The 57,671-nt window shown below is 39.7% G+C and carries 56 protein-coding genes and 1 tRNA gene (1 of these 57 running past the window's edge); 31 read left to right on the forward strand and 26 right to left on the reverse strand.

Going from position 1 to position 57,671, the window contains the following annotated elements; genetic code table 11:
• Positions 1-365: 365 nt before the first annotated feature.
• Together PSE83_RS10265 and PSE83_RS10270 are read right to left on the reverse strand one after the other, a co-directional pair.
• A complete protein-coding gene (locus PSE83_RS10265) occupies positions 366-1,667 on the reverse strand; it encodes an anaerobic C4-dicarboxylate transporter (protein WP_004905235.1) in 1,302 nt (433 codons plus the stop codon).
• A 70-nt stretch (positions 1,668-1,737) separates the two neighbouring features.
• Positions 1,738-2,466 carry an aspartate/glutamate racemase family protein gene (locus PSE83_RS10270; RefSeq protein ID WP_164564646.1) on the reverse strand — a complete coding sequence of 243 codons (729 nt, stop codon included), beginning with the start codon at positions 2,464-2,466 and terminating at the stop codon, positions 1,738-1,740.
• Between the two features lie 460 nt (positions 2,467-2,926).
• Between PSE83_RS10270 and hypT the strand changes: the two genes are divergently transcribed.
• Positions 2,927-3,835 carry a hypochlorite stress DNA-binding transcriptional regulator HypT gene (hypT, locus tag PSE83_RS10275; RefSeq protein ID WP_004905229.1) on the forward strand — a complete coding sequence of 303 codons (909 nt, stop codon included), beginning with the start codon at positions 2,927-2,929 and terminating at the stop codon, positions 3,833-3,835.
• 104 nt (positions 3,836-3,939) lie between these two features.
• Here hypT and PSE83_RS10280 read toward each other — a convergent pair whose 3' ends face one another.
• From PSE83_RS10280 to PSE83_RS10290, 3 genes are all read right to left on the reverse strand, one after another.
• Positions 3,940-4,653 (reverse strand): MgtC/SapB family protein, encoded by a 714-nt coding sequence (locus PSE83_RS10280; protein ID WP_004905226.1) that lies wholly within the window; start codon positions 4,651-4,653, stop codon positions 3,940-3,942.
• A gap of 159 nt (positions 4,654-4,812) precedes the next feature.
• On the reverse strand, positions 4,813-6,063 hold the full coding sequence (locus tag PSE83_RS10285; protein WP_004905224.1) for an MFS transporter: 1,251 nt from the start codon (positions 6,061-6,063) through the stop codon (positions 4,813-4,815).
• 14 nt (positions 6,064-6,077) lie between these two features.
• Complete coding sequence (locus PSE83_RS10290; RefSeq protein ID WP_094963067.1) at positions 6,078-6,899, reverse strand: MBL fold metallo-hydrolase; 822 nt, start codon at positions 6,897-6,899, stop codon at positions 6,078-6,080.
• Between the two features lie 343 nt (positions 6,900-7,242).
• Here PSE83_RS10290 and PSE83_RS10295 point away from each other — a divergent pair, with 343 nt between their 5' ends.
• On the forward strand, positions 7,243-9,450 hold the full coding sequence (locus PSE83_RS10295; RefSeq protein WP_164564649.1) for an extracellular solute-binding protein: 2,208 nt from the start codon (positions 7,243-7,245) through the stop codon (positions 9,448-9,450).
• 186 nt (positions 9,451-9,636) lie between these two features.
• Here the strand turns inward: PSE83_RS10295 and PSE83_RS10300 are convergent.
• The 4 genes from PSE83_RS10300 to mutY all read right to left on the reverse strand — a co-directional run bounded on the left by PSE83_RS10300 (position 9,637) and on the right by mutY (position 12,356).
• Positions 9,637-9,712: transfer RNA gene (locus PSE83_RS10300), tRNA-Phe, on the reverse strand.
• Positions 9,713-9,895: 183 nt separating this feature from the next.
• Positions 9,896-10,969, reverse strand: a complete 1,074-nt coding sequence (gene mltC, locus PSE83_RS10305; RefSeq protein WP_004264664.1) for a membrane-bound lytic murein transglycosylase MltC — start codon at positions 10,967-10,969, stop codon at positions 9,896-9,898.
• Positions 10,970-11,023: 54 nt separating this feature from the next.
• The gene (locus tag PSE83_RS10310; RefSeq protein ID WP_004264665.1) at positions 11,024-11,293 is read right to left on the reverse strand and encodes an oxidative damage protection protein; all 270 of its coding nucleotides are present in this window, start codon (positions 11,291-11,293) and stop codon (positions 11,024-11,026) included.
• A 10-nt stretch (positions 11,294-11,303) separates the two neighbouring features.
• Positions 11,304-12,356, reverse strand: a complete 1,053-nt coding sequence (gene mutY, locus PSE83_RS10315) for an A/G-specific adenine glycosylase (RefSeq protein ID WP_164564667.1) — start codon at positions 12,354-12,356, stop codon at positions 11,304-11,306.
• Between the two features lie 289 nt (positions 12,357-12,645).
• Between mutY and trmB the strand changes: the two genes are divergently transcribed.
• From trmB to PSE83_RS10340, 5 genes are all read left to right on the forward strand, one after another.
• Positions 12,646-13,365, forward strand: a complete 720-nt coding sequence (trmB, locus tag PSE83_RS10320; RefSeq protein ID WP_004264669.1) for a tRNA (guanosine(46)-N7)-methyltransferase TrmB — start codon at positions 12,646-12,648, stop codon at positions 13,363-13,365.
• Complete coding sequence (locus tag PSE83_RS10325) at positions 13,365-13,697, forward strand: YggL family protein (RefSeq protein ID WP_164564669.1); 333 nt, start codon at positions 13,365-13,367, stop codon at positions 13,695-13,697. The genes trmB and PSE83_RS10325 overlap by 1 nt, the downstream gene beginning before the upstream one ends.
• Positions 13,698-13,807: 110 nt before the next feature.
• Positions 13,808-14,734: a glutaminase B gene (gene glsB, locus PSE83_RS10330; RefSeq protein WP_094962054.1), complete on the forward strand. Its 927-nt coding sequence runs from the start codon at positions 13,808-13,810 to the stop codon at positions 14,732-14,734.
• A gap of 23 nt (positions 14,735-14,757) precedes the next feature.
• Positions 14,758-15,489 carry a DUF2884 domain-containing protein gene (locus PSE83_RS10335; RefSeq protein ID WP_004264680.1) on the forward strand — a complete coding sequence of 244 codons (732 nt, stop codon included), beginning with the start codon at positions 14,758-14,760 and terminating at the stop codon, positions 15,487-15,489.
• Between the two features lie 212 nt (positions 15,490-15,701).
• Complete coding sequence (locus tag PSE83_RS10340; RefSeq protein ID WP_004264683.1) at positions 15,702-16,652, forward strand: siderophore ABC transporter substrate-binding protein; 951 nt, start codon at positions 15,702-15,704, stop codon at positions 16,650-16,652.
• Between the two features lie 160 nt (positions 16,653-16,812).
• Here PSE83_RS10340 and hemW read toward each other — a convergent pair whose 3' ends face one another.
• From hemW to rsmE, 9 genes are all read right to left on the reverse strand, one after another.
• The gene (gene hemW, locus PSE83_RS10345; protein ID WP_004264684.1) at positions 16,813-17,952 is read right to left on the reverse strand and encodes a radical SAM family heme chaperone HemW; all 1,140 of its coding nucleotides are present in this window, start codon (positions 17,950-17,952) and stop codon (positions 16,813-16,815) included.
• A complete protein-coding gene (locus PSE83_RS10350) occupies positions 17,945-18,538 on the reverse strand; it encodes an XTP/dITP diphosphatase (protein ID WP_094962051.1) in 594 nt (197 codons plus the stop codon). Before PSE83_RS10350 ends, hemW begins: the two co-directional genes overlap by 8 nt.
• 16 nt (positions 18,539-18,554) lie before the next feature.
• A complete protein-coding gene (locus PSE83_RS10355) occupies positions 18,555-19,139 on the reverse strand; it encodes a YggT family protein (RefSeq protein WP_094962050.1) in 585 nt (194 codons plus the stop codon).
• A 19-nt stretch (positions 19,140-19,158) separates the two neighbouring features.
• Complete coding sequence (gene proC, locus PSE83_RS10360) at positions 19,159-19,980, reverse strand: pyrroline-5-carboxylate reductase (protein WP_004264693.1); 822 nt, start codon at positions 19,978-19,980, stop codon at positions 19,159-19,161.
• Between the two features lie 13 nt (positions 19,981-19,993).
• Positions 19,994-20,686, reverse strand: a complete 693-nt coding sequence (locus PSE83_RS10365) for a YggS family pyridoxal phosphate-dependent enzyme (protein WP_272660839.1) — start codon at positions 20,684-20,686, stop codon at positions 19,994-19,996.
• A 147-nt stretch (positions 20,687-20,833) separates the two neighbouring features.
• Positions 20,834-21,253 (reverse strand): Holliday junction resolvase RuvX, encoded by a 420-nt coding sequence (ruvX, locus tag PSE83_RS10370; protein WP_004264697.1) that lies wholly within the window; start codon positions 21,251-21,253, stop codon positions 20,834-20,836.
• Positions 21,253-21,816: a YqgE/AlgH family protein gene (locus PSE83_RS10375; RefSeq protein WP_094962048.1), complete on the reverse strand. Its 564-nt coding sequence runs from the start codon at positions 21,814-21,816 to the stop codon at positions 21,253-21,255. Before PSE83_RS10375 ends, ruvX begins: the two co-directional genes overlap by 1 nt.
• 173 nt (positions 21,817-21,989) lie before the next feature.
• On the reverse strand, positions 21,990-22,937 hold the full coding sequence (gene gshB / locus PSE83_RS10380; RefSeq protein WP_004264707.1) for a glutathione synthase: 948 nt from the start codon (positions 22,935-22,937) through the stop codon (positions 21,990-21,992).
• Positions 22,938-22,946: 9 nt separating this feature from the next.
• Positions 22,947-23,678, reverse strand: a complete 732-nt coding sequence (gene rsmE, locus PSE83_RS10385) for a 16S rRNA (uracil(1498)-N(3))-methyltransferase (protein WP_004264709.1) — start codon at positions 23,676-23,678, stop codon at positions 22,947-22,949.
• 569 nt (positions 23,679-24,247) lie between these two features.
• Here rsmE and PSE83_RS10390 point away from each other — a divergent pair.
• Entirely contained in the window at positions 24,248-24,766 is a 519-nt protein-coding gene (locus tag PSE83_RS10390) for a prepilin peptidase (RefSeq protein WP_272660840.1), read from the forward strand.
• Between the two features lie 61 nt (positions 24,767-24,827).
• Here the strand turns inward: PSE83_RS10390 and PSE83_RS10395 are convergent, their stop codons facing one another.
• On the reverse strand, positions 24,828-25,472 hold the full coding sequence (locus tag PSE83_RS10395) for a DsbA family protein (protein WP_164455138.1): 645 nt from the start codon (positions 25,470-25,472) through the stop codon (positions 24,828-24,830).
• Positions 25,473-25,644: 172 nt separating this feature from the next.
• On the reverse strand, positions 25,645-26,517 hold the full coding sequence (locus PSE83_RS10400; RefSeq protein WP_272660841.1) for an MBL fold metallo-hydrolase: 873 nt from the start codon (positions 26,515-26,517) through the stop codon (positions 25,645-25,647).
• A 130-nt stretch (positions 26,518-26,647) separates the two neighbouring features.
• On the opposite strand from PSE83_RS10400, the gene PSE83_RS10405 reads away from it, so the two are divergent.
• Positions 26,648-27,568, forward strand: coding sequence for a LysR family transcriptional regulator (locus tag PSE83_RS10405; RefSeq protein WP_206277922.1), 921 nt, complete (start codon positions 26,648-26,650; stop codon positions 27,566-27,568).
• Here the strand turns inward: PSE83_RS10405 and PSE83_RS10410 are convergent.
• A complete protein-coding gene (locus tag PSE83_RS10410; RefSeq protein WP_094962044.1) occupies positions 27,542-28,477 on the reverse strand; it encodes a LysR family transcriptional regulator in 936 nt (311 codons plus the stop codon). The two genes, PSE83_RS10405 and PSE83_RS10410, sit on opposite strands and share 27 nt — an antisense overlap.
• A 126-nt stretch (positions 28,478-28,603) precedes the next feature.
• Here PSE83_RS10410 and lysA point away from each other — a divergent pair, with 126 nt between their 5' ends.
• From lysA to PSE83_RS10430, 4 genes are all read left to right on the forward strand, one after another.
• Entirely contained in the window at positions 28,604-29,863 is a 1,260-nt protein-coding gene (gene lysA / locus PSE83_RS10415; RefSeq protein WP_004264731.1) for a diaminopimelate decarboxylase, read from the forward strand.
• A gap of 171 nt (positions 29,864-30,034) precedes the next feature.
• The gene (locus tag PSE83_RS10420; protein WP_004264733.1) at positions 30,035-30,670 is read left to right on the forward strand and encodes a hypothetical protein; all 636 of its coding nucleotides are present in this window, start codon (positions 30,035-30,037) and stop codon (positions 30,668-30,670) included.
• Positions 30,671-30,692: 22 nt separating this feature from the next.
• The gene (locus tag PSE83_RS10425; RefSeq protein ID WP_136134829.1) at positions 30,693-31,928 is read left to right on the forward strand and encodes a hypothetical protein; all 1,236 of its coding nucleotides are present in this window, start codon (positions 30,693-30,695) and stop codon (positions 31,926-31,928) included.
• Positions 31,925-32,620 (forward strand): hypothetical protein, encoded by a 696-nt coding sequence (locus tag PSE83_RS10430; protein ID WP_004264740.1) that lies wholly within the window; start codon positions 31,925-31,927, stop codon positions 32,618-32,620. The genes PSE83_RS10425 and PSE83_RS10430 overlap by 4 nt, the downstream gene beginning before the upstream one ends.
• Positions 32,621-32,709: 89 nt before the next feature.
• Here the strand turns inward: PSE83_RS10430 and fadE are convergent, their stop codons facing one another.
• Positions 32,710-35,175: an acyl-CoA dehydrogenase FadE gene (gene fadE / locus PSE83_RS10435; RefSeq protein WP_036958904.1), complete on the reverse strand. Its 2,466-nt coding sequence runs from the start codon at positions 35,173-35,175 to the stop codon at positions 32,710-32,712.
• Positions 35,176-35,565: 390 nt separating this feature from the next.
• Here fadE and lpcA point away from each other — a divergent pair, with 390 nt between their 5' ends.
• Together lpcA and PSE83_RS10445 are read left to right on the forward strand one after the other, a co-directional pair.
• On the forward strand, positions 35,566-36,144 hold the full coding sequence (lpcA, locus tag PSE83_RS10440; RefSeq protein ID WP_004264745.1) for a D-sedoheptulose 7-phosphate isomerase: 579 nt from the start codon (positions 35,566-35,568) through the stop codon (positions 36,142-36,144).
• A 26-nt stretch (positions 36,145-36,170) separates the two neighbouring features.
• Positions 36,171-36,938, forward strand: coding sequence for a class II glutamine amidotransferase (locus PSE83_RS10445; RefSeq protein WP_004264748.1), 768 nt, complete (start codon positions 36,171-36,173; stop codon positions 36,936-36,938).
• Here the strand turns inward: PSE83_RS10445 and PSE83_RS10450 are convergent.
• Positions 36,909-37,646, reverse strand: coding sequence for a L,D-transpeptidase family protein (locus PSE83_RS10450; RefSeq protein ID WP_004264751.1), 738 nt, complete (start codon positions 37,644-37,646; stop codon positions 36,909-36,911). The genes PSE83_RS10445 and PSE83_RS10450 overlap by 30 nt on opposite strands.
• Positions 37,647-38,062: 416 nt before the next feature.
• On the opposite strand from PSE83_RS10450, the gene PSE83_RS10455 reads away from it, so the two are divergent.
• The 8 genes from PSE83_RS10455 (at position 38,063) to nqrM (ending at position 45,418) form a co-directional block, all read left to right on the forward strand.
• Entirely contained in the window at positions 38,063-39,406 is a 1,344-nt protein-coding gene (locus PSE83_RS10455; protein ID WP_004264753.1) for a Na(+)-translocating NADH-quinone reductase subunit A, read from the forward strand.
• A gap of 4 nt (positions 39,407-39,410) precedes the next feature.
• On the forward strand, positions 39,411-40,649 hold the full coding sequence (locus tag PSE83_RS10460) for an NADH:ubiquinone reductase (Na(+)-transporting) subunit B (protein ID WP_004264756.1): 1,239 nt from the start codon (positions 39,411-39,413) through the stop codon (positions 40,647-40,649).
• Positions 40,642-41,436 (forward strand): Na(+)-translocating NADH-quinone reductase subunit C, encoded by a 795-nt coding sequence (locus PSE83_RS10465; RefSeq protein WP_110592315.1) that lies wholly within the window; start codon positions 40,642-40,644, stop codon positions 41,434-41,436. The genes PSE83_RS10460 and PSE83_RS10465 overlap by 8 nt, the downstream gene beginning before the upstream one ends.
• Entirely contained in the window at positions 41,429-42,058 is a 630-nt protein-coding gene (locus PSE83_RS10470) for an NADH:ubiquinone reductase (Na(+)-transporting) subunit D (RefSeq protein ID WP_004264762.1), read from the forward strand. The genes PSE83_RS10465 and PSE83_RS10470 overlap by 8 nt, the downstream gene beginning before the upstream one ends.
• 4 nt (positions 42,059-42,062) lie before the next feature.
• Entirely contained in the window at positions 42,063-42,659 is a 597-nt protein-coding gene (gene nqrE / locus PSE83_RS10475) for an NADH:ubiquinone reductase (Na(+)-transporting) subunit E (RefSeq protein WP_004264764.1), read from the forward strand.
• A 15-nt stretch (positions 42,660-42,674) separates the two neighbouring features.
• Positions 42,675-43,901, forward strand: a complete 1,227-nt coding sequence (nqrF, locus tag PSE83_RS10480) for an NADH:ubiquinone reductase (Na(+)-transporting) subunit F (RefSeq protein ID WP_004264766.1) — start codon at positions 42,675-42,677, stop codon at positions 43,899-43,901.
• A 240-nt stretch (positions 43,902-44,141) separates the two neighbouring features.
• Positions 44,142-45,173, forward strand: coding sequence for an FAD:protein FMN transferase (locus PSE83_RS10485; RefSeq protein ID WP_036958908.1), 1,032 nt, complete (start codon positions 44,142-44,144; stop codon positions 45,171-45,173).
• Positions 45,174-45,190: 17 nt separating this feature from the next.
• Positions 45,191-45,418, forward strand: coding sequence for a (Na+)-NQR maturation NqrM (gene nqrM, locus PSE83_RS10490; protein ID WP_004264769.1), 228 nt, complete (start codon positions 45,191-45,193; stop codon positions 45,416-45,418).
• 96 nt (positions 45,419-45,514) lie between these two features.
• Here the strand turns inward: nqrM and PSE83_RS10495 are convergent, their stop codons facing one another.
• Both PSE83_RS10495 and PSE83_RS10500 read right to left on the reverse strand, forming a co-directional pair.
• Positions 45,515-45,877 carry a hypothetical protein gene (locus PSE83_RS10495; protein WP_096864772.1) on the reverse strand — a complete coding sequence of 121 codons (363 nt, stop codon included), beginning with the start codon at positions 45,875-45,877 and terminating at the stop codon, positions 45,515-45,517.
• A 178-nt stretch (positions 45,878-46,055) separates the two neighbouring features.
• Complete coding sequence (locus PSE83_RS10500; protein ID WP_172766838.1) at positions 46,056-46,952, reverse strand: glycerophosphodiester phosphodiesterase family protein; 897 nt, start codon at positions 46,950-46,952, stop codon at positions 46,056-46,058.
• Positions 46,953-47,233: 281 nt separating this feature from the next.
• On the opposite strand from PSE83_RS10500, the gene dinB reads away from it, so the two are divergent.
• On the forward strand, positions 47,234-48,289 hold the full coding sequence (gene dinB, locus PSE83_RS10505) for a DNA polymerase IV (protein ID WP_036958912.1): 1,056 nt from the start codon (positions 47,234-47,236) through the stop codon (positions 48,287-48,289).
• Positions 48,290-48,337: 48 nt separating this feature from the next.
• On the opposite strand, the gene pepD is transcribed toward dinB, so the two are convergent.
• Positions 48,338-49,798 carry a beta-Ala-His dipeptidase gene (gene pepD, locus PSE83_RS10510; protein WP_272514756.1) on the reverse strand — a complete coding sequence of 487 codons (1,461 nt, stop codon included), beginning with the start codon at positions 49,796-49,798 and terminating at the stop codon, positions 48,338-48,340.
• A 437-nt stretch (positions 49,799-50,235) separates the two neighbouring features.
• On the opposite strand from pepD, the gene gpt reads away from it, so the two are divergent.
• The 7 genes from gpt to aas form a co-directional block, all read left to right on the forward strand.
• Entirely contained in the window at positions 50,236-50,700 is a 465-nt protein-coding gene (gene gpt, locus PSE83_RS10515; protein ID WP_036958965.1) for a xanthine phosphoribosyltransferase, read from the forward strand.
• Between the two features lie 184 nt (positions 50,701-50,884).
• Positions 50,885-52,135: an esterase FrsA gene (gene frsA, locus PSE83_RS10520; protein WP_272660842.1), complete on the forward strand. Its 1,251-nt coding sequence runs from the start codon at positions 50,885-50,887 to the stop codon at positions 52,133-52,135.
• Positions 52,136-52,206: 71 nt separating this feature from the next.
• Complete coding sequence (crl, locus tag PSE83_RS10525; RefSeq protein WP_036958914.1) at positions 52,207-52,608, forward strand: sigma factor-binding protein Crl; 402 nt, start codon at positions 52,207-52,209, stop codon at positions 52,606-52,608.
• A 116-nt stretch (positions 52,609-52,724) separates the two neighbouring features.
• A complete protein-coding gene (proB, locus tag PSE83_RS10530) occupies positions 52,725-53,828 on the forward strand; it encodes a glutamate 5-kinase (protein WP_036958967.1) in 1,104 nt (367 codons plus the stop codon).
• A gap of 2 nt (positions 53,829-53,830) precedes the next feature.
• A complete protein-coding gene (proA, locus tag PSE83_RS10535; RefSeq protein WP_004264803.1) occupies positions 53,831-55,084 on the forward strand; it encodes a glutamate-5-semialdehyde dehydrogenase in 1,254 nt (417 codons plus the stop codon).
• Between the two features lie 127 nt (positions 55,085-55,211).
• Entirely contained in the window at positions 55,212-55,709 is a 498-nt protein-coding gene (aroL, locus tag PSE83_RS10540; protein WP_272660843.1) for a shikimate kinase AroL, read from the forward strand.
• A gap of 140 nt (positions 55,710-55,849) precedes the next feature.
• Positions 55,850-57,671 carry the 5' portion of a bifunctional acyl-ACP--phospholipid O-acyltransferase/long-chain-fatty-acid--ACP ligase gene (gene aas, locus PSE83_RS10545; RefSeq protein WP_165879166.1) on the forward strand. Its footprint extends 326 nt past the window's final position, so only the first 1,822 of its 2,148 coding nucleotides appear in the window; it begins with the start codon at positions 55,850-55,852; its stop codon lies beyond the right edge, outside the window.

Consider the following 57,671-nt stretch of genomic DNA (forward strand, 5'->3'; position numbering starts at 1 on the left):
ATTATTTTAACTATTTTCAGAAGTGGATATTTCATGCAAAAACATTTCAGCTCACATTTTTGAATGAAAACAAATTTAAACTACATTTAATAAAGAGATATTGAATGGCCAATAGGACATTATTTTTAATTTATAAAATTTAATTTAAAAAATTACATAGAGTAATGAGTCATTTTGATACGCTGCCATAATATTTTCTTTGCAGATATACCTATAGGTATTAAAAAATAGCTTTATACCTTGTAATTGTATTTTACCAATTAAGCAAAGTATAAAGCTAAATAGAGCCAAAGTTTAACTTCATTTTGTCAATAAAATCATTTTGTTATATTCTAAAGAGGAGGAGGAAACCTCACACCCTAGTGTTAGACAATCATTGGTGCAATGATAAAACCGAAGGCGACACCTGCAATAATTCCACCTAGCCCTGGTAGCATAAAGGGGTGATTTAAAATATATTTTCCAACCCGAGTAGACCCTGTAGAGTCGAATTCAATGGCTGCTAATGATGTTGGGTAAGTGGGTAAGACAAATACCCCGGTGACGGCGACAAAAGAGGCCAATATTGCCCATGTCGGGACATCTAAGGCAATGGCTAATGGAATAATTAACGGTGTTGTGGCACCTTGTGAATATAGCAAGGCACAGGTTAAGAACAGCACTAAAGCCAATAAAATAGGGTATGCAGATAACACATCTCCCGCGATGGCCTTGATTTGGTCCATATGGGCATCAACAAAAGTAGTGCCTAATGTCACAATTCCGAGAATCACCGCAAGAGAACTCATTCCTGAACGGAATGTTGGTGCCAATACAATGGAATCCGGTGATGTTTTACAGAAAACTACCATCAAACATGCTGCACTTAGCATACAAATGATGATGATATCCCGTGTCCCCATCGGCTTACCGATATCAAAACCAGGACGTAATTGTGGGAATGCAGCGAGGATCACGATAGCAATAGTGGCAATAATGAATAGAACAACAGAGAATTTTTCTCTCGTTGTGCTCTCGCCTTTTTTCTCTTCGTACTTATGCACTAAGCCTTTTTGCAAACGGTCTAGATAGACCTCATCGTTTTCAAGTTCGCAACCTTGACGTGATGCAATAAAAGCGGCAACCATGGCAGCAACAAAAGAGGCGGGTAAACATACTGACATGACAACGATAAAAGTGATGCCGTTACCTTCCATAATTGTCAACATCGCTGCCATTGCTGCACTGATTGGGGAGCCAGAAATAGCAATTTGTGAGGCAACCACTGAGCCTGCTAATGTTCTTGATGGTCGAATACCCGAATCTTTTGCAATTTCCGCTATCACAGGCAGCATAGAAAACACAATGAAACCTGTACCAGCCATGATAGTCATCACCCAAGTGGTGATTGGTGCGATTATATTTAAATACTTAGGATTTTTACGCATAAATTTACTGGCTAGGCGTACTAGATAATCCATCCCACCAGCAGCTTGTAATGCAGAAGCTGCTACCACGACCGTCATAATAATTAAAATAACATCAACAGGGGGTGATCCAATGGGTAAACCAAACCCGATGGTTAATACAGCTAATCCTAATCCACCACAGAGTCCTATACCTATTCCGCCCATGCGAATGCCAAAGAATATTGCACCTAATACAACAATGATTTCTAGCCAAACCATAATCGTCTCCAATAGACAATATATTGTCATTAGTAATATTGAAAAATTAATTTTTGATAATTGATATAAGTTAAATATTTTTATTTATCATTAAATTTTGTTTTCCGACTCTGTTTTCATACCAGTGAATACTTGCTCTGACTAATGAGCTGGTTGAGTCGATATATTTATCTGGATAATTATTTATTTCATTTGCAAGAATGACGGGGACTTCGGTACAGCCAAGAACAATAACTTCAGCTCCTCGAGAAAATAATGTCTCAGCTTGTTTTTTCATAATGGACTCAGCCATTTTTTTATTTCCTGACTTTAATAAATAAATGCTTTCCATTACATTTTCTTGGCTTTTTTTATCAGGAGTAATGCAATTTAAATAATTTCTCTCTATTTTTTTTTGGTATAACCCCATATACATGGTGGCATTTGTTGCAAGTAATCCGATATTTTTTTTCTTAGTTACTAGTACTTCTTTCATTGTCGTTTCAACGATACTTAGCATATCGACGTGGCAAACCTCTTTCAGTTCACTAAACCAAAAATGTGCGGTATTACAAGGTATAACAATGCATTCGGCACCTGCATTTTCTAGCTTTCTCAAATAGTCAGTCATTAAAGGTAGAGGAGATTCACCATGGTTTAATAGTGCGTCCGTTCGGTCTGGTATATCAGGAATAGATGATATAATTAAAGGAATATGCTCTTGGTCTCTATTTACCACGGTATAATTTACGAATTTATTAAATAAATCGACAGTAGCGGCAGGCCCCATACCACCTAATACACCAATTAAGCCTTTCATTTTAATACCCCTGCATTTCATTAGTCTTTTTATAAAATAAAAAACAATAAGCACTTATCTTTATTAATTTATTTAACATATACTTTAATGTTAAAATGGTTATTAACTTATTTATAACTGCCTAGCCTGTGGTTAATATTTATCAATGTTTATCTAAAATGAGAAATGCAAGTAAGTATGGTTTGATGCAAGATATGCATTAAGAGTTTTTATTCAAAATAAAAGCATTTTTATAAATGGCTCTGAAAGCCTGAATAGACTGGGCTCTATGGATTAAAAAAATCAAATGAAATTAATTTTTGATTTTTGTTAATGTTTTAAATGGTAGGTCTATGCATAATACAAATAACGCCACTACAAATTTAGTTTGATTATTTAACCAGTCATTAACTTAAAATATCAATAAAAATACTTTTGATTTTTTATATTTTAACAGCAAGTCAATTTAAGGCTTAATAAGATGAAAAATATAGAAACAAAATGGCTATATGATTTTTTAACACTAGAATCGTGCCGACATTTTTCTCATGCAGCAGAACAGCGAAGTATTTCTCAGCCCGCATTTAGCCGTCGTATTAAAGCTTTAGAGGAAGCTATTGGCGTTGAATTATTTGATAGAACGACGTCCCCTTTACAGTTGTCTGAAGAGGGCAAAATTTTTCATTCTCAAGCGCGTAGTTTATTACAACAACTGGAATGTAACTTAAATGAATTATCCGGCCATAATGTATTGAGCCTACCGAATATTAAAATTGCTGCTGCTCATTCGTTGTCGTTAACATTGCTCCCAAAATTAGTTCACGGGCTGTCTGGTTACGGTGGAGAATTTGTTTACCATGTTGAGGCTATTGATGTCGTACAAGTTGTGAACACATTGAGAGAAGGGAAAAGTGATTTTATTATCTCATTTTATGATGAAGATTTAATGCAATCACCATTTTCCTCATTGAATGTATTTGAATCTGAATTATACCCAATTTGTGCAGCGGATGAGCAGGGTAAGCCGCTATTTGACATCTATCAACCTCAAGTGCCGCTGCTGAATTATACCAGTGCTTCATATATGGGAAGATTAGTTAATCGTCGGTTAAGTGAGTTTGGTGCGATCAATTCAAAAACACTTTTTATGTCATCAATGAGTGAGTTACTAAAAAATATGGCTTTGGATGGCCATGGTATAGCATGGTTACCCATTTATTCTGTAGTGAATGAATTGAAAGAAAAAAAACTCGTTTGTTTGGATACACCTGAATTAACGATACCTATCCAAGCGTATATTTACCGCATGGATACACGACTAAATAAAACTGCAGAGGATTTTTGGCGTATTTTGAAAAAAAATATTCCAGAGGATTTACGGAATTTATAGTGGGGAAAGGTAATTTATAAGTAAATAACCTGCGAATATAAGCAGGTTATTTAAGTAATTCGCCTTTTATTTAGCGGAAATATAACACCTTAAAAGTGAGAAAATTAATGATCTAGAGAAACAGAATGCACATATTCCAACTGTTTTAAAGAACAGTAAAATTCAGGTAAAGTGATTTTTTGGCGTACTAATAGCTTTAAATTTACCTCGACGCGCTCTTTCTTGATATCTCTGATAGTGAGATTCTCAATTAAGTCCTTATGGTTTTTTAGATACTCAATAAGTAAAGGTACACCTTTTTCATGAGTAAATAGCATACGAACTTTAATTTTTCCTAGTTTTTGGTTTTTCATCTGAAATAATGCAACTTGGGGGCTGAGTTGTATTGCTAAGAAAAAAAGAACTGTAACTATGACCGCATGCCAGTAGAACCCGGAACCGCATGCAATTCCAACACCGGCAGATGCCCAAACAATGGCTGCGGTTGTTAGGCCTGAAATTGCATCATCACGTCGATGTAATATAACGCCAGCACCTAGAAAGCCTACTCCACTAATTATTTGTGCAGCTAATCTCATTGGGTCGCTACGTATATTGTCAGAGATATTGGCGTAATACTCCGCTGACTGAATAGAAACTATGGTTAATAAACAGCTAGCAACGGCAATAATGACACAAGTTTTAAAACCAACAGGCTTTCCCTTTGATTCACGTTCTAGGCCAATTAAGCCGCCTAAAACAAAGGCGGCCAGCAGTTTAGAAATACTTGATAGTGATAAAGGGCCAATGGTGTCGACAAACTGTATAAATAAATCCATGGCTTGCTCCTGACGTAGCCTTAGCCTTTCCTCGATTTTTACTGTGTATACTCGTAATCCTTCAAGTTGCAGTGGTGTTGACTACGCTCAGCTAGCCGAGTCACATAGTTTATTTATGTTCCCCATCTATCTTCGCTTGTCGCCTACCTGCAACTCAAATTATTTGGGTATAGCAACGTTATTTACTACTTTTTCACCTTCGTTATTTTTCTTTTTAGATACGTCGTCTTTAAAGAAGAAGATAAAGAAAACGGTGACAACAGCGGCGACGATAGCCGGGTAATGCCAGAATGTTCCCCATTGTGGCAATGCTGCGCTACCTGTCTCTGTGACAGTTGAATTAAAGATTTCACCACAAATTGTTGAAGCAAATAATAAGCCAAAGCCATTTGAAACAATAAAGCGTAAACCCTGAGCTTGCGCTCTGATCTCAGGTTTGGCTTTACGGTCAACGTAGATATCACCTGCTGTAAAGAAGAAGTCCCAGCATAATCCTTGAAGCATCAACCCTATAATAATGAAGTAAAAACCGGAATCTACTGCGGCATAGGAGAATAGCATTGAGCGAATAATCCAACTTACCGCGCCAAGAAGTAAGGTAATTTTGAAACCGAACTTCATTAAGAAGAAGGACAGAACGAACATAAATAGGACTTCACATGCAATACCAATTTGCATGATAGATGCCGCATTATCGAATCCCAGTGTTTTAATAAATACAGGAATATAAGCGGAGTAAGCTGTTTTCGGTATCATTAATACAAAGATGCTAAACATTAAGATAGCGAAATAGCGGTCTTTGAATAATGAAAGTGCATCTAAGCATAGAATATCTCTAGCGGAGAAAGGTTTACCTTTCGCTTTTGGCGGTGTATTTGGCAAAGTAAAGCAGTAAAAGCCTAATAATACAGCAACAGCTGATGCGATATACCAAGTCATGGTACTACCTGAAAAGCCCATTTCTCCTAATATAAATCCGATAGCCATAAAACCGAATGTGCCAAATACACGAATAATAGGGAAATATTTCACGCCATTAATATGAGAGAAGCTGATGCTATTAGAGAGTGCAGTTGTTGGATAAAACAGTAGCCCAATAATGAAAATCATAAACAGGGTCATACCGCTATTTTGTGCCTCAATAAATTGAGGAACACATAGAATAACGGCCGCATTAATTAAATGCAGTGTTCCCATTACCTTTTGTGAGGCAAAGAAGCGGTCTGCAACCATACCAATAAATAAAGGAGAAATAATGGTTGCCACACCTAATAAAGCGTAGGCATTACCAATAATATTTGCCATCCCATAAGTACTTAACACGAGTCCCATTGTCATATTCCATGCCCCTTGCATGAAATATTGCACAAACATCATAATGAGTAAGCGAGAGGTTATTTTCATATCCATGATTAGTTTTCCTCTTAATGTGCTTCTAGCGTTAATCCGTCATAAGCAACACGGATATTATAAGGTGCACAAATCGCTTCTAATTCTTCATGAAGTAATTTGCCACTATGGGAAATATGTGAAACAGCAATTTGAGTTTCTGAATGCAGACAGCCTTGTTGTTGCAGTTTTTCTTTGGCTGCAAATACAGTTTCTAAGCTCATGTGGTTATCTGTACAGTTTTTCCCATTGAGTCCGTAAGTGCATTCAAATACGACAATATCAAGCTGTTTATTTTCCAACCATTTCCATGTTAATTCAGGGAACCAACCTGAATCATGTCCATAAAAAATAGCTTTCCCAGCTTTTTCAATGTGATAGACGTAGCACAATTCCCATTTAGCATGGTTTGCGAGTAATGGCGTAATTTTATAACCATTTCTTTCTACAGTGACAAAAGGGATTAAGCAGTGGAAATCGAAACGTTCTTTGCTATAGCCAGGCAGAACATCAAGGCAGCCATTAATTGCTCGGTCATTACCAAAAATATGTAATGGATGGTAAATTTCAAAACCATAACCTTCCATGCGGCTAAATAAATCACCGACATTAAAATGGTCAGGGTGAGTATGGGTAAATAGCAGGCTTTCAAACTTGGTTGCATCCATTCCATCACGCATTAACTGATAGCTAAATGTCGGGGAAACATCGATCAGCATAAGATCATCTACAATAGCGGAAGAATGGGTTCTAATATCTTTCCCCCCGAGCTCTCTTGCTCTCTGGCAGTGCTCACAACGGCAGAAAGGATTTGGTATACCTTCAGAAGCCGCGGTGCCTAAGAAGTGAATTTTCATAATAATTACCTATATTTTATTGTTTTATATGTATTTTTTTTAACCCTGATGTTGGCATTCAAATAAAAAACAAAGATATTTGAACGTTCCAATAATAATATTGGGGATTACTTTTGCCAATAAATGTTATTTTGATCAGTGATCTCATTCAAAGAATATTTTCAATGATATTGATTTTATTGATTTTTATTTTTACATTGGAAAATGGCAATAAAAAAAGTATTTATATTACTATCTTGCTTTATAAAAGAATTAATCATGGAACGTTCAAAGTAATTATCAGTAGTCGCGATAAATAATTCAGGTATGCTATTGGTAGCAACAACCAAGGTGAAAAAAACAGATGGCAACAATCAAAGATATCGCAAAATTAGCAGGTGTTTCTCATGGGACTGTTTCTAACGTATTGAATAAAAGGGGGAATGTGAGCGTTGAGAAAATTGAAGCAGTCTATAAAGCCGCCAAGCAAATGGGGTATCAGTTAAATACACAAGCTCAATTATTGAGAACCAATAAGAGCCAGAAGATAGCAATACTATTACCACAATTGGTGTCTGATAAGTATGCAATATTTTTTAATTCATTTAGGCAATCTATGGCTCAGTATCCAGAGATAACTTATGATCTATTCTTGACGGATGATCTGGAAACGACAGAACTAGATGCATTACAAAAAATTGCGGCAGGTGGTTATAGGCAAGTAGTGGCAGTCAGTTGTTTGCAGGATGCCACTATCTATTTTGATACCTTAAAATTAGCGGCGTCTCAAATTATTTTTATTTACCGTCAGCCCACAAATGCTTACCACTTTTTCACACTGGATTACTCTCAGGCAACTGATGCGATATGCCAACAAATAGCCACAAGTCGAAGTCAATTAGTAGGTATTTTTAGTGATGATCATGGAAATCTAGAGAACGCCACTTTTGTCAGTGAGTTACAAAATAACCTTAAACAGAAGGCTCCGAATAAAAAATTTATTATTATTCGTGCTTCTAATGATGAATCTTATAAGGCGGCTTTTGATTTTTTCTCTGGAGAGCAGATTCCTGATTTATTTGTTGCTGAAGATATTGAAAAAGCGAGTTTTTTAACCCAAGCAAGTTTTTTTGGTAGCGAAGGTGATTGCCCCGCAATTTTTGCTTTAAGCGGTAACATTCCTCCGATACTAAAAGGGTTACATTGCTTCCCAATGAACTATGCACAATTAGGGTTGGAAGTGGTCGATGAACTGATGAGAGAAGATCATGAAAAGAAAACTGTGGGGACAAATACTGTCTATGTTCGTAATCAAAGTGGTAACCTTTATACGGCAACATCGGCAATAATTACTGACAATAAATCTGATCCAACCCTGAATTTACTCATTTTACCGAGTCCTTCAACAAACGCACTTAAAAAACTACTGCCACATTTTTATAGACAAACAGGAATTAAGGTTAATTTAGCGGTTTATCCTTATGATGAAGTTTATCAGATATTAGGGCAACTCCATTTACACCCTTATTATGATTTACTACGTATCGATATGGCCTGTTTTCCTTGGTTTGCGGAGCGCATCCTACAACCATTAGATAAAGTAGGAAGAGGGGTGACTGATTTATTAAATAACTTTTCCTTACCGACTCAGCAAAAATATAGTTTGGTGAATGATACTGCTTATGCCATGCCATTTGATGCTAGTGCGCAAATGTTGTTTTATCGTAAAGATCTCTTTGAAGATCCTATTTTAAAAAGAATGTATTACGAGAAAACAGGGCAAGAACTAATAGTACCCACTTCTTTTACTGAATATGATCAGGTAACTCAATTTTTCACAGAGTTACATGAAGAAGGTCAGTTTTTACGGCCTATTGGTGCATCAACGACGTTAGGTAGTGCAGGGTTAATTGCCACTGAGTATTTATTAAGGTATTACGCCGCTGGCGGAAAATTGATAAGTAATGGCCATATTCCTAGGTTAGAAATGCCATTAGCGGGTCAAGTATTAAATGAATACCTTCATCAGGTTTCTATTACAGAAAATATTCATAATAAATGGTGGAGTGAATCCGTCGAGCAATTTGAGCAAGGAAAACTAGCCATGTTAATTGCTTATATGAATCTATTTAACGATGTCGCTTATAGTAATATTTTCCCTAAAATTGGCTTTGCTTCTGTACCTGGGGGAATTCCTCAATTGGGGGGGGGAGCATTAGGGGTTTCTCGCTATAGCCAAAAAACTCATTATGCAGAACAATTTTATCGTTGGCTCTATTCACCGATAGTAATGGATCACCTCATATTATTGGGTGGCAACAGTAATCACCAAGATTTCAGCCATAATCAAGAGATTTGCTATCGTTATCCATGGATGCCGCTGGCGTATCAAGAAATAAACCGAGGGATCCGTGAGTCTTCAATTCCAAACGGTAAGTTGTTTAATTTACGCCAAGCTGAAGTCATTATTGGGCAAGGTATTACTAACGTTGTGAACAAAATCATGACGATAGATGAAACGATTGAATATATTAACCAACGGTTATTAGTTGATACGCAAGGCGAGAGATAAATATCGGTTTAATTAGAGTTTTAAATCAGCGGATAAACATATGATAAGGCGTCATTACTTTTCAATTTTATCCGCACAAGCTATCTTCTTCGCAAAAGTAATTTGTGATGAAGAGCGTTTTGCTCAGTAATTTTATAGGTAGATACAAAGCAAAAACCCGCCTTTTGGGCGGGTTCTTTAAAGAAGTGGTGCCCGGACTCGGAATCGAACCAAGGACACGGGGATTTTCAATCCCCTGCTCTACCGACTGAGCTATCCGGGCAACGGAGCGTATTAAACCTGATTTCATTGGTTGAGTCAAGGCGCTTTCAATAAACTTTTGACTGTATGCGCTTTTTTTCAACATGTTAGCTAGTTTTTAATCGAAAACACATAAAATTATTAAGGTTAATGACTAATGCCAGCCTTAAATCAGATTTTGGCTGGCATTCACTATTGGAAAATTTTAACGTAGATAATTTTTCTGTGCTTTGTTCACTTTAATCAGGTAATTACGTGACTCTGCAGCAGGGTGCTTAGTGGACAAGGTTTCATACACTTCACCCGGTTCTAAATTATTAATACGCTGCGCGGCTTGCTTTTTATCGCTGTGGAACACCCGCAGAACGCTGCCTGCGCCGCCATTATATGCGGTAATAACAGCATAACGGCGTGAGGTTTGATTACGAATATCGCCTAAGTAGCTGTTTTGCAATATGGCTAAGTAAGCCGTACCCGTATCAATATTTTTTTCTGGGTCAAACAAATAGCTACGGCTAGGAACACCGGATTTCCCTTGTGAGCGGAAAACATCTTTGCCGGCGGTATTTGGCATAATTTGCATTAAACCAAGCGCATCAGAGCGGCTAACTGCATAAGGGTTGAAACTCGACTCAATTTGCATGATCGCGAGGATTAATGACTCATCAACACCATATTTGGCCGCAGATTTCTTAATATAAGGTAAGTATTTATGAGCCCGTTTATCTAAATGGTTTGGTACTAATTGCATAGTCACGGACCAAACAATATTCATACCAGACTGTCTGCGCTGCATTTTATTTTCAATCAGATAATCAGCAAACTTTGTGGCTCTCCATTCCCAACGAATCGCTTCTCCTGTGTTATCGAGCACTTGGCCAAATAAAAAGGGTTCTTTGCTGTGAGGAATATCATTGATATCAGAATAGAGGTCAATGGAATTGGGGTCGTCCCCCATTAATAAGGTGGTGACAATGGCTTTCTTTAAGTGCTGTGAAGGCTCTACCGCTGAAATAGTCTCAACCGTAATGGTCCCTGCATCAAAATTAATATGGCTACGAGTTCGGTATTCATCGGTATATTTTACGTAGTCTTTTGGACCCGCAATTAATACTTCTTTAATGCCCCAAATATTTTCAATATTGTGGGCAAATTGACCCATTAATATATCGAACCCATTGGTATCTTTGACATAATCAGGGTTAAAGTCAGATTTTTGCTTGCTAGAACAAGAAATAATTAGAGGGATCAACAAACTCAGCGCAAATAGTTTTTTCATACGATTCACAGTCTTGGGGCAAAAGTCTACCTACTAAGTAGGTAGACAAACAGATTATTTTTCAGGAGTATAGCCATCAATATGGATATCGTGGCCTTCAAACAAGAACTTAATCATTTCTTGTTCTAACATTTTACGGTCATCAGGGTTCATCGTATTAAGTTTCTTTTCATTAATGAGCATGGTTTGCTTTGTCATCCACTGACTCCACGCCTCTTTTGAAATCTCGTTAAAAATACGTTTTCCTAACTCACCTGGGTAAAGCTGAAAATCTTGTCCATCTGCATCACGTTGTAAAAATGTACAAAAAATGGTTCTACTCATTAATTTTTCCTCAAATATCAGGTAGTAAGGCGAGCTGTTTTAGTAAACTTTCAACAGGGGCAGCAAGGCCGATAGTTGCGCCTAAGTGTAAGTTATACCAGAGTCCTTTGCCTTCATCCATGGCAGAATTAAATGCCTGAATCTTAACTTTTACAGGGATAATATCTAAATGAAAATGGCTAAATGTGTGACGGAAAGAAATTAATTGCTCTAATTGAGTATACTCAAAGCCAGATTCGTTCAGCCAATCATTGAGTTGCTCTAAAGAATCAAACTGTGGAAAGGCAAATAACCCCCCCCAAATACCGGATGGTGGGCGTTGTTCTAACCACACATCATCGTCGTGCTGAATAATTAGAAACCAAGCACTCTTTTCAGGGATTTTCTGTTTTGGTTTTTTACCTGGGTAGTTTTGCCATGAATGATTAGCATAGGCCATACAGCCAAAATTAAGCGGGCATAGTTCGCATTTTGGTTTACTGCGAGTGCAGACCATTGCGCCTAAATCCATCATCGCTTGGTTAAAAAATTCAACTCCCACTTGTGGGGTGACATCAGTGCTGATTTCCCACAAACGGTTTTCGACTTCTTTTTTACCCGGCCAGCCATCAACCGCATAAACTCGAGCTAATACGCGTTTAACATTACCATCGAGGATAGGATAATGCTGTTTTTGCGATAATGATAAAATTGCCCCAGCAGTGGACCGGCCAACCCCGGGCAGCGCTAAAACCTCATCAAATGTAGTGGGAAATGAGCCACCATATTGAGTCGCGATCACTTGAGCGGTTTTATGGAGATTTCTAGCCCGGGCGTAATAGCCGAGCCCTGTCCATAAGTGCAAAACTTCATCAAGAGGAGCGTTGGCAAGGGCGGTCACATCCTCAAAGCGAGAGATAAACTTCTCAAAATAAGGGATTACAGTACTCACTTGGGTTTGTTGCAGCATAACTTCTGATAACCAAACATGGTAAGACGATTTTTCCTGTTGCCATGGCAACGTCTTACGACCATATTTGTGATACCAGTTAAGTACTGCAGATGAAAATTGTTGAGCTTCCATTAATAATTTTATTTTTTATTGATATTTCCAGTCATGGTAGGAATTGCAACATAGACGAAGGGGGCTGTAAACCGCTATTGTGTTGTTTAGTGTAAAGTTAGCGAATTATCAACTGCATCCTTGTGGAAGTTTTGCTAAACTCCGATATCCATCATGCCTCAAGGATAAAGTTAATCACTACAACTTGGGCATTTAGGGCTGTAAATTGATAGGTTTGGTAACCAATCACCTTATACACTTGATTGTTGGCACATTAACTTAATTGGGCACTCATTTTAGAACCTTTATTATGATCAATAATGTTATCTCCCCCGAATATAATGAAGATGGGCGGGTTATGCGCCGAGTCCGTAGTTTTGTCCGCCGTCAAGGGCGTCTGACAAAACGTCAGGAAGACGCATTAGAAAAAGAATGGGCAGAAAAAGGCATCGATTTTATCAATGAACCTTTTGATTTTGCCAAAGTATTCAATAACTCAAATCCAGTTACCTTGGAAATTGGCTTTGGGATGGGCGCCTCATTGGTGACCATGGCATCTCAAAATGCAGATAAAAACTTTTTAGGTATTGAAGTTCATGCTCCCGGTGTTGGCGCATGTTTAGCATCAGCAAAAGAAGAAAACGTCACCAATTTACGGGTGATGTGCCATGATGCAATAGAAGTTTTAGACTGCATGATCCCAAACGGCAGCCTTGCGATGGTTCAGTTATTTTTCCCTGACCCATGGCATAAAGCGAAACATAATAAGCGCCGTATTGTGCAAGTTCCGTTTGCAGAAAAAATTCGTAGCAAACTAGCTATCGGCGGTGTTTTCCATATGGCAACAGATTGGCAGCCTTATGCAGAGCATATGCTTGAAGTGATGACGAGTGTCGAAGGGTATAAAAACTTATCACCATCAGGTGATTACGTTCCTCGTCCAGAAACAAGACCAGAAACAAAATTTGAAAAGCGCGGCCAGCGGTTAGGGCACGGTGTATGGGATTTAATGTTTGAGAGGATCAAATAATGGCTAAACAACCACGTAGTCGTCGTTTACGTAAAAAATTACGCTTGGATGAGTTCCAAGAGTTAGGCTTTACTGTTAAGTGGAGCTTTAAAGAAGGTACGCCGATTGAGGAAGTTGACAGCACCGTTGACCAACTGATTGCAGAAGCGATTGAACCGAATGGTTTGGCGTTTGAAGCAAGTGGCTATATGAACTGGGAAGGGATCGTTTGCTTACAAAAAATTGGCAAATGTACCGAAGAGCACCGCCAACTTGTTGAAAATTGGCTAAAATCAAAAGGCATGAATGACATCGTTGTTTCTGAGCTGTTTGATGTCTGGTGGGAAGAATAATTTTATTGAGTTAATCTCAATAAATAAACTGAACTTTCAGTCGCTTGAAGAGGCATCCAAAAATTGGGTGCCTTTATTTTCTGTTGCAAATACTATCTGGAGTCAACGTTTTGAGCGCCATGTTTTCTAACCAGCTACTCAACGATATCCTAGACCAAGTTCGCCCACTGATTGGGCAAGGTTGTGTTGCAAATTATATTCCTGCTTTAGGTTGCGTACCTTCCCACCATTTAGGCATTGCGGTATCCACGATTGACGGTGATATTTTCACCGCAGGGGACGCATATCAACGTTTTTCAATTCAATCTATTTCAAAAGTATTAAGCCTCACGCTTGCAATGACACGTTATGAGGAAGAGGAAATTTGGAGCCGCGTAGGTAAAGAACCCTCAGGGCTACCCTTTAATTCGTTAATTCAAATTGAAATGGAAAAGGGGATACCTCGAAACCCGTTTATCAATGCGGGAGCCATTGTTATTGCTGATATGTTGCAATCACGCCTAAGCGCACCTAAACAGCGCATGCTAGAGTTTGTCCGAAAGTTGTCCTGTGAACCGGATATCAGTTATGACACGGTTGTCGCTCGTTCAGAATTGGAACACGCCAGTCGTAATGCAGCCATTGCTTATCTTATGAAATCTTTTGGAAATTTTGAAAATGATGTTTTAACGGTTCTCGAAACTTATTTTCATTATTGCTCTCTAAGTATGAACTGTGTTGAATTAGCGAGGTGTTTTTCCTATTTAACATCGCAAGGGATGTCATCTTGCTCCATTGACCCCATCATCACGCCACTACAATCAAGGCAAATCAACGCATTAATGATGACTTGTGGTATGTATGACGGTTCTGGTGAGTTTGCATTTCGGATAGGAATGCCCGGCAAGTCTGGTGTTGGTGGCGGTATTGTTTGTGTGGTTCCAAACCAATTTACCGTAGCGGTTTGGTCACCTGAGCTAGACTCGGCGGGGAACTCTTTAGTCGGCTGTGCGGCTTTAGAGTTATTATCGAAACGAATTGGGCGTTCTGTTTTTTAATTAATGCTCTACTAGGAGATTTTATGTTACGCCGTACATTAATTGCATTTTCACTCCTTGCTTGTGCGACGAGCCAAGCTGCAGATTATAACTGTTCTGTAACACCAAAGGATGACATCGTTATGACACCTGAAAGTGTGCAAGTTATTGGTGCAAGTGGCGATTTAAAAATTACGCCAAATGGTGATATCACGCTTAACGGTAAAAATGTTGCTGCAACAGTGGCCCAAAAGCAGCAAGCTATTCGTTACCAAGCCTCTATCCGTCAGGATTTACCTTGGATAAAACAAGAATCAGAAAAAAAATTATCAACTTCAAGGGAAACGATAGACAAAGTTGTTGTTAAAGTGGTTGGTAGCGATAGCAATATCCGTAACCGGTTAACAAAACTAGAAAAAGAGCTTAATGGGCAAATCAATCAAATTATTGAGACTCGCCCTAATGGTTATGTATTTCACCATGAAGCCATGAAAACCGTTGAAGCGAAAGGACGCGAGTTAGTTAATGAAAGCTTGGGTGGCATTTTACAAGACAGCATCAACGAAATGGGGCGCAAGCAATTATTATCGGGTGGTGATGCTAATAAAGCGCTACAAGGTATGTTAGGGAACTTAGGCGGGTTACAACAAGAGCTCGAATCTGAATGGAAAAAACAAGAGAAAAGCTTCCAGCAATTTGGCCAACAAGTTTGTTCTAAAGTAACCTCAATAGAGCAACAACGCGTCTCATTACTTAATTCAATCAAAAGTAGCTGATAGCACTAAAATCACAATAACCTTATGAGCAGTAATGTATTTTTTGTACATTACTGTTTTTTTATTTTATCTGTATTATCTCTATCATCAATTTGTGTGACATTAATTCCATTAATGGGAATGAAAATGAAATTGATTCTTATTTGATTGACATCTAAGCTGCTCACTTTACAATGCGGGTTTGGCTTAATGACTAAATTGGGATCATTTAAATGAAAAAGTTCATTCCTGCTCTGCTTGTTTCTGTGTTGTCATTCTCTGCGCCTTTCGCTCTCAGCGCTGAATCTACCACTTTCACGCCAAATGCGGTTACAGCACAAGGTGTTGAAAAAGTGACGATCAAACACCTATCAGGTGAAACTGAAGTCGTGAAAAAACCACAAAAAGTGGTTCTGTTTGATTTCGGTGTTTATGACTCAATGCAAAAACTCGGCTTAGGTGACAAGGTTGTTGCGCTACCAACTGGCAATGCTCCCGCTTATATAAAAGGCAGCATCCCTGCATCAATGGAAAATGCAGGTGGAATGAAACAACCTGATTTAGCCAAAATCGCGCAATTAAAACCTGACCTGATTGTGATCACGGGCCGTCAAGGTAAGTCTTATGATGAGTTATCAAAAATTGCACCCACCATCAATTTAGGCTCTGATAGCAAGCACTATATTGATTCTGTAAAAGCCAACATTGGTGTGATTGGTGAGCTCTATGGTAACCAAAAAGCGGTTGATGAGCAGTTGGTTCAATTAGATAAAGTCATCGCAGACGCCCAGAAGAAAGCGGCTGATTCCAATAAGAAAGTTTTAGTACTGATGCATAATGACGGCAAATTAATTCCAAATAGCCAAGCTGTTGTTTACAACGTTGTGAAAGCGCAACGCGCTGACCTACCTGTTGATGAAAGTGCAGATAAAGCAAAACGTCGTGTAGTGGATACCAAAACTATTGCTCAAGCGAATCCAGACGTGATCCTGATTGTTGACCGTAGCGAAGCGATTGGTGCAGGTAAACTGGATAAAACGGTATTTGAAGACAGCAATATTCAAGAAACCAAAGCTTATAAAGATGGCAAAATTACTTACCTGCAATCTGACTTATGGTATTTGTCAGGTGGTGGTTTAGTCAGCTTAACTGAACAAGTTAATGCGGTGGTGAATGCTTTATAACAGATATCTGCCACTGTCTTATTGATGGTGGCAATATGTATTACCTCAATTGTTATTCTTGTCTATTTCATTTTTATCTCTAAACAAAAGCCCACTTCAAATAAAGTGGGCTTTCATCTAATTTATAAGTGAAATGATTTATAAATAAATCGAATAACCGCTACTCTTCACCTAAAAATAACTCTAATAGGGAATTGAGAAACAATTTTCCATGCTCTGTGATCTGCCATTTATTCACGGTTTCTGTGATATAGCCTTTAGCTAAGGCTTCATCAATAGCCGCTCTAACTGTTGATTCTGGTAACCCTGTATATTGGGTAAATTCAGCGCGAGGCATAGCTTCAAGCAGGCGAAAGCGGTTCATGAAATATTCAAATGGCCTATCGGAGGCATCAACATCATAGGATTGGTGCATATAACGTCCCTCCATATAACCTCGAGGGTGTTTTGTTTTTACGGTTCGTAAAATTTGACCATCTTCAAAAGAAATTTTTCCATGAGCACCACAACCGATGCCTAAATAGTCACCAAAGCGCCAGTAATTGAGATTGTGTTGGCATTGGTAACCGGGTTTAGCATAGGCGGATGTTTCATATTGCTGATAACCTGCCGCGCTCAATAATTTATGGCCTTCGGTGTAAATATCCCACAGAGTATCGTCATCGGGTAATACCGGAGGACGTGAGCCAAATTGAGTGTTGGGTTCAATGGTTAATTGGTACCAAGACAGGTGCGGAGGTGCAAGTTCAATGGCTTGGCGCAGGTCAGATAAACCTTCAACTTGAGTTTGCGCAGGTAACCCATGCATTAAATCGAGGTTAAAGCTTCTTAAATTAAGATTAGTGGCCAACTGAGCGGCGCGTTTCGCTTCATCAGCGCCATGAATACGCCCTAAAGTGATTAATTTGTCATTACCGAAACTTTGTACACCAATAGAAATACGGTTGATTCCTGCCGCTTGGTAACCTGCAAAACGGCCAGCCTCAACAGTGCCGGGGTTTGCTTCCATGGTGACTTCTGCGTGAGGGTCTAAATCAACTCTCTGACGTACGCCATCCATTAATGCTTGCATTGACTCAGCACTTAATAAACTGGGTGTTCCACCCCCAATAAAAATGGTTTTTACCGAACGCCCTGCAACTAATTTTGCATCAATGTCTAAATCGGCCAACAAGTGTGCCACATATTCTTGCTGAGGAATTTCCCCCTTAAGTGTGTGCGAGTTGAAGTCACAATAAGGGCATTTTTGCACACACCAGGGGATATGGATATACAGGCTCAGCGGGGGTAATTTAAGCATTCTTCAGCGCATCCAACATCATTGTGAGGGCTCTTCCACGATGTGAAACGGCTTGTTTTTCTGCTTTTGTTAACTCTGCTGAGGTGCAACCTAATTCAGGAACATAAAATATAGGGTCATAACCGAAGCCACCTTGGCCTTTGCGTTCATGAGTTATGACACCGTGCCAGCGACCATGAAAAACCAACGGCGTTGGGTCTTCTGCATGGCGTAAATAGACCAGAACGCAGTTGAATTGAGCCTGACGTTGGTCGTCAGGCACATTTTTCATTGCTTCAAGTAATTTTATCAGGTTTTGCTCATCGGTCGCATCTTCCCCTGCATAACGTGCAGAGTAAATGCCAGGTGCGCCACCGAGTGCATCAACAGAAATTCCTGAATCATCAGCAATTGCGGGTAACCCGGTTTGTGCTGCTGCATGGCGTGCTTTTAAGATCGCATTTTCAATAAAGGTTAAGCCTGTTTCTTCTGCAGATTCAACACCTAATGAGGTTTGTGCGACGATATCCATCCCAAAATCACGTAGTAGGTCAGCTAACTCATTCACTTTCCCGGGGTTACCGGTGGCTAAAACAACTTTTTGCATTATTTAAAACTCGTTTTTACATAATACCAATGGAATACATCATTGCAGTCAATGATGGGTCAATCATCAGTGAGATATCAACACGCAGATAATTCAGTGCAATTAAAATAAACATCACAATCATTGCGGAGAAATCTAACCCGCCCATAGCAGGGATGATACGACGAATTGGCGCCATTAAAGGTTCTGTTAATTGGTATAATAAATAGTCTACAGGGTTACGGCCTTGGCTAACCCAGCTTAAAATTGCACGGATTAAAATCATCCAAAAAATCAATTTACCAGTATAGGTTAATAATAAAATCAGCCCCATAGGCAAAATACTTATGCCTAAAATAGGGAGCAAGTTAGTCGCCCACATACCAAAAATAATAGCTGCAATGGCTAAAATAAATGCCACAACCACTGAAGCGGTATCTATCGCGCCAAAAGAAGGAATGACTCGGCGCAATGGTGCGACGATAGGCTGTGTTGCTTTGACAACAAATTTCGAAAAGGGATTGTAAAAATCTGCACGCACCCACTGCATCCATACGCGCAGCAGTAATACAAAAATATACAGTTGAATCAGGGTAGTAACGACGAATACTAAGGTCTGCATGGTGAGTTCCGCGATTAATTTAAAAAAGTTTTTCCATTTCTTCCGCTCTGTTTATTGCGCTTTGCATTGCATCGGCAACAATCTGCGGAAGATTTCCATTATAAAATTGCTCTAAAGCCATCGCGGTGGTACCGCCTTTAGAGGTGACTTGTTCACGTAGAGTCGAAAAAGCCGTGTCATTTTGTGACTTAGCAAGTTCTACAGCCCCCTCAATCGCATGAAGAACGAGCTCTCTAGCTTGTTGTTTATCATAACCGAGTTGCTCTGCTTTTTGCTGCATTGATTCCATAAATAGAAAGAAATAGGCAGGAGAGCTACCAGTAATAGCAATAATGTTATTGATTTCTTGTTCTTGTTGGCACCAAATCGTTGAGCCGACACTTTGCATCAGTTCTTGTGCAAATTGTTTGTCTTGCTCTGAAACTTTCCCTTGAGCAAATAGCCCACTAACGCCTTTCCCTACCAATGATGGCGTGTTTGGCATGATGCGCACTAAATTCAGCGAATGAGCGAAATAGTCGTTATAACGTTCTGCTGGGATCCCAGCCGCAATGGTTAGGACTAATTTTTGCTCAAAATCAGCCGCATTTTGTAGTGGTTCACAGACTTCTTTCATCATTTGCGGCTTAACGGCAAGGACAATCACATCCGCAGCTTTGACAGCGGCTAAGTTATCATGACTGCTGATAATGCCATATTGTTCAGCCAGTTTATCTCGACGCACAGGTGTCGGAGAACACACCGTGATCATCGATGCAGGGTAACCATGGTTAACCAGCCCAGCAATGATGGCGTGAGCCATATTTCCGGCGCCGATGAAGGCAATTTTACGATGTTGCATTCTGTTCTCCTATTTATTGGTGATATTGGCGCGCGCCAAAAATAGCGGTTCCTATGCGAACAAGTGTTGAACCGCAATGGATTGCTGCACGCATATCGTCAGTCATCCCCATTGAAAGAGTGTCAACCGTGGGATAAGTGGTTTTTAATTGTTCAAATGCCTCATTCATCTGATGAAACACGGCACACTGGCGTTCATAATCCGTTTCAGGCGCAGGGATCGTCATCAGGCCGCGTAACACTAGGTTTGGCATAGTAGCGACCTGTGCAGCAAGTTCTGCGACTTCTGCTAGTGTTATACCCGATTTACTGTTTTCATCGCTGATATTAATTTGAATTAGCACATTGAGAGGGGCTTTTTCACTAGGACGTTGGTCATTTAAGCGCTGAGCAATTTTCGCTCTGTCTAAAGTATGAAACCAGTCAAAATGTTCAGCGACAAGGCGGCTTTTATTTGACTGTAATGGGCCAATAAAATGCCAAATAAGGTCATTTCTATGCGAAAAATATTGAATTTTCTCAACACCTTCTTGAACATAATTCTCACCAAATTGGCGCTGACCTGCCTCAATGGCTTCTGAAATAGCTTCACAAGATTTTGTTTTACTTACCGCGAGTAGCGTAATGTCCTGTGGTGAGCGCTGGCACTCTGCGGCAGCATGCTCAATACGCGCGGTGACATCAGAGATATTATTTTGAATGGTCATTATTTTATTCAATATGGTTTATTCAATACTATTTTATTCATGTCATACATGAATAGCGGCTGTTGACCATAGTGTAAAGCAAATTACATCAGAACGGCACCATGGCGTGAGGTTAAGCTAAAAATAACTACGCAAAATACGCAATAATTACATCTGTTGTTCAAACCAGCTTTCAAGGATCACCACGGCAGAGGCTGAATCAACTTTGCCTTTGCTTAGTGCTCGATAACCGCCTTGTTCAAAAAGGCCTGCTTTTGCTTCAACCGTGGAAAGACGTTCATCATGTAGTTCGACTTTAACACCAAAACGGCCATGAATTCGATTGGCAAAATTACGGGCTTGGCTTGTAACCAGTTGCTCCGTACCATCCATATTAAGGGGAAGCCCGACAATAACCAACTGTGGTTGCCATTCTTTAAGTAACTTTTCGATTTGTTGCCAATCAGGGCGGCCGTCACTGGCTTTCAATGAGGTTAATGGTCGTGCAGTACCTGTAATTTCTTGTCCAACTGCAACACCGATACTTTTGGTTCCAAAATCAAAGGCTAACAAAGTTCTTCCAGACATTAAGCATGCCCCGCTTGCATTGAAATTGTATGAATATCAACACCAATTAATTTAGCCGCGGCACTCCAGCGTTCATGAATGGGTGTGTCAAAAATAAGCTGAGGAGAAGCTTCAACGGTTAGCCAGCTATTTTCCATAATTTCACGCTCAAGTTGGCCTGGCTCCCAGCTTGCATAACCTAGTGCCACTAATGAGTTGGTAGGCGAGTGCTCACTTCCTAAAGTCTCTAAGATATCTTTTGACGTCGTCACCATAACGTCATCATTTAAATGCAGGCTAGATAAAAAGCCTTTAATTGGTGTGTGTAAGATAAACCCATGTTCTTCTGCAACAGGGCCTCCTGCAATGACGGGCTTTTTTAAATTACGGTTATCAATTTTATCTGAAATCGTAATTTCGAGTTTTTTGAGCATCGTATCGACAGAAAAGTCATCAATAGGTTTGTTAATCACGATCCCCATCGCCCCTTTTTCATTGTGCTCACACACATAAACGACCGACTGTTCAAAATAAGGGTCTGTTAAGGATGGCATGGCGATAAGAAAATGGTTTTGCAGATTCAAACTTAGACTCCAGCAAATTTAAAAACAATTGATAGAACACAATAAAAGGCAAAACTATAAGGTGGTAAATAAAACTGATGACTTTTACCGTTTGAAAACAATATATCTTGTTAAAACAATATATTGTGTGAAAAAAATAAAAATCATCAGTAAAGATAAACCACTGCTATAAATTATTTATTGAGACGGCGTTCAATGGCATCCATTAACATACCGGTAATGGAGATATCAAATGCGGCTTCAATTTCCCGTGCACACGTTGGGCTGGTCACGTTAATTTCAGTTAAACGGTCACCGATGATATCAAGACCAACAAAAATTAAGCCTTTTTCTTTTAATGTTGGCGCGACAGCACGCGCAATGGCCCAGTCACTTTCACTTAATGGACGCGCTTCCCCACGGCCACCTGCAGCAAGGTTACCTCGGGTTTCGCCTTGAGCTGGAATTCGTGCTAAACAATACGGAACGGGTTCACCATCAACAACTAAGACACGTTTATCACCATCTTTAATTGCTGGCAGGAAGTTTTGTGCCATGCAGTAACGGGAGCTATGTTCTGTTAGCGTTTCAATAATCACACCCACATTTGGGTCATCTTGTTTGAGGCGGAAAATCGAAGCGCCGCCCATACCATCGAGTGGTTTAAAAATGACATCGCCATGTTTTTGGTGAAATTCTCTCAACTTTTGTGGGCTGCGAGTGACTAATGTGTCCGGTGTTAATTCAGCAAACCAAGCCGTAAATAATTTTTCATTACAGTCGCGTAGGCTTTGCGGCTTATTCACAATTAAGGTGCCGGCTTGTTCTGCTCTTTCTAAAATATAAGTCGCATAGATAAATTCAGTGTCAAAAGGCGGGTCTTTACGCATTAAAATGGCATCAAGTGAACTTAGGGCGATATCTTGTTCTCCATGAAACTCATACCATTTTTCAGGGTTTTCTTCGACCGTCACGATTTTTGTTTGTGCGCGAGCTTCACCTTGGTGTAAATACAGGTCATTCATTTCCATATAATGGATTTCATAACCACGACGCTGAGCTTCCAACATCATTGCAAAACTGGTGTCTTTCTTGATTTTGATGGATGAAATAGGATCCATCACTATACCGAGCTTGATCATTTTTTCTCCTTACCCCAGATCACCTAAGCGCACTTGCAGTGCTGTGATAGCGGTTAGCGCAGTCGTTTCTGTTCGTAATACTCGAGGCCCTAACAGTATATCGGTAAATTGATAGTTTGCTGTCATGGCAATTTCGTCTGCTGACAAGCCACCTTCAGGGCCAATCAACAATCGTACTTTCTTTAGTTCAGTGGGTAGCGTATTAATACTTTCTGTTGCCCGTGGGTGTAAATTGACTTTAAACGCACCGTCATTCTCGGTGCACCAGGCTTCAAGGGTTTGCACTGGGCGAATTTCTGGAATTCGGTTGCGGCCGCATTGTTCACAGGCTGCAATTGCAATTTTTTGCCATTGTAGTAATTTTTTTTCGAGTCGTTCGCCATCTAAGCGAACACCACAACGTTCTGATAATAAAGGTGTTATTGTATTAACTCCGAGTTCGACAGATTTCTGGATGGTAAATTCCATTTTTTCCCCACGAGACATGACTTGCCCTAGGTGCAAATCGAGCGGGGATTCTCTATCATCAATTTGGCTATTTTCAATGTGTACGAATACGTTTTTTTTAGTTGCTTCAGTAATTTCAGCACTAAAGGTCTGATTGCTGCCATCAAAAAGTTCGAGTTTTTGGCCAGCAGTCATGCGTAGCACCCGGCCGACATGGTTTGCGGCATCATCACCAAGAGAAATTGTTGTATTTATTTGAAGAGGCTCTGGGTGATAAATGCGTGGAATGCGCATAGCTTTTCCTTAGTACAAACTGGGTTAATAAATAATATAACTTTGATGAATATGGGGGTTGAATTGTTAAACTCAAGCGCTGCTACCTAGTTTATAACGAAATACAGGCCTTTTATAGTATGTCTGTGCCATTAGCGACATCTTAAACTGTGATGAAGTCCACTAGGGGATACTGATATTCGAATAAACCGATTCTACTCTACGGAATTAAAGTGTTGGGGGCATCGGAAATTCACAGTATATTTATTTTTATCTCCATAAAGGAATAAGGAGTTAATATGAGGGAACTAATCTGTATTTTTATATCATCAGCTATATCTATTATTTCACCTTCTGAGCAGTTTATATTATCATGCCAAAATGAAAAATTTACAAATACGTTTGATTTTGTTTGTATTTTTTCTGTTTTGATTATGTTGTTAATCTCTTTTTTCTCGACTAAAAAGCTGCTTGTTTATTTACCAGTTGTTTTTTTTGATAAATCAAAAATTTTTATTAAAAATACTATTCTACTTCTAATATATGGCTTATTAATTTTTATAATATATTGGACGTCTGATGGTTTATATATGGTTTTATTTTTGACACTATATATTAATTTGATAATTCCATTATTCATCATTGATAATAAAATAGGTTATCTCCCTGATATTCTTACATACCCATTATTATGGTTGGGGCTGTTATATCAAATTCATTTGCCAAATGGGAATGTGGTTTCAGCTATTTACGCGGTGCTGATCAGTTACTTAGTTATGCTTATGGTGGTGACATTGGTTGAAAAACAAACGTCTCAGCCACAAATGGGGAGGGGGGATTTTAAACTCGTTGCCGCTTGTTCTGCCTGGCTTGGGGTTTGGCAGCTTCCTTACTTTTTGGGGACTGCCGCAGGGGTAGGGCTATTACAATATTGGGTAATCTATGGGTTATTGCCTAAAATATATCAAAAGAAGCAACAGGCGAATCAGGCCTACCCTGAGACATTATCTGGGGAAAAAATAGCTAAAAAAACGAAGATGATCCCATTTGGTCCCGCGCTAATTATTAGCGCTAGCATATGGTTGTATTTATCAATAATTGAATATTAAATTAAAAGACAACCATACGTGCATGCATGAAAGGGGTGAGTAAAAATCGGAGTTGTAGTTGTTAAGACGCTGCTGTTACTAGAGAGTCTAAAAACTGCTGCCATTTACTCGGCTCACCGAGGTAATTTTGTAATGGAACACGCAACCATCTATCCTGTTGTTGTATTAACAGTGTTGGAAAACCGGATGCACCTGACTGCGCTAACAGAGTCTTACTTGTTCCAATGTGGGCCGCAGTTTCATGTTGCTCACACTCACTGTAGTCGGACACATACTGGGTTACATCGAGGCCAATTTCTTTGGCGAGCTCAAGAAGTACCGCGGTATCTTTAATATGGCGTCCTGAAATGTAGTGTGCTTTTTGAATGGCTTTAAGCATTTCAAAGCCTTTGCCTTGCTTGGTTGCCGCTAATATAGCGGTTTGCGGTGGTGTTGAGTCCATAACCAAATTAGGTTCGTGTAGCATTTTTATATAGTCATCGCCAAACACTTGCCCTGTCATTGATGCAATGCGCTTATCGGATTGCAGAATATATTGGCGAAAATTATCATCTAAATGTAGACGAGCGTCACCTGCTAGCATGCCTCCACCATGCATTTCAATGTTGATACTTGGGTGTTGCTTGGCAATTTCGACTAAAGGCGCAGCGGCATAGCACCAGCCGCAATAAGGGTCATAAATATAGTGTAGGGTGATGTTACTCATAATCGTTCTCTTTATTTGCTATTTTTAAGTAATTTGAATTAAGTTGTATCATTATCAAAAAATTAATACCACTATCATTCGGTTAAATCAGCCAAATTGCTTTTAGTAAGTCATTCAGTGTGCAGATACGGGGCATACCGCGCAACTGGCTGAAATAGTGAATATTACTTAATTACTGAGGCCATTTCATTTCGCCTTTAATGACTTTTGCACTAAGTTCTAAGCTTGATTTATCATCTAATTGTGGATACTTCGCTGCAACTTTTTGGATGAGCTCACCTGAGTTTTTACTTGTTTTATATGCACTTTCAAAGTCCTGTAAATATTTTTGAGTGAAAGAAACCGTCGCTACATCTAATTTAGACGCCCCCGTAAAGTGGCCGGGAACAACGGTTGCTGGGTTCAGAGCTTTGATGTCTTTTAATGTTTGCAGCCAATTTTTGCGTGACTCTTCTGTTTGGGTATCTGCTACCCAAACATGAATATTGTCAGAAACAGTAACGCCACCCACAACGGCTTTTAATGATGGAACCCAGAGATAAGTTCTATCTGGTGACACGCCATCAAGGCCTTTAATTTCAAGTTTTTCGCCATCAACGGTGAAGTAGTCTCCTTTAATCACTTCAGGGACGATAACATGGGCAGGGGCTTCATCTTTTAATACACCGCCCCAGTAAGCCAGCTTGCCATCTTTAGTGGCTTTAATGGCTTCAACTGTGTTTGCTGTTGCGATCACTTTAGCCTCTGGGAAGGCGTTTGTTAGGGTATCTAGCCCAAAATAGTAGTCTGGGTCAGAATGGCTAATGTAAATCGTAGTTAATTTTTTATTGAGTTTTTTAATCTTATCAACCAATTGTTGTGCATCATTTTTTTGAAATTGTGCATCAATCAACACCACTTCACTTGAACCGCTAATTATTTCAGAGGAAACTGGAAATACGCTGTTATTTCCAGGGTTATAAACATCTAGTGTGAGTGTTTCAGCTTGGGCCAGATTTATCGTTGTGGCAAATAGCGCGGTTGCCGCTAATAAGGTCAATTTCATGTTGTATCCTAAAATGAAGTTATACAGAAAAGTTTGTTTTGCATGTCGTGTATACTAAATTGCAATGATGATATGAAAAACCCCATAATTAGGTGTTGTTTGTTGCATAATTCGGTCAAATGAGAATGGTATGGATAGATTAAAAGCGGCTGAGGTATTTATTACTATCGTTGAACAAGGCAGCCTAAGTGGAGCCGCAGAAAAACTGGATATGTCTAGAGCGATGGTGACACGCTATTTGTCAGAAATGGAGCAATGGGCGGGAGTACGTTTATTAAATCGCACCACACGGAAATTAAGTCTAACTTCAGCAGGGGAAGGGGTATATCAACAATCTTTGCAACTTAATGCGATTTCCCAAATGGTGCCTGTGCAGCAAGAGCTTGATGCAAAAGCATTATCTGGTTTAGTGCGTATTAGTTGTTCACAATCAATCGCCCAAAGTGCGCTTTCTGTGGCTATTTCTGAGTTTATGAAGCTCTACCCGAATATGGCTATTGATATGCAAATATCGAATAAATCGGTAAATTTGATAGAAGAACGAATTGATTTGGCAATCCGTATCACGAATCAATTGGAACCGAGTTTAATCGCAAAATCCTTGTCAACTTGCCATTCTGTCATTTGTGCTTCACCTGACTTTTTAAAAGGAAAAAAACAGCCTGAAAAGCCAGAGGATTTAGTTTTGCTTGATTGCTTAACCTACAATTTTTTTGGTCGTAGCTTATGGGTATTTGAAAAAGCAGGCATGCAGCATAGAGTGTTAGTTGATGGGCGCTTAAGTGCTAACGAATCCGTATTTCTCGCTGAAGCAGCATTGCAGGGGGCGGGTATCTCTATGCAACCTTATTATTCAGTTGCTAATCATTTGGCTTCGGGTGAGTTAGTTCAGTTATTACCTGAATATACTCCAATGCCACTAGGTATTTACGCTGTGTATACTAGCCGCCAAAAAATGCCAACCGCCCTGAGGGTGGTGATTGATTATCTCGCTAATTGGTTTGAAACTTCACCTCATTGGCAGTTATTGATGCAACAGCGCGGAAGTTAGCTGAGTTTTTATTTGATTAAAGTTATCCTCTAAATGTTGAGTAAAAATATTGGTCAATTGTGATGAAGGGCGGTGAATTGGCCTTATTAAACTAACAGTAAAAGGAATCGAAAAACTGAGTGGGCGTAGAGCTAACTTCCCAGCTGATTGTTGATGGAAATCTAATGCAGTTAACGGGTTAACAATAGAAACTCCAATCCCTTTTAGTGCCATAGCGCAAATGGATGATGCCGAATGCGTTTCCATGACCATTTTTCGTTCGACGTGGTGTTCCGCAAAGGTTGAGTCAATCAACTGACGGTAGCTGTCAGTTAATGACAGGCTAATAAAACGTTGGCCTTGAAAATCGCTGGGTGTTAACACTTCTTTTTGGGTTAAAGGGTGGCTCGCCGGTAAGACACACACTTCATTTAAACTTCCTAGTGTTTGTTGTTCAGTTCCTGGTGGCATTTGTAGATGCTCTGTTAAGCCGAAATCGTAACGTTGGGCTGACAACCATTCCTCTAATACAGGGGACTCTTGTGGGATCACCGTGATGCTGACATCAGGGTAATTTTCCATAAACGATTGGCAAACCTGAGGTAATAAAGATTGGGCGAAAGCCGGTAGACAGGTTATCGATATTTGCGCATGTTCGAAACGCCGGATGGTTTCCGCTGAATTTTTAATGCGTTCTAAACCATAATAGGAGCGTTCAACCTCTTCAAGAAACCGTAAACCTTGTGCAGTAGGTTGTAACCGCCCTTTGACTCTATCGAATAACTTAAACTGTAAAAGGTATTCTAAGCGAGCAAGTTCACGGCTGATAGTGGGTTGTGAAGTGTTCAGCAGCGCAGCGGCTTCCGTCAGGTTGGGGGTGGTCATCACCGCACGGAATATTTCGATGTGCCGCCATGAAATGGCTTGCATAAAAAGTCCTTAAATAAAATCCATATCAAATATGAATAGACTTTAGCAAAATAGATATTTTTTTTCCCGTATTATTCTTTGAATAATAGCTTTTAATATAATAAAAACTTGCAAACGAGAAAGACAATGACTTCATTCGCAACGACAACAAGCCAATATTTAACCCCTGAGTATTTACGCGCATTACCTGAGCAGTATGGTAGCCCTGTTTGGGTTTATGATAGCGCGGTGATCATTGAGCGTATCAAGCAATTACAAGTTTTTGATACCGTGCGCTTTGCACAAAAAGCGTGCTCGAATATTCATATCCTGCGCTTAATGAAACAACAAGGCGTTAAAGTCGATTCCGTTTCCTTAGGGGAGATTGAACGTGCGCTGGTGGCAGGGTTCCAGCCTGGGCGTGAAAACTCAGAAATCGTCTTTACAGCGGATGTGCTCGATAGAGCGACATTAGCGAAAGTCACTGAGTTAGATATCCCTGTGAATGCTGGCTCGATTGATATGCTTGAACAAATTGGCGAGCAAAAAGCTGGCCATCCTGTTTGGCTGCGTATCAACCCTGGTTTTGGTCACGGTCATAGCCAAAAAACTAATACTGGCGGCGAAAATAGTAAGCACGGTATTTGGCATGAAGACTTATCTTTAGCGTTAGAAAAAATTCGCCATTATAATTTGTCATTGGTTGGTATTCATATGCATATTGGTTCTGGGGTTGACTATCAACATCTTGCCGATGTGTGTGATTCTATGGTGGCGCTAGTCACAACCGCAGGGGTTGACCTTCATGCCATTTCAGCAGGTGGTGGGTTATCAACCCCTTATCGTGAAGGTGATGAATTAATCGATGTGCAGCATTATTACAGCTTATGGGATAACGCTCGCCAACGTATCGAACAACACTTAGGGCACAAAATTGAACTTGAAATAGAACCTGGCCGATATTTGGTTGCGGAATCAGGCGTATTGTTAGCTGAAGTACGAGCCGTTAAAGATATGGGTAGCCGCCACTATGTGCTTGTAGACAGTGGTTTTAATGACCTAATGCGCCCAGCGATGTATGGCAGCTATCACCATATTTCAGTATTACCCACGGATGGACGTAACGTTGATGGGGCTCAACTAAAAGACACTATTGTCGCTGGCCCTCTGTGTGAATCAGGAGATGTATTTACCCAGTTAGAGGGCGGTTTAGTGGTAACCCGCGCTTTACCCGAGGTGAAAGTTGGCGATTTTCTGGTTTTTCATGACACTGGCGCTTATGGTGCATCCATGTCATCAAACTACAATAGCCGCCCATTATTACCCGAAGTGATGTTTGTGAATGGCAAACCACAATTGATTCGCCGTCGCCAAACGATAGAGGAATTATTGGCGTTGGAGTTGTAATTTAAATAATTCCTCAAAAAATTAATGGATCCAGCTATTAAATAAATGGCTGGATTTTTTTGTTTTTAATTAAGGTTAAAACTACTCTTTTAGGTTATTTACAATACTTTTTTATATGTAAAAATAAATTTATTTTCTTCTAATGATTGATTTTATTTAAATGAGAATAATATGAAATTGATGATTTTTATACTTGGCTTAGCCTTTTTAGAGTGTAAAGCTAATGATTTTAAAAGAGATATCATTATGCCATCATATAGGATGTTATCATTTAATTATGATAGTAAGTATTTAATATATGAACCATCTATTAGTGATGAGTACCCACCACCAAGAAATGAAAAAGATTTCTTTTTGTTAGTTGAAAAGGCTGCATCAGGAGATTCAAATAGTAATTTATTATTATTTAAATTATTCCTTAAGGATTCTAATTGCAAGTATTTTGATTTTAAACCGTCGATACCTAATTTCATCTGCAAAAAAGCTGTTAATTACTTAATTGAATCAGTTAATATAAATCCTGATAATAATATGGCGTTATTTGAAATGAGTAAACTTTATCATAAAGGGGTTGTATTGAATGAAAATGAAAATAAAGCAAATCTAATTCTAGATAAAATAATAAAAAAAGGAGGGAGAGATTCTGTATTAGTCTGTGATTACTTAGTTGAAATTACTCTTTTTGATGATGATGGAAATATAAAAAATATTGATAAATCTAGATATTATGCAGATATTGGTGCTAAAAATGGTAGCGAAAAATGTAAAAAATATCTCAATGATATAGATAACTATATGAGAAATTAATAGAGATAAAAGGGGGGGATGTATGGATGTTAAAGAATATATACCAGAACATTATTTACAAAGCGTAAATGAAGGTGATAGTCGATTGTTTGAATTAGATGATAATGGTTTCTCTAACTATGGAGGACCTAGCTTTACTATATTTGTTTCTCCGCCGGATAGCCAATATATAGATGTTGTAGGTGATAATACAAATATAGGGGATTCTTCTTTTGGTCATGTGTTTATTGGTCTTAAAGGCACAAATCCGGAAAGTAACCAATTTGAAAGCGTATCTATAGGTTTTAGTGCTGGTAATAGTTTTTTGACCAATACGGATAATATTTCATTCGATGATCATAATAAGTATTCAGAAGCATCATCTTTGACAATTGTGGGACAAGGACCTGTGTTTGATAATGATTTAAATAATTTATTTAAGACATATAATTCAATCAAAAATAATTTGGATGGTAATGAGAATTATAACTTGATATCAAATAATTGTATTGACTTCGTGAGTGATTTTCTTGAAAAGTCTGGTGTCAATGGTATTAAATTAGCAGGAACACCAAAGAAAAATTTAAAGAAAATAAAGGAAATAGCAAAGGACTATAAAACACCTTTAATTATTGACTTAAATAATAATGGAGTGGAAACTTTACCATATGATTTTGGTGTGCTATTTAAATTTAATGGAGAGCTAAAAAAAACCGGATGGGTTTCTCCCAGTGATGCATTATTGGTGATGGATAAAAATAGTGATGGAATTATTAATGATTCTAGTGAGTTATTTGGGGATGATTATCTGAAAGAAAATGGTTGTTTTGCATTAAATGGTTTTGATGGCTTAATGGATTTTGATAGCAATAATGATGGATTTGTTAGTAATGATGATTTTCACTGGGAATATCTTAAGTTATGGCGAGATAAAAACAGTGATGGTAAAACGCAGTCTGAAGAATTATTAGGTTTGAGTAAGGCCGGTATTTCATCAATAAGCTTAAGTTATTCATTTTCTGATTATGTGGATGAAAATAGTAATCAACATAAATTAATATCAGAGGTAACTTGGATTGATGGAAAAAAAACAGATATTGTTGATGTGTGGTTTAAACAAAAAGATATAGCTCATCCTGAAAATCAACTAGCAGAGTTGATTTCATTATTTAATAGTGAGTCATCTATAAGCTTAAATAATGTATTAATGACTACAATGAAAAATACACTACCATTTTTAAAATCAAATAACGATCGCGTATTTAATGGGTTAATATGAAATGGTTATTGGTTGTGCTAGTTTTTATTCTCAGTGGATATGATTCATATTCATACAGTGAAAATTTTTTACAAAGTAGTGACGTGAAACCTCCGTCGTATAGGATGCTTGCTTTTTCTACTAATAATATGAAGCATGAAGAAGAGAAAAATTTTTTTCAGGCCATGACACCAATTGAGACAGCAGAGAAATTTTATCTACTCAAAAATAAAGTAGATGAAGGTGACGCCAAAACCCATTATCTTTTATTTTTATTATATTTTGATGATTCGACCTGTTCTGAAAAAAGTCTAGTCAATTTAAAGCGAATTGCAGATGAAAATTGTTTAATTGGTTTAGAATATTTAAATAAAGCTGTAATGATTGATCCTAATTTCCAGCTGGGTTTATACCGATTAGCTTACTTTAATAATCACGGAGTTGGTGTGGAGATTGATTTGGAGCAGTCAATAAAATATTGGGAGAGGTTGATAGAAACTAAAGGTTATTACCGTCTATTAGCGTTAGAGGCTGCCTCTGAAATCTATTTTTACGAATTTGGAAAAATAGACAAAGCAAAAGAGTATCTAACAATTTGCGCAAATGAAGGTGGGGAGATTTGTCAATTTAAGCTAGGTGACTGGGATAATAAAATTAAATTACGACCTTATATATTAGAGGCTAAACAACGAGCAAACTCCCCGAGTACGTAGAAAATTGATGTATAATTTGCACTAATAAAAAACTCAAGGGGCGAATAACTCCTTGAGTTTTTTTATTACTTAATAAACTTAATAATTAATTAAGCCGCTTTCTTTTTCTTACTGGTTTCTTCATTTGAAGGTTCATCTGGTGACTTTTTTGTCGGAAGTACACCCAAATCATCAAAATCGAACTCATCGACATTAATTGTCCGTAATCGACTTGCCTCTGCTCTACGCAAGATATCGGCTTCTTCTTGCGTAATTACATTTTCAGGAAGTAATTGGTCAGCAAGCTTATCTAAGCGAGTAAAGCTGAGCTTACGCTCTTTTAAGCGGCAGATACGTTCGAAAATAGGTTCAGCGGCAATGATATCCAGCAAGGCTTGGTTAACTAAGCCATGAGGGTTGTTTTCCGTAGGTGTTAAATACTGCCCACGGCCCAATCTGTCGCGTGTTTCTGATGGCTCCATCAGAATTTGAGCCAGTTTATGGTCTAGTCGGTCTGATGGTGTCGACATCGCACGGCCAGTAGGGAACAGTGTGATGCGCATGATCCCGGCAACCAATTTGTTAGGGAAGTTTTTCAGGAGGTCATCCATCGCTTTTTCTGATTGATATAAACAATCTTCAACCGCCCATTTCACTAATGGTAAGTCTGCTTTCTGGCGACCTTCATCTTCATAACGTTTTAAGGTTGCAGATGCGAGATACAAGTGGCTTAAAATATCCCCTAAACGAGCAGAGATACGTTCACGGCGTTTCAAGCTACCGCCTAACACACCCATGGCAACATCGGATAGCAATGCTAAGTTGGCACTTTGGCGGTTTAGCATTTGATAGTAACGACGTGTTTCATCTTTGGTTGGTGCATGACTTCCACGGCCATTGGTTAAACCAAGCCAGAAGCTACGGAATTGGTTACTAACCACATGTCCAATATGCCCAAATACGGCTTTATCGAATTTATGTAAGTTATTGTCCTGCGCTGCGGCCATTTCTTCTAATACAAAAGGATGGCAACGGATAGCGCCTTGACCGAAGATGATCATACTGCGGGTTAGGATATTTGCCCCTTCAACTGTAATGGCGATAGGTGCGCCTTGATAGGCTCTGGCAACAAAGTTTGAATCCCCAAGACAGATTCCTTTACCACCCGTAATATCCATGGCATCAATAATGGCGCGCTGGCCACGGTGTGTACAGTGGTATTTAACAATAGCGGATAAAACGGCAGGTTTCTCACCTAACATAATTCCAGAGGTGATGAGAGTTGCTGCTGCATCCATTAGATAGGTATTACCCGCGATGCGCGCTAGCGGCTCTTCAATACCTTCCATTTTACCAATGGGTAATTTGAATTGGCGACGAATATAAGAGTAAGCTCCTGTCGCGATAGCGATACTCTTCAAGCTACCTGTTGAGTTCGATGGCAATGTAATGCCACGACCCACTGAAAGGCACTCAACCAACATTCTCCAACCTTGGCCAGCCATTTTTGGCCCACCAATAATGTAATCGATTGGAACAAAAATATCTTTTCCACGTGTAGGACCATTCATAAATGGAATATTTAGTGGGAAGTGGCGGTGACCAATTTCAACACCTGGGGTATTAGTTGGAATTAACGCACAGGTGATACCAAGGTTTTTCTCGCCACCTAAGAGTTTATCAGGGTCTGAAAGTTTGAATGCGAGACCTAGTACAGTGGCAATTGGTGCTAAGGTAATATAGCGTTTGTTCCATGTTAAACGCATTCCTAATACTTGCTCACCTTGCCATTCTCCCATACAAACGACACCTGAATCTGGGATTGCACCAGCATCTGAGCCTGCTTCAGGGCTCGTTAATGCAAAACATGGAATTTCTTCACCCGTCGCTAAGCCCGGTAAATAGCGTTGTTTTTGTTCGTCAGTCCCATAATGCTGTAGTAGTTCGCCAGGGCCTAATGAATTTGGAACACCAACAGTGATAGCAAGAATACCGGATACGCCAGCGAGTTTTTGTAGAACTTGAGACTGTGCATAAGCAGAAAACTCAAGGCCACCATATTCTTTTTTGATGATCATAGCGAAGAAACGGTGATCACGTAGGTATTGCCACACTTCAGGAGGAAGATCCGCAAGTTCATGGCTAACTTCGAAGTCATTGACCATACCACAAACAGTTTCAACGGGCCCATCCATAAAAGCCTGTTCTTCAGCGGTTAATTGCGGTTTTGGGTAGTTATGCAGTTTATTCCAATCTGGAGCACCACGGAAAAGGTCACCTTCCCACCACGTTGTTCCAGCGTCAATGGCTTCTTTTTCTGTACTTGACATTGGCGGCATGACTTTTTGGAACATTTTCATCGCGCGGATAGAGAAAAGCGATTGACGTACGGGAGTGAAGACAAAAGGAAATAAAACCAAGGCAACTGGCAGTAACATCCAGTAGCTCCAAATATTGATGACCCCCATAACCGCGGTATAGGCCAATAATAATATTGAGCTAAAAACTAAAGAGGTTTTGTGGTAACAAAGTACGCCGATTAAGGCGAGAAATAACACAATGCTGAGAAGGATCATAGTTAAGCTCCTGTCCACTTGTAAGAGGTCTGACCTGTTTGTTGCTTTAATCTATACCTATTAATAAAGGATTAGCAATGTATTTACATCTTAATTACAACTTAGCTCACAAAAACGTCATATAAAGGAAATTATCGTAGTAATTAGTCTTATTTGTTTTATGAAAAGTCAGGTTATTGGTTATGAGATACGGTGAATTTTGTCGATAGGGTCATGACAGCACAATCAAAAGTAGAAACAAAATTATCCCTGTGCAACAATCTGACTATTAAAGATTAATTACTGATATCTATCTGAGTTTTGCCATGGAACGCCATTTTTCTTTTAGGATAATTTGGATGTAAATTAATCGTAATTTCTGTAACGTATTCTTAATTAAGAGGAAATCTCATGTATCAAGACTTAATCCGCGGCGAGCTGACTGAAGCGGCCGAGACGTTATCGAATTTCCTTAGCGATGATGCCAATATTAATGCTATCCAACAGGCTGCCGTTCTACTTGCTGACTCTTTTAAAGCAGGTGGCAAAGTATTATCTTGTGGTAATGGGGGCTCTCACTGTGATGCAATGCATTTTGCTGAAGAATTAACAGGGCGCTACCGCGAAAACCGCCCAGGTTATCCTGCGATTGCTATTTCAGATGTGAGTCATTTATCTTGTGTGAGTAATGACTTCGGCTATGAGTATGTTTTTTCGCGCTTTATTGAAGCTGTTGGCATGAAAGGTGATGTTTTACTCGGAATTTCTACCTCAGGTAATTCAGGAAACATTATTAAAGCGATTGCCGCTGCGCGTGAAAAAGGTATGAAAGTCATCACGCTAACAGGGAAAGATGGCGGGAAAATGGCTGGAACCGCGGATATTGAAATTCGTGTTCCACACTTTGGGTATGCCGACCGTATCCAAGAAATTCATATTAAAGTTATTCATATCTTAATTCAGTTAATCGAAAAAGAGATGGTGAAGTAACGTTATTATTGATCAGGAGCTTTTAAATGTGCGAGTTACTTGGCATGAGTGCCAATGTTCCAACCGATATTTCGTTTAGCCTAAGTGGGTTAATTTCCCGAGGGGGCCAAACAGGCCCACATAAAGATGGTTGGGGAATTACCTTTTATGAGGGGCTCGGGTGTCGCACATTTAAAGATCCTCAACCTAGCTTTTTATCACCTGTCGCTCGTTTTGTGCAGGAATACCCGATTAAATCAGAAAGTGTTGTTGCGCATATTCGCCAAGCAAATCGGGGGGATGTGTCGTTAGCAAATACTCACCCCTTTACTCGTGAGCTATGGGGACGTAATTGGACTTATGCACATAATGGGCAGTTAAAGGGGTATCGTACACTGAAAACTGGACGTTATTGCCCAATAGGTGAAACTGATAGCGAATGGGCATTTTGTTGGATACTTCATCAACTCAGTGAAAAATACCCACGCAGGCCATCGAATTGGAAAAGCGTGTTCCGTTTTATTGCGACATTAGCTGACCAATTACGTCATAAAGGGGTATTTAATATGTTGCTGTCTGATGGGCAATATATGATGGCCTTTAGCTCGACGAATTTACATTGGTTAACGCGTAAGGCACCGTTTGGTAAAGCAAAATTACTTGACCAAGATATTGAAATCGATTTTGAGCAGTGCACGACCCCCACTGATGTGGTCTCTGTTATCGCAACGCAACCACTAACGGGTAATGAAAACTGGCAGCGAATTGACCCAGGTAATTTCGTCTTATTCTATCTTGGTGAGCGCATATTGTGATTTAGACCCTAACAATTTTGTTGGGGTATCAGCTTGGTCAATAACCGCATATTTACCTAAAGCGACCGACACCTCGGCAGGCCTTCCTGTGCGGTTGAAATACTCGTAAGCGGGTTGTAGCTGCTTCCAGAAGGCATAATGGCTGGAATTACGGTAGCGCAGCATATTTTCATTTGTCATTTTAAATGGGTAAATGCTGACATTAATGACCGACTGTCCGCTGAGTAAGGCCGTTTCTACTGTTTGGTAAATCTCACCCATATATTTATCGGTCATGGCATAACATCCCACCGAAACGCAACTGCCGTGGATCATAAGATAGCTACCGCTATAGCCTTGCGCTTTATCAAACTCATTAGGAAAACCAATATTGATAGATCGGTAATACCGACTATTAGGATTGAGCTGTTCCGCTGTAATTTGATAAAATCCTTCTGGACTTTTCAGATCGCCTTCAATTTTTTTTGGACCTAGCCCTCCTGAAAACTTACAAATTGGGTAAGTTTTCGACAGTTTATATTTTCCTGATGGTGTTTTTTGATAGAGTTCTAATAAACCTTCTTGCTTAAATATTTGAATAAAAATGGATGAGTTTGAGCTATCCGATACGTTATTATTAAGTAGAAATGAATAGTTACTCGCCTGAATAGCAGGAGAATATATGAGTACAAATAAAAAAATTGCACTAAAAAATTTACTTAATTTCATATCTAAGCCATATCAAGAAAATGTTATTGAACAAAAAGAGTACATATTTTATGCATTCTAGACGAGTAAATCGAAAATTAATATAGTTTGTTAATAGTTTTTAAATGAACCTTTATTGTGTAAATAATAAACAATGATCGATAAATATGAGCTTAAATATCGATAATACCGAATTGTTAACAGAAAAATTTAAATATTAATGCAATTTGCTTGAACTATGTCACTTCTATAGCCGGACATAGAGAGTGGGAACTGATAAAATTGTGGGTGGCAGAAGATAAAATTTAGTAACAATTATGTGAGAATACCTGCTTAAGTGATGACGATTACTTGAGCTATTTTTTATTTAATGAGTCGCTATCATTCATTGCTGAATCGTTAGCTTAGGGTTTAACTGATAAACTTGTGCAGATCTTATGATTAAAATTAAAAAAGGCCTCAACCTTCCTATCGCAGGTGAGCCAGCCCAAGTGATAGAAGACGGCCCGAAAATTCAACACGTAGCTGTGCTAGGTGAGGAATATGTCGGAATGCGTCCTTCGATGCTGGTTAAAGAAGGTGAGCGTGTAGTTAAAGGACAGGTTCTTTTTGAAGATAAAAAGAACCCAGGGGTTTTATTTACAAGCCCAGCCTGCGGTAAAATTGTTGCTATTCATCGTGGTGAGCGTCGTGTGCTTCAATCTGTTGTCATCGAAATTGATGGTGATGAACAAGAAACATTTGCAGCTTATACTCGTGATGAGCTATCAACATTAACGCAACAACAAGTCGAAGATAACTTGATCAAATCGGGTCTGTGGACATCTTTAAGAACGCGTCCATTTAGCCGTTCACCACAACCGGGTTCTTCACCTATCGCTATTTTTGTCACTGCAATGGATACTAACCCACTTGCAGCGGATCCTGTTTTAATTATTAAAGAGCAAGAACAAGCATTTAACGATGGGCTTTTGGTTCTAAGTCGTTTAACAGAAGGTAAAATCCATGTGTGTCATGGAGAGGGAGACTTACCGAAGAATACGGCACATAACCAAATTTCTTATACTCAGTTTGCAGGGCCGCATCCTGCTGGTTTAGCGGGAACTCATATTCATTTCTTAGAACCTGTGAGTATTAAGAAAAAAGTTTGGAGCCTTAATTACCAAGACGTTATTGCTATTGGTAAGCTATTTGTTACGGGTCACCTATACACAGACCGCGTGATTTCATTAGCAGGGCCACAAGTTGAAAAACCTCGTCTTCTGCGTACTCGCCTAGGTGCTGATTTATATGAATTAACACAAGGTCAGCTTAAAGCGGGTGAAAATCGTATTATTTCCGGTTCAGTCCTTTGGGGCGTGACATGCGATGATACCCATCACTATCTTGGTCGTTTTCATAATCAAGTCTCAGTGTTAGCCGAAGGTCGCAATAAAGAGTTATTTGGCTGGATTATGCCTGGTGTTAATAAATTTACGATTACTCGTACCACAATCGGGCATTTCCTGAAAAATAAACGTTTTAATTTTACAACGACAATGAACGGTGGAGAGCGTTCGATGGTGCCAATTGGTAACTACGAGCGAGTCATGCCTCTCGATATCATGGTCACTCATTTATTGCGTGATCTCCTTGCTGGAGACACTGACTCATCACAAGAATTGGGCTGTTTAGAGTTGGACGAAGAAGATTTAGGTTTATGTACCTACGTTTGCCCAGCGAAATATGAATATGGTCCGGTGCTACGCGATGTTCTGACCAAGATTGAGCTAGAAGGGTGATTCCATGGGTCTGAAAAATTTATTTGAAAAGTATGAGCACCATTTTGAGCCCGGTGGAAAGCTAGAAAAATACTATGCGTTATTTGAAGCAGTTTCGACTGTTTTTTACACGCCGGGTACGGTAACAAAAGGGCGTTCTCATGTCAGGGATACTATTGACCTGAAACGTATGATGATATTGGTGTGGCTAGCGGTTTTCCCAGCTATGTTCTGGGGAATGTATAACGTTGGTAACCAAGCCATCCCAGCTTTGCATCAATTATATAGCGGGGCTGAATTACAGCAAGTTCTAGCTAGTGATTGGCATTATAGCTTAGCGCAGTTTTTAGGCGCATCACTTTCGATGGATGCGGGATGGGGAAGTAAAATGCTGCTGGGTGCAGTGTATTTCCTTCCTATTTATGCAGTCGTTTTCTTAGTCGGTGGTTTCTGGGAAGTGTTATTCGCCATGATCCGCGGCCATGAAATAAACGAGGGCTTCTTTATTACCTCGATTCTATTTGCCTTAATTGTGCCGCCAACCATTCCTTTATGGCAGGCTGCATTAGGTATCACGTTCGGGGTTGTTATTGCGAAAGAAATTTTTGGCGGTACTGGGCGTAACTTCTTAAACCCGGCATTGGCTGGACGTGCTTTCTTATTCTTTGCTTATCCTGCTCAAATATCAGGTGACTTAGTTTGGACCGCTGCAGATGGCTTCTCTGGTGCAACACCATTATCACAATGGGCAACAGGTGGTGAGCATGCGCTAATGAACACAGTGACTCATGAGCCTATTACTTGGATGCAAGCCTTTTTAGGTAATATGCCAGGTTCAATTGGTGAAGTGTCAACTCTGATGCTGTTTATTGGTGGGGCTCTTATCATGTTCTTCCGTATCGCATCATGGCGCATTGTTGCTGGTGTGATGGTTGGTATGATTGCAATGTCCTACCTATTCAACGCGATTGGCTCTGATACCAACCCGTTATTTGCTATGCCATGGTGGTGGCACATGGTACTCGGTGGCTTCGCATTCGGTATGATTTTTATGGCGACAGACCCAGTATCAGCTTCATTCACAGACAAAGGTAAATGGGCGTACGGCATTCTGATCGGTGTAATGTGTGTTCTTATCAGGGTTGTTAACCCAGCTTATCCAGAAGGGATGATGCTGGCGATCCTATTCGCCAACCTGTTTGCTCCTCTGTTTGACTATCTGGTCGTTCAAGCAAATATTAAGCGGAGAAAAGCTCGTGGCTAATGAAAAACCAATTAATAACGATAGCGTCGGCAGAACATTTCTAGTTGTTTTTATTCTTTGTCTAGTGTGCTCTATTGTCGTCGCAGGTGCTGCCGTTGGTTTAAAACCACAGCAGCAAGAACAGATTCAGTTAGATACTCAACGTAACATTTTAAGTGTTGCTGGGTTGCTACAGCCTAAAATGACCGCTGAGGAAGTTCAAAATGTGTATAAGGATCGCATCGAACCTAAACTTTTGAATTTTAAAACTAATGAATTATCTGATAGCACTAGCCGTTATGACTTAAATAGCGAGCTACGCAGCGAAGAAACGAGTATTGCACTCTCTCCTGCAGAGGATATTGCAAAAATCCGCCGTCGTGCCAATAGCGCTGAAATCTATTTGGTTAAAGATGAAGCAGGAAAAGTATCACAAATTATTTTACCTGTTTACGGTTCTGGTTTGTGGTCTGTCATGTATGCCTTTATTGCGGTAGATGTAGATGGTGTTACCTCTCGTGGTATTACTTACTACGCACATGGTGAAACACCAGGGCTGGGTGGTGAGGTTGATAACCCTCAGTGGAAAGCACAATGGCCAGGTAAAAAGCTGTTCAATGAACAGGGGGTTCCGGCAATTAAAATCGTGCGCGGTGGTGCTACAGATAACCCATACGGTATCGACGGCCTTTCAGGTGCGACTCTAACATCGAACGGGATCCAACATATGTTTGATTTCTGGTTAGGGGATAACGGTTTTGGTCCGTTCCTGAAAAAAGTACGTGAAGGAGCGCTGAATAATGGCTGATTCAAAAGAAGTAAAACGCGTCCTACTTGGGCCGCTATTTGATAACAACCCAATTGCTTTACAGGTATTAGGGGTTTGTTCTGCACTTGCAGTGACAACGAAGTTAGAAACCGCACTCGTTATGACGATCGCTGTAACCTTAGTAACGGCTTTTTCTAACTTCTTTATCTCACTCATCAGGAACTATATTCCGAGCAGTGTGCGTATTATCGTTCAAATGGCGATCATTGCATCTTTAGTTATTGTCGTTGACCAAATTTTACGTGCATACGCCTATGAAATATCAAAACAACTTTCTGTATTTGTTGGCTTGATTATTACTAACTGTATCGTCATGGGACGTGCTGAAGCTTACGCAATGAAAGCACCACCAATTGAAAGCTTCATGGACGGTATTGGTAACGGCCTTGGTTATGGTGTGATCCTTGTTTTAGTCGGCTTTTTCCGTGAGTTATTTGGTTCCGGCAAATTGTTTGGTATCACAGTTTTTGAATCACTACAAACCGGTGGTTGGTACATGCCAAATGGCTTGTTCCTCCTCGCGCCAAGTGCATTCTTTATCATTGGTATGCTGATTTGGGGACTACGTACTCTGAAACCAGCTCAGGTAGAGAAGGACTAATCACATGGAACACTATATTAGCCTATTTGTTAAAGCCATTTTTATTGAAAATATGGCATTAGCGTTTTTCTTGGGAATGTGTACTTTCCTTGCGGTGTCGAAGAATGTAAAAACCGCTTTTGGACTGGGTATCGCTGTAACGGTAGTTCTGGGGATCTCTGTCCCAGCCAATAACTTAGTATACAACTTGGTGTTACGTGATGGTGCGATTGCCGAAGGTATCGATTTATCCTTCTTGAACTTCATCACTTTTATCGGTGTTATTGCCGCGTTAGTTCAGATTCTTGAAATGATTTTAGACCGCTACTTCCCGTCACTGTATAACGCGTTAGGTATCTTTTTGCCATTGATTACCGTTAACTGTGCCATTTTCGGTGGTGTTTCTTTCATGGCTCAGCGTGATTATAACTTTAGCGAATCGATTGTGTATGGGTTCGGTTCGGGGATCGGCTGGATGCTCGCAATCGTATTGCTGGCGGCTATCCGTGAGAAGATGAAGTACTCAGATATTCCATCGGGTCTAAAAGGGTTAGGTATCACCTTTGTGACAACCGGTTTAATGGCATTGGGCTTTATGTCCTTCTCCGGTGTGCAGCTATAAAGGCGAGAAGAATTCATGGAAATTATTATTTTAGGTGTCGTGATGTTTACCCTGATTGTCTTGGTGCTGACAGGTTTAATCCTGTTTGCTAAATCCAAGCTAGTCAATACAGGGAACATCAAAGTTGAAGTTAATGGCGATCCAGACAAAAGTTTTGAAGCTCCGGCGGGCGACAAACTGTTAGGCATGCTATCAAACCAAGGTATTTTTGTTTCATCAGCATGTGGCGGCGGTGGCTCTTGTGGTCAGTGCCGTGTGAAAATCAAAGAAGGCGGTGGTGATATTCTGCCAACTGAGCTTTCACACATCAACAAACGTGAAGCAAAAGAAGGCTGCCGATTAGCGTGTCAGGTCAACGTTAAGCAAGATTTAAAAATTGAGCTTCCAGAAGAAATTTTTGGTGTGAAAAAATGGGAGTGTGAAGTTATTTCTAATGATAACAAAGCCACTTTCATTAAAGAGCTTAAACTGAAAATTCCAGAAGGAGAGGTAGTTCCTTTCCGTGCGGGTGGTTTTATTCAGATTGAATGTCCGGCACATGTTGTCAAATACGAAGATTTTGATGTACCAGAAGAGTACCGCGAAGATTGGGATAAATTTAACCTGTTCCGTTATGTATCTGAGGTTAAAGAGCCAACTGTTCGCGCCTATTCGATGGCAAACTACCCGGAAGAGTATGGCATTATCATGCTAAACGTGCGTATTGCTACGCCACCACCTCGTAATCCAGATGTCCCACCGGGGATCATGTCTTCTTATATTTGGTCATTAAAGCCAGGGGATAAAGTCACTATTTCTGGGCCGTTTGGTGAATTCTTTGCTAAAGAAACGGAAGCAGAAATGGTGTTTATCGGTGGTGGTGCGGGAATGGCGCCAATGCGTTCTCACATATTTGACCAACTGCGTCGTTTGGATTCTAAACGTAAGATCAGTTTCTGGTATGGTGCGCGTTCAGTCCGTGAAATGTTCTACACTGAAGATTTTGACCAACTTGCCGCAGAACATGAAAACTTTACATGGCATGTCGCGCTTTCAGACCCTATGCCTGAAGATAATTGGGATGGTTATACAGGTTTCATCCATAATGTCTTATATGAAAACTACTTAAAAGACCATCCAGCGCCAGAAGATTGTGAGTTCTATATGTGTGGACCTCCAATGATGAATGCTGCTGTGATTAAAATGTTGAAAGACCTCGGTGTTGAAGATGAAAATATCCTGTTGGATGACTTCGGTGGTTAAGCAACTTAGCTGATTTTATTAGACTTATCAAAGTCAGTAGACAGTAACACTTTAAAGAGGGAAAATATTTTCCCTCTTTGTGATTTTAGTAAATCTATTAAGTGCTAATTAGTTAGCGCTTAATAGGTAGATTTATAATTATTTTGACTGGAACATTCTCTGCATGGGTGACGATGTAAAGTGTGTTAATAGTCTGGGCGGCCTTAACAAAATGCGCTCATGATTGACGCGGAGAAAATTATGCTAAGTAAAAGAATCTATACCCCAATACTGCTATTTGTTGCAGCTCTGTTTCTTACTGCCTGTGGTGGACCTGAACAACAGAATCTTCAGGGGCAAACGATGGGGACGTACTATTCGGTTAAATATGTTACAGATTCTTCGGAGCCAAAGCCTGAAGTCATTCAAGCCGAAATAGATAAACGTTTGGAGGAAGTTAACGACCAAATGTCAACATATCGCCCAGATTCAGAATTAAGTCGTTTTAATCAATTTAAAGAAGTGAATACGCCGTTCCCAGTTTCTGCAGCAACCGCAACTGTGGTTAAAAAAGCCATTGAAATTAATAAGCTTACTAATGGTTCATTAGATGTAACGGTTGGGCCTTTAGTTAATTTATGGGGTTTTGGCCCTGAAGGAAGAGTGACTAAAGCGCCTTCTGATGAAGAGTTGGCTAAGCGTAGAGCCTGGACTGGTATCGAGAAACTCTCGGTTCAGGATAATAACCTAATTAAAACGATCCCTGAGCTGTACGTCGACCTTTCCTCAATTGCTAAAGGTTATGGTGTCGACGTTGTTGCTGAATATTTAGAATCATTGGATATCAATAATTATATGGTTGATATTGGTGGTGAAGTGCGTACGAAAGGAACAAATGGTAAAGAAGTACCATGGCGTATTGCAATAGAAAAACCTGTAGCGGATGGGGTAAGCCAAACAGCACAAGAGATTATTGAACCAGGTGACCGTTCTATCGCTACATCAGGAGATTACCGTAATTATTTCGAGCAAGATGGCGTTCGTTTTTCTCATACCATTGACCCAAAAACAGGCAAGCCAATCACTCATAATTTAGTTTCTATTACGGTGATTGCAGAAAATTGCATGAGTGCTGATGGCCTATCTACGGGGCTAAATGTTTTAGGGCCTGAAGTTGGCTTTGATTTAGCTGAAAAAATGAATATTCCTGTTTTTATGATTGTTAAGACAGATAAAGGTTTTGAAGAGCGTTATACTAAGGCATTCGAACCATTTTTAACTAAAAAACAGTAGTTGTGGGAGGATAAAAGATGCTAAATGTTTTTATTGCAGCCTTTGTACTGTTTTTGCTGGCCTTTTTAGGCATGTCACTTGGATATATTATTAAGCGTAAGAGTATCCAAGGTAGCTGTGGCGGGTTAAGCAGTATTGGTGTTGATAAAGTGTGTGATTGCCCTGAGCCTTGCGATGCACGTAAAAAGCGTATGGCACGTGAAGAAGCCCGCCAAAAAATACTGGATAAAAATCGTATTATTTGAATAGTAATATTTAACGGTTCTATAACTAGTAATGAGCCGGAGATGTCTAAATATAGTTATTAGACATCTCCAAATATTACTTTCCCGTTATACAGCCTAAATTAATTGCATTTTCTTAGCACATGAAACAGAGACAGGGTAATTAACATGCATGCTTTTTGTCTCACCATCAAATCTAATCGTGACCTTTCCATTATCATTGTTGTTAATTTGGCAAGGTAAAAAATCACCACTACTCCACAGTTCATTACTTTTCGTAGTAATTTTAGCTTTCCAAGCACTTTTACCTGTTGTTGAGTAAGGGAATGAATTTTCGTTAGAGCTAGATGTGGCATGAGCTAGATTATAAAATATAAACACATTATCATAGGGGTTATCACTATTATGATAATGTATTTCAACTTTCCTTAATGTTTCATTCCAATAATTCTCGACAATCATTGTTCCAATATTTGACATATAAAACCTTTTTTAAATTATTTTAAATAGAATTTTTGTGACGGATTAAATATATCAAGTTTTCTATAGCGGTAAATTAAGAACAATTATTATTAATTGATGAAAAGAATGTTTTTAAGATGTGATTTAATTCCTAAGCTATTATTAAAGTAATAATAGCTTAGGAGATGTTATTAGATTATTTTTTAAATGCTTTTGGGGAATCAACCATTACAGCATCAACACCAATTTCTTTTGCGAGTTGGTAGTCACTGTCATTATTAACACCAAAGACAATGATATAGGCATTACCATTTTTTCTAAAACAGTCGATGGCCTCTTTATCCCATGAAAGGGTAGCTGGTGAGCGTGCCTCACCTAATGTATATTTTTCAACTACTTCAACTTTACGATGTAGCTCAAAGCCATACCAACGAGTGGTGGTTTTGTCATTTTCTATTGAGCATTGATGGTTCATCACGATATTTGCCAACATAGTCCGAGTTTCATCACGGCTTTCAAATAGTGAAATTTTTGATGAAAGGGATTTTAGCGCTTTTAAAAATTCATCATTAGTGGAATAAAAACGTACTCGGCTAAATGAATTAGTTTTATCTAGTAATGCAAGGATAGCTTGTGCTTGGATATTAGGGTCTGCATCAGGTGATTTTAAATCAATATAAAAAGTCGTATCAGGGTATTTTTTTAAAATAGTTTCTAGTCTACTAATAGTAGTATCTTGCATAGGTAGTTGCAGGTTATTTTTTATATTGTATTTATATGCAGCATTTATACGGTTAAGTTGCAGGGCATTATATTTTGATACAGGACCTTCATGGTCTGTAAGTGAGCTTAAGTCACTTGGACGATATAAAACGAGTTGATTATCTTTACTTAACTGAGCGGTAAGCCAAATAGCATCAGCATTATTTTTCTTCGCTAAATCAATTGCATAAATTGTATTTTCTGGTGCATCAGCCGTTCCTGCACGGTGAGCAACAATTTTAGGGGATAGTGCAAAAACGGTTTGGCTAGCAAACAGTATTATGAGAGTTGCCATAAATTTAAAATATTTTGATGTTGATGTAATTGCCATAGAGATGATCCATAAATAGTTTTTCAAGGTATTGTCGTTGGTAAAACAACTCTTTTTATTACTTTTTTGTTTAAAAGTAAGTATTAACACTTATTTTTAAGACAAACTTTAAATAAAATCTTTATTGGATAGATTGGCAGATGATTATTGCAATATGATGAATTACCTAGTTATCATTAAGTTAGCTTGTTATTCATCCATTTATGGTGGTCTGATAATAATTGCATGGCTATTAAAGATGCTGTATATTTAAACAGTTGATTGATTGTTAGGGTATACTCGTGCGTAAAATTATTCATATTGATATGGACTGCTTTTATGCCGCCATCGAGATGCGTGACGACCCAAGCCTTCGCAATGTACCTATTGCGGTGGGAGGTAGCGCAGATCGCCGAGGAGTGATTAGTACTGCAAATTATGAAGCACGTCGCTACGGTGTTCATAGTGCGATGTCTACAGCGATTGCACTTAGGCTTTGCCCTCACTTGAAAGTGGTTCCTGGGCATATGGCACTTTATAAAGAAACTTCTCTTCATATTCGAAAAATATTTGCGCGTTACACAGACCTCATAGAACCGCTTTCTCTTGATGAGGCTTATTTGGATGTTACGGATTGTACGCAATTACACGGCTCTGCAACGTTAATTGCTGAGGCTATCCGTAAGCAAATCTTTGATGAATTACAGCTCACTGCTTCAGCGGGGATCGCTCCAATAAAATTTTTGGCAAAGATTGCTTCCGATATGAACAAACCGAATGGCCAATTCGTGATCACACCACAAGATATCGATCAATTCGTTCTTAAATTGCCGCTAAAAAAAATACCAGGAGTGGGTAAGGTAACAGCCCAAAAATTAGCGGATATGGGGTTGGTGACTTGTGCCGATGTTCAAAAATATGATGTAGTTGCGTTGATTAAAAGCATGGGGAAATTTGGGCAGGTACTTTGGGAGCGTTGCCATGGTATCGATGAACGTGCGATTAACCCTGATAGGCTTAGGAAATCGGTAGGAGTTGAACGTACACTTACAGAAGATATCTATCAATGGGAAGATTGCTTGCCGTTGTTGGATAAATTATACGATGAACTCCAACTGCGTTTAGCAAAGGTAAAGCCTGACCTTCGTATTGCTCGCCAAGGTGTAAAATTTAAATTTGCAGACTTTCAGCAAACGACACAAGAACATGTATACCCAGTTCTCAATAAACAAGATTTGGTACAAATAGCGAAAAAAGCTTGGGATAACCGCCGCTTAGGGCGTGGCGTTCGGTTAGTTGGTTTGCATGTGATGCTGCAAAGTCCTCAGCTTGAACGGCAATTATTACTTGAATTATAAAAAACACCCATCGTATGATAGGTGTTTGATTTACAATTAATTAGTTGTTTATTCTTTAACTGGAATTGCTTTTAAAACCGCAGTTAATAATTTCCAATACTCACCAACGCTTGCAATATGCACACGCTCATCAGGGGAGTGCGCACCACGAATAGTTGGCCCAATTGAAACCATATCCATGTCTGGGTAAGGCTTTTTGAATAAGCCACACTCAAGGCCTGCGTGGATCACCATCACATTAGGAATTTTACCGAATAGTTTGTTGTAGGTATCACTGACTAAATGCATCACTGGTGAGTCTGCATCGGGCTGCCAACCAGGGTAGCTGCCTTCTGCTCGATATTGGGCTTGTGCTAATTTACTGATAGATGTCAGCATGTTAACAACGTAGTTCTTGCCGCTATCGATAAGTGAGCGAACAAGGAAGATAATTTCTGCTTTATCTTCAGCTAGGCGTACCACACCTTCATTAAGTGACGTTTCAACCACGCCAATAGCCACATCGCTCATGCGAATTACACCGTTCGGTGCTGCATTTAAGAAGAAAACAAAACGCTTTTGGCAATCATCAGAAAGGGCTTTTAGCTCACTTTGCGTTTCGTCAAGTAGCAGAACAAGGTTAGGCTCAACAACAGCTAATTCATTTTTCAGAATATCTTCATAGCGCGTTCTCAGTGCCGTTAATTCAGCAACTTTGTCTGCTGGAACAGCAATAATGGCATAGGCTTCACGAGGAATCGCATTGCGAACAGTACCCCCTCTGAAATCTAATAATTTTAGGCTTAAATCTTCTGCGTGCCCTGCTAGAAAACGAGCTAACAGCTTATTGGCATTACCTAAACCTAAATGTACATCACCACCGGAGTGACCACCTTTTAGGCCTTTTAGGGTCATTGTGAAGGTTTTATAGCCTTGTGGTAATGCTTCACGAGTCAGGTCAAACGTGGTTGTAAAATCAACACCACCAGCGCAACCCATGTAAATTTCACCTTCTTCTTCGGAGTCGGTGTTTATCAAAATATCTGCTTGTAACCAGCCTGCTTTCAAGCCAAAAGCACCTTCCATACCGGCTTCTTCGGTCATGGTCAGGAGAACTTCCATTGGCCCATGCTCAACGCTATCGTCAGCAAGAACAGCCAAAGCAGAAGCTAAGCCAATGCCGTTATCAGCACCTAAAGTGGTGCCTTCAGCAGTAACCCACTCACCATTAACATAGGGACGAATTGGATCTGTTTTAAAGTCATGTACCGTGTCGTTATTTTTTTGTGGCACCATGTCCAAGTGAGCTTGTAAAACAACACCTTTACGGTTTTCATAACCAGGCGTAGCAGGTTTACGGATCAGAATATTGCCTACTTCATCACGTTCAACGTGAAAGCCTTTTTGTTTTGACCAATCAACAATATGCGCGGCTAAGGCTTCTTCGTGATACGAAGGGTGTGGGATAGAACAGATTTTAGCGAAGATGTCCCATAGCGGCTGGGGGGATAATGTAGCTAGCTCAGACACGTCTCTCTCCTTTTATTTTCCCTTTATATTTCAATCTGTAGCGTTGTTGGCTTCATTCATAAATCCCAGTCACATACTTATGTATGCTCCTAGGATTTACTCATTTGCCGCCTAGCTACAAATTGAACTATTTAGGGATAATATCCTGAATAACCCAGTAGGAGCTGATTGGCAACCAACATTAATTTCAGCTTCAATTTTAAAAGGAATATTGCTGTAATTATGACCTAACAGCCTGAAGTTTCGAATTAAAGGCTGCCTCTTTTATAAACTCAGGATAACACTTTCTTTTGAGCAATGGACAGTGTAAATGATAATAATTAATGGCTAATGGTGCTTTTTACTGGTTTTTAACCGGCCAAATCACTATAATCTCGCGCAACCTTTTTTCCGCAAGACACTTTTCAGATTTACTCAGCAGTCGGGACCCGAATTTTATGAGCGAAAAATATGTCGTAACGTGGGATATGTTGCAAATACATGCCCGTAAACTCGCACAACGTTTATTACCAGTAGAGCAATGGACCGGTATTATCGCGGTTAGCCGTGGTGGCCTTGTTCCTGGAGCACTGCTTGCACGCGAACTTGGTATTCGTAACGTTGATACCGTTTGTATTTCTAGCTATGACCATAATAACCAGCGCGAATTAACCGTGATTAAACGCGCAGAAGGTGATGGTGAAGGCTATATTGTCATCGATGATTTAGTAGATACAGGCGGCACAGCTCAAGCTATCCGTAACATGTACCCTAAAGCACATTTTGTCACCATCTTTGCAAAACCTGCAGGCCGTCCATTAGTTGATGACTACGTAGTTGATATTCCACAAGACACATGGATCGAACAACCATGGGACATGGGTGTCGTTTTTGTTAAACCATTGTGTGAACAAGATAAATAAATCTGTTTTTCATGAGCGTTTTAGGTGAAAACATTGTAATTATAAAGCGTTATAGGTTTTATTGATTGCAAAAACACATTAATACCTAAAATTTTTGAGCTAAACACGATATAATTTGGGGAGTGCATTTTTGCATTCCCTTTATTTTTGGCCAAATTCAACTCTGATCGACAAGGAAATAGGGATGACTCAGCAAAACCTTTCAGAAAAACTTTTCAAACCTAAAGTCAGACAAGTTGAAACATCAACATTAGTCTCTTATTCATCTCAAACAATTTCTCAAATTAAAGAACACAGCGTGTTAAGTGGCTCCCATCATGCGGGTTGGTACCGTATGATTAATCGTTTAATGTGGATTTGGCGAGGAATAGACGCCTTAGAAATTGAAGAAGTGCTAAGTCGTATTGCTATCTCAGATGCTGAGCGTAGCAATGATAATTTGTTGGATACGGTCATTGGCAACCGTCGTGGAAACTGGTGTTTCGAATGGTCCCAGCAAGCCATGCGTTGGCAGCAAAAAGCATTAGAATTTGAAAAAGGTGCAGAGGCAGGGGAGGCTTGGTTACGTTCTGCTAATTTGTACAGCATTGCCGCTTATCCTTTTATTAAAGGTGACGAGCTGGCTGACCAAGCTATTTTGCTGGCTTGCAAAGCTTATGATAGTGCCGCAAAATTTTCTCAATATCGCCTAAAGAAAATTCCTTTCAAAGTTGATGGTGGGAAAGAAGTCTGCGGTTTTTTACATATTCCTTCACAGGGGCAAGGGCCTTATCCGACAGTGATGATCTGTGGCATGTTAGATAGCTTACAGATTGATTTCTGTCGCTATTTTCGCGACTACCTCGAACCACTCGGTATTGCGATGCTAACATTGGATATGCCGTCAATTGGTTATTCGGTTAAACACAAGCTTACGCAGGAAACGAGCACCTTACATGAGCAAATCGTTCGACAGCTTGGGGATATTGCTTGGATTGATCATACGCGTTTTGGCATCGTTGGTATGCGTTTTGGCGCAAATATAGCGTTAAGATTAGCTTATAAGTGCCCTGATAAGATTAAAGCAGTCGCTGTCATAGGGCCAATTGTCCACAGTTTATTGCATGAAGAGAAATATCAGCAAGATATTCCTCGGATGGTTTTGGATGTATTCGCCAGTCGTTTGGGTATTTATCAAGTTGATGGTTCTGCTTTACGTCATGAATTAAGTTGCTATTCACTTAAAAATCAAGGGCTTTTGGGGCGGCGCAGTAAGGTTCCAATGCTATCGGTTAGTCTTAAAGATGACATTTACAGCCCCAAAGCAGAGTCTGATTTAATTCGACGTTCATCGATGGATGCTGACACGATAATGCTACCAAGCCAGCCCGTTTTTGCTAATTTTGAAAAGGCGCTAAGTGAAACTACTAATTGGTTAAAAGCAAAAATACTTTAATTTTATTTAATAACTTGCTTATTTTTTCCCATTTGTTAAAAAGGTGTCTTCCCAAGAAGGAGATCCTTAACATGGCTTTACCGACTGATTACTCAAATGGAAAGTATTTAAAGAAGTTTGCTTCGATAGGACCTTATTTACGTGAAAAACAATGTTTAAATGGCTGTTATATATTCGATAGCCTCGTTGTTTGCGTGAATGCAAATATTGCCCCAGAAAAACGTGAATTTTGGGGGTGGTGGTTAAAATTGGTTGCAACTGATAAGGGGTTTGAATTTACTTATCATTTGGGCTTATACAACAGCCATGGTAGTTGGCAAGTCAAAGCATTAAAAGATGCACCAACCATTGAGGCGACAGAGCAAAATTTAGTGTCTTTTCACCAAGCCCTTGCAAAACAGCTATCTGAACTTGAGTTAAGCCTCTTTCCCTCCCCGCTAATGACAGAATTAAAACTGGAATTAAGCGCATAAATTTGTTTTAAACCAACTTTTGTTGAATTTTGCGTTATGCCTGTTGGCATAACGCGCTTCTCCTGATAAAAATGATACCTACTTTTTGGTTTATTAATCCTAATGGCAGAAAAATGATGAAAAATAGCCAGACGCTGGTAGTTAAATTAGGGACCAGTGTATTAACAGGGGGCTCGCGCCGTTTAAATCAAGCTCATATTGTTGAGCTGGTTAGGCAGTGCGCGCAGCAATATGAAAAAGGGCATCGTATTATTATTGTGACTTCTGGGGCAATTGCCGCAGGTCGCGAACACTTAAATTACCCCGAACTGCCGGCTACCATAGCATCTAAACAGTTGCTTGCGGCGGTCGGTCAAAGTCGTTTAATCCAGTTATGGGAACGGTTATTCTCCATTTATGGCATTCATATCGGGCAAATGTTACTGACACGAGCCGATTTAGAAGACAGAGAACGTTTCTTAAATGCACGAGATACCTTGCAAGCACTGCTAGATAACGGAATCATTCCAGTTATCAATGAAAATGATGCTGTGGCTACCGCAGAAATCAAAGTCGGTGATAATGACAATCTATCCGCTTTGGCCGCGATTCTTGGCGATGCAGATAAACTGCTATTATTGACAGATATCGAAGGCTTATATGATGCTGATCCACGCAGTAATCCAAATGCAAAATTGATCCCTGAAGTGTATGGTATCAATGATGAACTTCGCGAAATGGCGGGGGGAAGCGTTAGCGGGTTAGGAACCGGTGGAATGGCAACTAAATTACAAGCAGCAGATGTCGCGGGCCGCGCAGGAATTGATGTTATCATTGCAGCAGGCAATAAACCGGATGTTATTAATGCGGTTATTGAAAATCTTCCAGTTGGTACCCGTTTTTATGGGCAAAAAAATCCAATGGAAAATCGTAAACGTTGGATTTTCGGTGCTCCAGCAGCTGGAGATGTGTACATTGATGATGGTGCACAACTGGCAATTATGGAAAAAGGCAGTTCATTATTGCCAAAAGGTATTAAGAAGATTGAAGGCGATTTCTCCCGAGGCGCAGTGATCCGTATTCGTAATATGGCAGGGAAAGATCTTGCTCATGGGGTCAGCCACTATAACAGTGATGCACTTAGAATGATTGCTGGGCACCATTCACAAGAAATCAGCAAAATACTTGGCTATGAACACGGTTCTGTGGCTGTTCATCGTGATGATATGATAGTGAGTTAATTATGTTAGAGACAATGGGTAAGGCTGCAAGGGTTGCTTCATGGCAATTAGCTCAGTTAAGTACCAAACAAAAAAATGCAGCACTATTACAAATTGCAGATCTACTAGAACAAGATAATGCAGTTATACTTGCAGCGAATCAAAAAGACATGGCGCAGGCAAAAGCAAGCGGTATGACTGAGGCGTTACAAGACCGCTTATTGCTGACGCCAGAGCGTTTAAAAAGTATTGCTGATGACGTCAGAAAAGTATGCCAATTAGCTGATCCTGTTGGGCAAATCATTGATGGAAGCCAATTGGATAGCGGCTTAAATTTACAGCGCCGCCGTGTCCCATTGGGGGTTGTCGGTGTCATTTATGAAGCCCGCCCTAATGTCACCGTTGATGTGGCTTCGTTATGTTTAAAGACAGGTAATGCGGTCATTTTACGTGGCGGGAAAGAGACACACCATACTAATCTTGCAGTGGTGGAAGTTATTCAAAAAGCATTGGAAAATAGCGGCTTGCCAGCAGATGCAGTACAGGCTATTAATAACCCTGACCGTGAATTAGTTGCGCAATTACTCAAATTAGATCGCTACGTGGATATGCTAATCCCTCGAGGCGGTGCGGGTTTACATAAATTATGTCGTGAGCAATCAACGATCCCAGTAATTACCGGGGGAATTGGTGTTTGCCATACATTTGTTGATAAATCGGTAGATTTTAATAAAGCCATTAACGTGATTATTAATGCAAAAGTTCAGCGCCCAAGCGCTTGTAATTCACTGGAAACATTATTAGTTCATAAAGAGATTGCGAATGAATTTCTGCCGTTTTTAAGTGAAAAAATGGCACAACAACAAGTTACATTACATGCGAGTGAAAAAGCGCTTCCATTGCTAAAACAAGGTCCAGCTAAAGTTGTTGATGTAAAACCTGAAAACCTTGTCGATGAGTGGCTCTCACTGGATCTTAACGTAGACATTGTTGACGATATTGACGCGGCTATCGACCATATTCGTCATTATGGTACAGCCCATTCTGATGCTATCTTGACAGAATCTATTCACCAAGCTGACTATTTCGTTCAATGTGTAGATTCAGCCGCGGTATATGTTAATGCAAGCACTCGCTTTACCGATGGTGGGCAGTTTGGTTTAGGTGCAGAGGTCGCAGTGAGTACGCAAAAATTACATTCACGTGGCCCTATGGGGTTAGATGCACTAACAACGTACAAATGGATCGGGTATGGTGACTTTTTAAGTCGTCCATAATGAGTAAAAATGATGAGATAGCCACACTTGTGTGGCTTTCTTTTTTTATTTGCCAAACTAGGCAGTTTATCATAAGCAAATTTGTAATCGGTATTGCTTAGTATTTATGATGATGGGATGAAATTTAATGTTTTACATTATCGGTCCAAGAGGTTCGGGTAAAACCACAATTGGTAAAAAATTTGCAGAATCTAAAGGTTATCAATTTGTTGATACAGATAAATTGATTTTAGAAAAAGCGGGAAAAAGTATCGCAGAAATTGTTGAACAGCACGGGTGGGATTACTTTCGCCAGCTAGAGACTGACGTCCTTAAGTCGATTACGCAAAGCGATATGATTGTTTCAACTGGTGGGGGGCTTGTTCTTGCAGAAGAAAATCAGCAAATTATGCGTAATAACGGCACCGTGATTTACTTAAATACCCACCCTGAAGTTTTAGCAAAACGCCTCGCTGCGGAACCGCAAGCGGATCAGCGACCAAGTTTGACAGGAAAATCTTTAGTTGAAGAAATTGAAGAAGTAATGCAACAAAGGGAGCCTATCTACCGTGCGACAGCACATCATATTATTGATGCGGCGCAGCCTGTCGACGGCATCATCGCACAACTTAATGATTTAACTTAAACTCATGAGTGATAAGCCAGCGGTGTTTTCGGAATATACTAATTAGAGTAAAGGGAGTAGCTCAGTAAGATAGAAGTCACTAAAGGTATAGTCGTATCACACTAATATATAAAAATATAATCATAGTATAGGGACTCATTATGTTGGCAAAGATAGTCAAAACAGTACTTAAATTTTTGTTTCGCGTACAAGTTATTGGCGACGCGAAAGAATTTAATCAAGATAAATGCTTAATTACGCCCAATCATGTTTCTTTCCTAGATGGTGTATTAATCGCACTTTTTTTGCCTGTCAAACCTGTATTTGCTGTTTATTCAACATTTGCCACACCGAAAATGGTGAAGCGCCTTAAGCCCTATGCGGATATTGTCCCTCTTGATCCTGCCAACCCTCTAGGTATTCGTCATCTAGTTAAAGAGGTAGAAAAAGGGCGCCCAATAGTTATTTTCCCAGAAGGCCGAATTTCGGTTCATGGCTCTTTAATGAAAATATACGAAGGAGCGGCTTTTGTGGCAGCAAAGTCAGAAGCAAAAGTTGTTCCTATTCGTATAGAAGGTGCACAATATAGCCATTTTGGGCGGCTGAAAGGAATTTTTCCATTAAAATGGTTCCCGAAGATCACATTGCATATCTTGCCAGCACAAGAAATTCCAATGCCAGAAGCTCCTAGAGCGGTAGAGCGTCGTGCTCTGGCTGGTGAAAATCTGTACCAAATCATGAAGTCCGCACGTATGTCTTGTTTACCACAAGTCACATTAGTTGAAGAATTTATTCAAAGTGTTCAGTTTTTTGGGCGCTGCACGCCTTGTATTGAAGACATCGCATTTAAAGAGGATTCATATCAATCTCTATTGAAAAAAACCTTAGGGGTTGGTCGTATTATTGAACGCTATACTCATGAAAATGAAAGAGTTGGCCTATTATTGCCAAATGCGACAGTCACCGCAGCCGCGATTTTTGGCGCTTTAATGAGAGGCCGAGTACCTGCCATGCTTAATTACACTGCGGGCAGTCACGGTATTAGTAACGCTTTAAAAGCTTCAGCAGCGAAAGTGGTCTTTACTTCCCGCCAATTTTTGGAAAAAGGCAACTTGACGCATATTCCAGAACAAGTGCCAGAAGCAAGTTGGATTTACCTTGAAGATTTAAAAGACACGGTAACATGGCAAGATAAAATATGGATTATTAAGCACTTATTTAATCCTAAGAAAGCCATTATTCCCCGAAAGCCGTCCGATGAAGCGATTGTTTTATTCACATCCGGCTCGGAAGGTACACCGAAAGGTGTTGTCCACAGCCATGCCAGCTTGATGGCAAACGTAGAGCAAATTAAAACGATCGCCGATTTTACACCTCGTGACCGTTTTATGTCGTCACTTCCATTATTTCACGCATTTGGTTTGACGGTTGGCTTATTTATCCCTCTATTTTCAGGTAGCCGAGTTTTCCTTTATCCAAGCCCATTACATTACCGGATCATTCCTGAATTAGTCTATGACAAAAACTGTACGGTATTATTTGGAACATCAACCTTTTTAGGTAACTACGCACGATTTGCTCATCAGTATGATTTTGCACGTTTGCGTTATGTGGTTGCGGGCGCAGAAAAATTATCAGATAAAACCAAAAAAATCTGGTTCGATAAATTTGGCATCCGAATTCTTGAAGGCTATGGGGTAACTGAGTGTGCACCTATTGTTTCAATTAATGTGCCAATGGCCGCTAAAGAAGGCTCTGTAGGGCAAATTTTACCCGAAATGGAAGCGCGAATTATTCCCATTTCTGGTATTGAACAAGGTGGTAAATTACAGCTTAAAGGCCCAAATATCATGAAAGGGTATTTGCGTGTGGAAGCGCCTGGGGTACTTGAAACACCACGAGCTGAAAATGCACAAGGTGAAATAGAGGAAGGTTGGTACGACACAGGTGATATCGTTGAATTAGATCATAAAAATTTCTGTA

It is taken from the genome of Providencia sp. PROV150, assembly GCF_028481025.1.
GTDB lineage: Bacteria > Pseudomonadota > Gammaproteobacteria > Enterobacterales > Enterobacteriaceae > Providencia > Providencia hangzhouensis.

Bases quoted from the DNA above. Each gene is read 5' to 3' on its own strand.
- PSE83_RS10265 (WP_004905235.1), bottom strand. From the start codon at position 1,667: ATGGTTTGGCTAGAAATCATTGTTGTATTAGGTGCAATATTCTTTGGC.
- PSE83_RS10270 (WP_164564646.1), bottom strand. From the start codon at position 2,466: ATGAAAGGCTTAATTGGTGTATTAGGTGGTATGGGGCCTGCCGCTACT.
- hypT (WP_004905229.1), top strand. From the start codon at position 2,927: ATGAAAAATATAGAAACAAAATGGCTATATGATTTTTTAACACTAGAA.
- PSE83_RS10280 (WP_004905226.1), bottom strand. From the start codon at position 4,653: ATGGATTTATTTATACAGTTTGTCGACACCATTGGCCCTTTATCACTA.
- PSE83_RS10285 (WP_004905224.1), bottom strand. From the start codon at position 6,063: ATGGATATGAAAATAACCTCTCGCTTACTCATTATGATGTTTGTGCAA.
- PSE83_RS10290 (WP_094963067.1), bottom strand. From the start codon at position 6,899: ATGAAAATTCACTTCTTAGGCACCGCGGCTTCTGAAGGTATACCAAAT.
- PSE83_RS10295 (WP_164564649.1), top strand. From the start codon at position 7,243: ATGGCAACAATCAAAGATATCGCAAAATTAGCAGGTGTTTCTCATGGG.
- mltC (WP_004264664.1), bottom strand. From the start codon at position 10,969: ATGAAAAAACTATTTGCGCTGAGTTTGTTGATCCCTCTAATTATTTCT.
- PSE83_RS10310 (WP_004264665.1), bottom strand. From the start codon at position 11,293: ATGAGTAGAACCATTTTTTGTACATTTTTACAACGTGATGCAGATGGA.
- mutY (WP_164564667.1), bottom strand. From the start codon at position 12,356: ATGGAAGCTCAACAATTTTCATCTGCAGTACTTAACTGGTATCACAAA.
- trmB (WP_004264669.1), top strand. From the start codon at position 12,646: ATGATCAATAATGTTATCTCCCCCGAATATAATGAAGATGGGCGGGTT.
- PSE83_RS10325 (WP_164564669.1), top strand. From the start codon at position 13,365: ATGGCTAAACAACCACGTAGTCGTCGTTTACGTAAAAAATTACGCTTG.
- PSE83_RS10335 (WP_004264680.1), top strand. From the start codon at position 14,758: ATGTTACGCCGTACATTAATTGCATTTTCACTCCTTGCTTGTGCGACG.
- PSE83_RS10340 (WP_004264683.1), top strand. From the start codon at position 15,702: ATGAAAAAGTTCATTCCTGCTCTGCTTGTTTCTGTGTTGTCATTCTCT.
- hemW (WP_004264684.1), bottom strand. From the start codon at position 17,952: ATGCTTAAATTACCCCCGCTGAGCCTGTATATCCATATCCCCTGGTGT.
- PSE83_RS10350 (WP_094962051.1), bottom strand. From the start codon at position 18,538: ATGCAAAAAGTTGTTTTAGCCACCGGTAACCCCGGGAAAGTGAATGAG.
- PSE83_RS10355 (WP_094962050.1), bottom strand. From the start codon at position 19,139: ATGCAGACCTTAGTATTCGTCGTTACTACCCTGATTCAACTGTATATT.
- proC (WP_004264693.1), bottom strand. From the start codon at position 19,980: ATGCAACATCGTAAAATTGCCTTCATCGGCGCCGGAAATATGGCTCAC.
- PSE83_RS10365 (WP_272660839.1), bottom strand. From the start codon at position 20,686: ATGACCATTCAAAATAATATCTCTGATGTCACCGCGCGTATTGAGCAT.
- ruvX (WP_004264697.1), bottom strand. From the start codon at position 21,253: ATGTCTGGAAGAACTTTGTTAGCCTTTGATTTTGGAACCAAAAGTATC.
- gshB (WP_004264707.1), bottom strand. From the start codon at position 22,937: ATGATCAAGCTCGGTATAGTGATGGATCCTATTTCATCCATCAAAATC.
- rsmE (WP_004264709.1), bottom strand. From the start codon at position 23,678: ATGCGCATTCCACGCATTTATCACCCAGAGCCTCTTCAAATAAATACA.
- PSE83_RS10390 (WP_272660840.1), top strand. From the start codon at position 24,248: ATGGTTTTATTTTTGACACTATATATTAATTTGATAATTCCATTATTC.
- PSE83_RS10395 (WP_164455138.1), bottom strand. From the start codon at position 25,472: ATGAGTAACATCACCCTACACTATATTTATGACCCTTATTGCGGCTGG.
- PSE83_RS10400 (WP_272660841.1), bottom strand. From the start codon at position 26,517: ATGAAATTGACCTTATTAGCGGCAACCGCGCTATTTGCCACAACGATA.
- PSE83_RS10405 (WP_206277922.1), top strand. From the start codon at position 26,648: ATGGATAGATTAAAAGCGGCTGAGGTATTTATTACTATCGTTGAACAA.
- PSE83_RS10410 (WP_094962044.1), bottom strand. From the start codon at position 28,477: ATGCAAGCCATTTCATGGCGGCACATCGAAATATTCCGTGCGGTGATG.
- lysA (WP_004264731.1), top strand. From the start codon at position 28,604: ATGACTTCATTCGCAACGACAACAAGCCAATATTTAACCCCTGAGTAT.
- PSE83_RS10420 (WP_004264733.1), top strand. From the start codon at position 30,035: ATGAAATTGATGATTTTTATACTTGGCTTAGCCTTTTTAGAGTGTAAA.
- PSE83_RS10425 (WP_136134829.1), top strand. From the start codon at position 30,693: ATGGATGTTAAAGAATATATACCAGAACATTATTTACAAAGCGTAAAT.
- PSE83_RS10430 (WP_004264740.1), top strand. From the start codon at position 31,925: ATGAAATGGTTATTGGTTGTGCTAGTTTTTATTCTCAGTGGATATGAT.
- fadE (WP_036958904.1), bottom strand. From the start codon at position 35,175: ATGATCCTTCTCAGCATTGTGTTATTTCTCGCCTTAATCGGCGTACTT.
- lpcA (WP_004264745.1), top strand. From the start codon at position 35,566: ATGTATCAAGACTTAATCCGCGGCGAGCTGACTGAAGCGGCCGAGACG.
- PSE83_RS10445 (WP_004264748.1), top strand. From the start codon at position 36,171: ATGTGCGAGTTACTTGGCATGAGTGCCAATGTTCCAACCGATATTTCG.
- PSE83_RS10450 (WP_004264751.1), bottom strand. From the start codon at position 37,646: ATGAAATTAAGTAAATTTTTTAGTGCAATTTTTTTATTTGTACTCATA.
- PSE83_RS10455 (WP_004264753.1), top strand. From the start codon at position 38,063: ATGATTAAAATTAAAAAAGGCCTCAACCTTCCTATCGCAGGTGAGCCA.
- PSE83_RS10460 (WP_004264756.1), top strand. From the start codon at position 39,411: ATGGGTCTGAAAAATTTATTTGAAAAGTATGAGCACCATTTTGAGCCC.
- PSE83_RS10470 (WP_004264762.1), top strand. From the start codon at position 41,429: ATGGCTGATTCAAAAGAAGTAAAACGCGTCCTACTTGGGCCGCTATTT.
- nqrE (WP_004264764.1), top strand. From the start codon at position 42,063: ATGGAACACTATATTAGCCTATTTGTTAAAGCCATTTTTATTGAAAAT.
- nqrF (WP_004264766.1), top strand. From the start codon at position 42,675: ATGGAAATTATTATTTTAGGTGTCGTGATGTTTACCCTGATTGTCTTG.
- PSE83_RS10485 (WP_036958908.1), top strand. From the start codon at position 44,142: ATGCTAAGTAAAAGAATCTATACCCCAATACTGCTATTTGTTGCAGCT.
- nqrM (WP_004264769.1), top strand. From the start codon at position 45,191: ATGCTAAATGTTTTTATTGCAGCCTTTGTACTGTTTTTGCTGGCCTTT.
- PSE83_RS10495 (WP_096864772.1), bottom strand. From the start codon at position 45,877: ATGTCAAATATTGGAACAATGATTGTCGAGAATTATTGGAATGAAACA.
- PSE83_RS10500 (WP_172766838.1), bottom strand. From the start codon at position 46,952: ATGGCAATTACATCAACATCAAAATATTTTAAATTTATGGCAACTCTC.
- gpt (WP_036958965.1), top strand. From the start codon at position 50,236: ATGAGCGAAAAATATGTCGTAACGTGGGATATGTTGCAAATACATGCC.
- frsA (WP_272660842.1), top strand. From the start codon at position 50,885: ATGACTCAGCAAAACCTTTCAGAAAAACTTTTCAAACCTAAAGTCAGA.
- crl (WP_036958914.1), top strand. From the start codon at position 52,207: ATGGCTTTACCGACTGATTACTCAAATGGAAAGTATTTAAAGAAGTTT.
- proB (WP_036958967.1), top strand. From the start codon at position 52,725: ATGAAAAATAGCCAGACGCTGGTAGTTAAATTAGGGACCAGTGTATTA.
- proA (WP_004264803.1), top strand. From the start codon at position 53,831: ATGTTAGAGACAATGGGTAAGGCTGCAAGGGTTGCTTCATGGCAATTA.
- aroL (WP_272660843.1), top strand. From the start codon at position 55,212: ATGTTTTACATTATCGGTCCAAGAGGTTCGGGTAAAACCACAATTGGT.